This is a genomic window from Bowmanella yangjiangensis, assembly GCF_017255015.1.
GTDB lineage: Bacteria > Pseudomonadota > Gammaproteobacteria > Enterobacterales > Alteromonadaceae > Bowmanella > Bowmanella yangjiangensis.
This window is the reverse complement of sequence record NZ_JAFKCS010000005.1, coordinates 1-57,671: the sequence shown is the minus strand read 5'-3', so window position 1 is coordinate 57,671 and position 57,671 is coordinate 1. Positions and strand designations below refer to the sequence as shown.

At 49.8% G+C, this 57,671-nt stretch carries 57 protein-coding genes (1 of these 57 running past the window's edge); 20 read left to right on the top strand and 37 right to left on the bottom strand.

The window, feature by feature from the left end; translation table 11 throughout:
* Positions 1-486, bottom strand: the 5' portion of a protein-coding gene (locus J0A65_RS07185; RefSeq protein WP_206593459.1) for a peptidase M42. The gene continues 570 nt to the left of window position 1, outside the view; only the first 486 of its 1,056 coding nucleotides appear in the window; its start codon is at positions 484-486; its stop codon lies off the left edge, out of view.
* A gap of 183 nt (positions 487-669) precedes the next feature.
* On the opposite strand from J0A65_RS07185, the gene J0A65_RS07180 reads away from it, so the two are divergent.
* On the top strand, positions 670-930 hold the full coding sequence (locus J0A65_RS07180) for a hypothetical protein (RefSeq protein ID WP_206593458.1): 261 nt from the start codon (positions 670-672) through the stop codon (positions 928-930).
* A 155-nt stretch (positions 931-1,085) separates the two neighbouring features.
* Here J0A65_RS07180 and J0A65_RS07175 read toward each other — a convergent pair whose 3' ends face one another.
* The 9 genes from J0A65_RS07175 to J0A65_RS07135 form a co-directional block, all read right to left on the bottom strand.
* Positions 1,086-3,434, bottom strand: a complete 2,349-nt coding sequence (locus tag J0A65_RS07175) for a zinc-dependent metalloprotease (protein WP_232849794.1) — start codon at positions 3,432-3,434, stop codon at positions 1,086-1,088.
* 173 nt (positions 3,435-3,607) lie between these two features.
* Entirely contained in the window at positions 3,608-4,534 is a 927-nt protein-coding gene (locus J0A65_RS07170; RefSeq protein WP_206593457.1) for a chemotaxis protein, read from the bottom strand.
* A 103-nt stretch (positions 4,535-4,637) separates the two neighbouring features.
* Positions 4,638-5,438 (bottom strand): DUF1338 domain-containing protein, encoded by an 801-nt coding sequence (locus J0A65_RS07165; protein ID WP_206593456.1) that lies wholly within the window; start codon positions 5,436-5,438, stop codon positions 4,638-4,640.
* Positions 5,439-5,703: 265 nt separating this feature from the next.
* Positions 5,704-7,173: a succinylglutamate-semialdehyde dehydrogenase gene (astD, locus tag J0A65_RS07160; protein ID WP_206593455.1), complete on the bottom strand. Its 1,470-nt coding sequence runs from the start codon at positions 7,171-7,173 to the stop codon at positions 5,704-5,706.
* Positions 7,174-7,175: 2 nt separating this feature from the next.
* Positions 7,176-8,204: an arginine N-succinyltransferase gene (gene astA, locus J0A65_RS07155; RefSeq protein ID WP_206593454.1), complete on the bottom strand. Its 1,029-nt coding sequence runs from the start codon at positions 8,202-8,204 to the stop codon at positions 7,176-7,178.
* A 144-nt stretch (positions 8,205-8,348) separates the two neighbouring features.
* Positions 8,349-9,554, bottom strand: coding sequence for an aspartate aminotransferase family protein (locus J0A65_RS07150; RefSeq protein WP_206593453.1), 1,206 nt, complete (start codon positions 9,552-9,554; stop codon positions 8,349-8,351).
* 310 nt (positions 9,555-9,864) lie between these two features.
* Positions 9,865-11,019: an HDOD domain-containing protein gene (locus J0A65_RS07145; RefSeq protein ID WP_206593452.1), complete on the bottom strand. Its 1,155-nt coding sequence runs from the start codon at positions 11,017-11,019 to the stop codon at positions 9,865-9,867.
* Positions 11,020-11,099: 80 nt separating this feature from the next.
* Positions 11,100-12,014 (bottom strand): GGDEF domain-containing protein, encoded by a 915-nt coding sequence (locus J0A65_RS07140; protein WP_206593451.1) that lies wholly within the window; start codon positions 12,012-12,014, stop codon positions 11,100-11,102.
* Positions 12,015-12,063: 49 nt separating this feature from the next.
* A complete protein-coding gene (locus tag J0A65_RS07135) occupies positions 12,064-12,660 on the bottom strand; it encodes an anthranilate synthase component II (protein WP_206593621.1) in 597 nt (198 codons plus the stop codon).
* A gap of 179 nt (positions 12,661-12,839) precedes the next feature.
* On the opposite strand from J0A65_RS07135, the gene J0A65_RS07130 reads away from it, so the two are divergent.
* Positions 12,840-14,375, top strand: coding sequence for an alkaline phosphatase D family protein (locus J0A65_RS07130; protein WP_206593450.1), 1,536 nt, complete (start codon positions 12,840-12,842; stop codon positions 14,373-14,375).
* Positions 14,376-14,400: 25 nt separating this feature from the next.
* Here J0A65_RS07130 and trpS read toward each other — a convergent pair whose 3' ends face one another.
* A complete protein-coding gene (gene trpS / locus J0A65_RS07125; RefSeq protein ID WP_206593449.1) occupies positions 14,401-15,411 on the bottom strand; it encodes a tryptophan--tRNA ligase in 1,011 nt (336 codons plus the stop codon).
* Between the two features lie 41 nt (positions 15,412-15,452).
* Positions 15,453-16,130 carry a ribulose-phosphate 3-epimerase gene (rpe, locus tag J0A65_RS07120; protein ID WP_206593448.1) on the bottom strand — a complete coding sequence of 226 codons (678 nt, stop codon included), beginning with the start codon at positions 16,128-16,130 and terminating at the stop codon, positions 15,453-15,455.
* A gap of 276 nt (positions 16,131-16,406) precedes the next feature.
* Here rpe and J0A65_RS07115 point away from each other — a divergent pair, with 276 nt between their 5' ends.
* From J0A65_RS07115 to J0A65_RS07105, 3 genes are all read left to right on the top strand, one after another.
* On the top strand, positions 16,407-17,081 hold the full coding sequence (locus tag J0A65_RS07115; RefSeq protein ID WP_206593447.1) for a TorF family putative porin: 675 nt from the start codon (positions 16,407-16,409) through the stop codon (positions 17,079-17,081).
* 173 nt (positions 17,082-17,254) lie between these two features.
* A complete protein-coding gene (locus tag J0A65_RS07110; RefSeq protein ID WP_206593446.1) occupies positions 17,255-17,572 on the top strand; it encodes a hypothetical protein in 318 nt (105 codons plus the stop codon).
* Complete coding sequence (locus J0A65_RS07105; protein WP_206593445.1) at positions 17,572-17,763, top strand: DUF2970 domain-containing protein; 192 nt, start codon at positions 17,572-17,574, stop codon at positions 17,761-17,763. Before J0A65_RS07110 ends, J0A65_RS07105 begins: the two co-directional genes overlap by 1 nt.
* On the opposite strand, the gene J0A65_RS07100 is transcribed toward J0A65_RS07105, so the two are convergent.
* The 9 genes from J0A65_RS07100 to pilM all read right to left on the bottom strand — a co-directional run bounded on the left by J0A65_RS07100 (position 17,704) and on the right by pilM (position 26,432).
* Positions 17,704-18,570, bottom strand: coding sequence for a Dam family site-specific DNA-(adenine-N6)-methyltransferase (locus tag J0A65_RS07100; RefSeq protein ID WP_206593444.1), 867 nt, complete (start codon positions 18,568-18,570; stop codon positions 17,704-17,706). The two genes, J0A65_RS07105 and J0A65_RS07100, sit on opposite strands and share 60 nt — an antisense overlap.
* Before the next feature lie 65 nt (positions 18,571-18,635).
* Positions 18,636-20,039, bottom strand: coding sequence for an SPOR domain-containing protein (locus J0A65_RS07095; protein WP_206593443.1), 1,404 nt, complete (start codon positions 20,037-20,039; stop codon positions 18,636-18,638).
* A 20-nt stretch (positions 20,040-20,059) separates the two neighbouring features.
* Complete coding sequence (gene aroB, locus J0A65_RS07090; RefSeq protein ID WP_206593442.1) at positions 20,060-21,130, bottom strand: 3-dehydroquinate synthase; 1,071 nt, start codon at positions 21,128-21,130, stop codon at positions 20,060-20,062.
* Between the two features lie 28 nt (positions 21,131-21,158).
* Positions 21,159-21,674 (bottom strand): shikimate kinase AroK, encoded by a 516-nt coding sequence (gene aroK / locus J0A65_RS07085; RefSeq protein WP_206593441.1) that lies wholly within the window; start codon positions 21,672-21,674, stop codon positions 21,159-21,161.
* 215 nt (positions 21,675-21,889) lie between these two features.
* Positions 21,890-23,650, bottom strand: a complete 1,761-nt coding sequence (locus J0A65_RS07080) for a type IV pilus secretin PilQ (RefSeq protein WP_206593440.1) — start codon at positions 23,648-23,650, stop codon at positions 21,890-21,892.
* On the bottom strand, positions 23,643-24,182 hold the full coding sequence (locus J0A65_RS07075; protein WP_206593439.1) for a pilus assembly protein PilP: 540 nt from the start codon (positions 24,180-24,182) through the stop codon (positions 23,643-23,645). Before J0A65_RS07075 ends, J0A65_RS07080 begins: the two co-directional genes overlap by 8 nt.
* Positions 24,179-24,787, bottom strand: a complete 609-nt coding sequence (locus J0A65_RS07070) for a type IV pilus inner membrane component PilO (RefSeq protein WP_206593438.1) — start codon at positions 24,785-24,787, stop codon at positions 24,179-24,181. Before J0A65_RS07070 ends, J0A65_RS07075 begins: the two co-directional genes overlap by 4 nt.
* Positions 24,787-25,374 (bottom strand): PilN domain-containing protein, encoded by a 588-nt coding sequence (locus J0A65_RS07065; protein WP_206593437.1) that lies wholly within the window; start codon positions 25,372-25,374, stop codon positions 24,787-24,789. Before J0A65_RS07065 ends, J0A65_RS07070 begins: the two co-directional genes overlap by 1 nt.
* Entirely contained in the window at positions 25,362-26,432 is a 1,071-nt protein-coding gene (gene pilM, locus J0A65_RS07060) for a type IV pilus assembly protein PilM (protein WP_416135300.1), read from the bottom strand. The genes J0A65_RS07065 and pilM overlap by 13 nt, the downstream gene beginning before the upstream one ends.
* A gap of 131 nt (positions 26,433-26,563) precedes the next feature.
* Here pilM and J0A65_RS07055 point away from each other — a divergent pair, with 131 nt between their 5' ends.
* Positions 26,564-29,113 (top strand): penicillin-binding protein 1A, encoded by a 2,550-nt coding sequence (locus J0A65_RS07055; RefSeq protein ID WP_206593436.1) that lies wholly within the window; start codon positions 26,564-26,566, stop codon positions 29,111-29,113.
* Positions 29,114-29,161: 48 nt separating this feature from the next.
* Here the strand turns inward: J0A65_RS07055 and argA are convergent, their stop codons facing one another.
* The 6 genes from argA to argC are packed head-to-tail and all read right to left on the bottom strand — an operon-like array spanning position 29,162 to position 35,830.
* On the bottom strand, positions 29,162-30,472 hold the full coding sequence (gene argA / locus J0A65_RS07050) for an amino-acid N-acetyltransferase (RefSeq protein ID WP_206593435.1): 1,311 nt from the start codon (positions 30,470-30,472) through the stop codon (positions 29,162-29,164).
* Positions 30,473-30,483: 11 nt separating this feature from the next.
* A complete protein-coding gene (gene argH / locus J0A65_RS07045) occupies positions 30,484-31,869 on the bottom strand; it encodes an argininosuccinate lyase (protein WP_206593434.1) in 1,386 nt (461 codons plus the stop codon).
* Positions 31,869-33,086, bottom strand: coding sequence for an argininosuccinate synthase (locus tag J0A65_RS07040; protein ID WP_206593433.1), 1,218 nt, complete (start codon positions 33,084-33,086; stop codon positions 31,869-31,871). The genes argH and J0A65_RS07040 overlap by 1 nt, the downstream gene beginning before the upstream one ends.
* An 11-nt stretch (positions 33,087-33,097) precedes the next feature.
* Positions 33,098-34,006 (bottom strand): ornithine carbamoyltransferase, encoded by a 909-nt coding sequence (locus J0A65_RS07035; RefSeq protein ID WP_206593432.1) that lies wholly within the window; start codon positions 34,004-34,006, stop codon positions 33,098-33,100.
* Positions 34,007-34,037: 31 nt separating this feature from the next.
* Positions 34,038-34,808: an acetylglutamate kinase gene (gene argB / locus J0A65_RS07030; protein WP_206593431.1), complete on the bottom strand. Its 771-nt coding sequence runs from the start codon at positions 34,806-34,808 to the stop codon at positions 34,038-34,040.
* Positions 34,805-35,830, bottom strand: coding sequence for an N-acetyl-gamma-glutamyl-phosphate reductase (argC, locus tag J0A65_RS07025; protein WP_206593430.1), 1,026 nt, complete (start codon positions 35,828-35,830; stop codon positions 34,805-34,807). Before argC ends, argB begins: the two co-directional genes overlap by 4 nt.
* 228 nt (positions 35,831-36,058) lie before the next feature.
* Here argC and argE point away from each other — a divergent pair, with 228 nt between their 5' ends.
* Genes argE through J0A65_RS07010 form a run of 3 tightly spaced genes read left to right on the top strand, consistent with a single transcriptional unit; the run spans position 36,059 to position 38,332 of the window.
* Positions 36,059-37,207 (top strand): acetylornithine deacetylase, encoded by a 1,149-nt coding sequence (gene argE / locus J0A65_RS07020; RefSeq protein WP_206593429.1) that lies wholly within the window; start codon positions 36,059-36,061, stop codon positions 37,205-37,207.
* An 11-nt stretch (positions 37,208-37,218) separates the two neighbouring features.
* Complete coding sequence (hxpB, locus tag J0A65_RS07015) at positions 37,219-37,899, top strand: hexitol phosphatase HxpB (RefSeq protein ID WP_206593428.1); 681 nt, start codon at positions 37,219-37,221, stop codon at positions 37,897-37,899.
* A 19-nt stretch (positions 37,900-37,918) separates the two neighbouring features.
* Positions 37,919-38,332 carry a methylglyoxal synthase gene (locus J0A65_RS07010; protein WP_206593427.1) on the top strand — a complete coding sequence of 138 codons (414 nt, stop codon included), beginning with the start codon at positions 37,919-37,921 and terminating at the stop codon, positions 38,330-38,332.
* A 70-nt stretch (positions 38,333-38,402) separates the two neighbouring features.
* On the opposite strand, the gene J0A65_RS07005 is transcribed toward J0A65_RS07010, so the two are convergent.
* Positions 38,403-39,176, bottom strand: coding sequence for a Spy/CpxP family protein refolding chaperone (locus J0A65_RS07005; RefSeq protein WP_206593426.1), 774 nt, complete (start codon positions 39,174-39,176; stop codon positions 38,403-38,405).
* A gap of 155 nt (positions 39,177-39,331) precedes the next feature.
* Here J0A65_RS07005 and J0A65_RS07000 point away from each other — a divergent pair, with 155 nt between their 5' ends.
* From J0A65_RS07000 to J0A65_RS06990, 3 genes are read left to right on the top strand one after another with little or no spacing between them, the layout of a single operon-like run.
* Positions 39,332-40,027, top strand: coding sequence for a response regulator (locus J0A65_RS07000; RefSeq protein WP_206593619.1), 696 nt, complete (start codon positions 39,332-39,334; stop codon positions 40,025-40,027).
* The gene (locus J0A65_RS06995) at positions 40,024-41,421 is read left to right on the top strand and encodes an ATP-binding protein (RefSeq protein WP_206593425.1); all 1,398 of its coding nucleotides are present in this window, start codon (positions 40,024-40,026) and stop codon (positions 41,419-41,421) included. The genes J0A65_RS07000 and J0A65_RS06995 overlap by 4 nt, the downstream gene beginning before the upstream one ends.
* Entirely contained in the window at positions 41,411-42,454 is a 1,044-nt protein-coding gene (locus tag J0A65_RS06990) for an alpha/beta fold hydrolase (RefSeq protein ID WP_232849792.1), read from the top strand. Before J0A65_RS06995 ends, J0A65_RS06990 begins: the two co-directional genes overlap by 11 nt.
* Here J0A65_RS06990 and J0A65_RS06985 read toward each other — a convergent pair.
* On the bottom strand, positions 42,414-43,343 hold the full coding sequence (locus tag J0A65_RS06985) for a cation diffusion facilitator family transporter (protein ID WP_332874307.1): 930 nt from the start codon (positions 43,341-43,343) through the stop codon (positions 42,414-42,416). The two genes, J0A65_RS06990 and J0A65_RS06985, sit on opposite strands and share 41 nt — an antisense overlap.
* A 113-nt stretch (positions 43,344-43,456) precedes the next feature.
* Between J0A65_RS06985 and trmL the strand changes: the two genes are divergently transcribed.
* Positions 43,457-43,921, top strand: a complete 465-nt coding sequence (gene trmL, locus J0A65_RS06980; protein WP_206593616.1) for a tRNA (uridine(34)/cytosine(34)/5-carboxymethylaminomethyluridine(34)-2'-O)-methyltransferase TrmL — start codon at positions 43,457-43,459, stop codon at positions 43,919-43,921.
* 37 nt (positions 43,922-43,958) lie between these two features.
* Here trmL and gpsA read toward each other — a convergent pair whose 3' ends face one another.
* The 4 genes from gpsA to J0A65_RS06960 are packed head-to-tail and all read right to left on the bottom strand — an operon-like array spanning position 43,959 to position 46,221.
* Complete coding sequence (gene gpsA, locus J0A65_RS06975) at positions 43,959-44,966, bottom strand: NAD(P)H-dependent glycerol-3-phosphate dehydrogenase (protein ID WP_206593424.1); 1,008 nt, start codon at positions 44,964-44,966, stop codon at positions 43,959-43,961.
* Entirely contained in the window at positions 44,966-45,475 is a 510-nt protein-coding gene (secB, locus tag J0A65_RS06970) for a protein-export chaperone SecB (RefSeq protein ID WP_206593423.1), read from the bottom strand. Before secB ends, gpsA begins: the two co-directional genes overlap by 1 nt.
* Positions 45,476-45,501: 26 nt before the next feature.
* Positions 45,502-45,759: a glutaredoxin 3 gene (grxC, locus tag J0A65_RS06965; protein ID WP_206593422.1), complete on the bottom strand. Its 258-nt coding sequence runs from the start codon at positions 45,757-45,759 to the stop codon at positions 45,502-45,504.
* Positions 45,760-45,795: 36 nt separating this feature from the next.
* Entirely contained in the window at positions 45,796-46,221 is a 426-nt protein-coding gene (locus J0A65_RS06960; protein ID WP_206593421.1) for a rhodanese-like domain-containing protein, read from the bottom strand.
* A gap of 252 nt (positions 46,222-46,473) precedes the next feature.
* Between J0A65_RS06960 and gpmM the strand changes: the two genes are divergently transcribed.
* From gpmM to J0A65_RS06935, 5 genes are all read left to right on the top strand, one after another.
* Entirely contained in the window at positions 46,474-48,009 is a 1,536-nt protein-coding gene (gpmM, locus tag J0A65_RS06955; protein WP_206593420.1) for a 2,3-bisphosphoglycerate-independent phosphoglycerate mutase, read from the top strand.
* A gap of 17 nt (positions 48,010-48,026) precedes the next feature.
* On the top strand, positions 48,027-49,157 hold the full coding sequence (locus J0A65_RS06950) for a murein hydrolase activator EnvC family protein (RefSeq protein WP_206593419.1): 1,131 nt from the start codon (positions 48,027-48,029) through the stop codon (positions 49,155-49,157).
* 109 nt (positions 49,158-49,266) lie between these two features.
* Complete coding sequence (locus J0A65_RS06945) at positions 49,267-50,025, top strand: divergent polysaccharide deacetylase family protein (protein WP_232849791.1); 759 nt, start codon at positions 49,267-49,269, stop codon at positions 50,023-50,025.
* 4 nt (positions 50,026-50,029) lie between these two features.
* Entirely contained in the window at positions 50,030-50,818 is a 789-nt protein-coding gene (locus J0A65_RS06940; RefSeq protein ID WP_206593418.1) for an SDR family oxidoreductase, read from the top strand.
* Positions 50,819-50,912: 94 nt separating this feature from the next.
* A complete protein-coding gene (locus J0A65_RS06935) occupies positions 50,913-51,302 on the top strand; it encodes a MerC domain-containing protein (RefSeq protein ID WP_206593417.1) in 390 nt (129 codons plus the stop codon).
* A 7-nt stretch (positions 51,303-51,309) separates the two neighbouring features.
* On the opposite strand, the gene J0A65_RS06930 is transcribed toward J0A65_RS06935, so the two are convergent.
* Genes J0A65_RS06930 through asd form a run of 3 tightly spaced genes read right to left on the bottom strand, consistent with a single transcriptional unit; the run spans position 51,310 to position 53,747 of the window.
* Positions 51,310-52,008 (bottom strand): glycerophosphodiester phosphodiesterase, encoded by a 699-nt coding sequence (locus tag J0A65_RS06930; RefSeq protein WP_206593416.1) that lies wholly within the window; start codon positions 52,006-52,008, stop codon positions 51,310-51,312.
* Between the two features lies 1 nt (position 52,009).
* On the bottom strand, positions 52,010-52,888 hold the full coding sequence (locus J0A65_RS06925) for a DMT family transporter (protein WP_206593415.1): 879 nt from the start codon (positions 52,886-52,888) through the stop codon (positions 52,010-52,012).
* A gap of 1 nt (position 52,889) precedes the next feature.
* Positions 52,890-53,747 (bottom strand): archaetidylserine decarboxylase, encoded by an 858-nt coding sequence (gene asd, locus J0A65_RS06920; RefSeq protein ID WP_206593414.1) that lies wholly within the window; start codon positions 53,745-53,747, stop codon positions 52,890-52,892.
* A 231-nt stretch (positions 53,748-53,978) separates the two neighbouring features.
* Between asd and J0A65_RS06915 the strand changes: the two genes are divergently transcribed.
* Positions 53,979-55,802 (top strand): 5'-nucleotidase C-terminal domain-containing protein, encoded by a 1,824-nt coding sequence (locus tag J0A65_RS06915; protein WP_206593413.1) that lies wholly within the window; start codon positions 53,979-53,981, stop codon positions 55,800-55,802.
* 34 nt (positions 55,803-55,836) lie between these two features.
* Here the strand turns inward: J0A65_RS06915 and rsgA are convergent, their stop codons facing one another.
* Entirely contained in the window at positions 55,837-56,871 is a 1,035-nt protein-coding gene (gene rsgA / locus J0A65_RS06910) for a small ribosomal subunit biogenesis GTPase RsgA (protein WP_206593412.1), read from the bottom strand.
* Between the two features lie 95 nt (positions 56,872-56,966).
* Between rsgA and orn the strand changes: the two genes are divergently transcribed.
* Positions 56,967-57,512: an oligoribonuclease gene (gene orn / locus J0A65_RS06905; protein ID WP_206593411.1), complete on the top strand. Its 546-nt coding sequence runs from the start codon at positions 56,967-56,969 to the stop codon at positions 57,510-57,512.
* The last annotated feature ends 159 nt before the right edge of the window (positions 57,513-57,671 follow it).

The window sequence follows — 57,671 nt, the reverse complement described above, 5'->3', positions numbered from 1 at the left end:
CTTGTCAGCAAAGGCCACCGGCGTACCAGCCACCAGATGTTCCATGCCTTCCAGAGTGAAAATCAAGTTGTTACGCCGCTCACACACATAGCTTTTCGCAATGCGCCCTTTACCACGATAAGCACCTGACCAAGGTTCGTAGGCCATTACCGGCGTGGCATCGAAACGGTCGACAATTTTATTAATTAATTGCTCGGAGACCGAGTTACCTAGCAAATCCGAACGATTGCCCGCCACAAAAGCGGCATACTGAAATTCGTTAGGGCCAGTACAAATTAATCCATGTCGGTCAATATGCGCGGAGAACATGGCTGAGAATGGCTTACTACCCTGTGCCACCAGTACCCCTTCATACCAGGTTACCTGAGCACCACGTTCTTCCAGCTCCCGTTGCAGTACCCGGAAAAAGCTATGCTCCGCGCCCACCACACTAGGTTCACGGATCAGGGTTTTCAGTAAATCAAAGACCTCATTTAAGTCAGACATGGCATAAACAACACCAGAGCAAAAGTGCTGTTAGCATACTGGCAAATGAAAAAAATCACAGCTGATTCATTGCACATCGGCTCCCTTGTAGCTGTGCGTTTTGTAATAGATACTGGTCAAGGTTAAATGTTTTCAGATACCAGCCCATACAAACTCATGGATGTAAAAACGGAGCTGAAATTTATGCCGATTAAGAAGTGGTTTATTCAATATTTACTGGGTTTTCCCATACTTTTCGCCTTACTGAGCGGCATTCAATATCTGAAAGGCAGAAGCTGGGATTACGCGCTAAGTTTTGGTTTGCTGTGGTCCCTGATCAGCCTTGCCATATTTGCCGGCACCCGCCTTTACTATTACCGCAAAGGTATGTATTGCAAAGTTTGCAATGACTTACCTGGCCAAGACTTAACCGAAGACAAGACCGAACTGACCTCAAAAGAGTAGTAACGAAGATGCCGTTGCGGCGGTTCATGGCTTTATTGTGGATTCAGATCCAAACCATCAATACTGTAGAGGTTGCCCCCTCAACAACTCATTTAGTGACACAAAAATAAAGGATTTGTGGCAGACAGGGCCGGCTTAAAACCGGCCCAGGTAAATCAGATGGGAGATCCTGGCGGCAGCGCCAAAGGTTTAAATACTGGTTTCCATTCGCCACTATCCTCAAACTGCTGCCATTGCTGATGCAGCAGTTTGAGATTTGGATCTTTATCATGCTTATCCAGCCACTCGTTCAGTGCTTGCATATGTTGATACAGACCGGCTCTGGCCTCAGGCGATAACTCGGCATGCGTAAGGCTGTTCATCAACTGATAGAAAGCCACATGCCTGACCCGCTGTTGGATAAGCAGCGCATGACCTTTTTGATTTCGACTCTTCATCACAGCGTCAGACAAGGTGCTTAGCGTGCTATCCAGTTGCCCCTGACTGGTCAGACGGTTCAATCGCAAAGGATGCAGCAACATAGACAAGGTATGGTTGGCTGATGCCTCCGCCGCGCTCAAGGGGTCGAAAGCCAGACCGGTGCGGCCTTTGAAACTTTCCCTGCCATCGCTGTCACCATAAGCCTTAGGGGGGATCAGCGCCAGCAGACTGTCCGGCAAGGCCAAAAACTTAGGTGTCAAAGTGGCCAGCAGAGCCTGCACCGCTTGTTGTTGCTGCTCGGTTGAAACCCATTTGAAACCCTTAGGCTGGGTATGTTCGCCCTTTAGTTCGTACTCATAGAAGGCGCCGCCCACCAATTTACTCACGGCCTCCACCTGGTATCGGTGTAACAGGTAAATAGGTACCAAAGCTTCCTGTAGACTGGATAACGGCTGCCCATGGGCAATATTGTTCAAGCCAAAGTTGTGCAAGGCAAAACGGCGAACCTCGTCCAAACGCATAAGCTCAGCGACAGGGTCTTTGCCATTATCCCACAGATGACCAATGGCGCTGACACCACCGGCCGGCCGGGCATCGGCATCCGCCATGTATTCCAGACCATCTTGTTTAGCTTTGGCAACCAGCTTGGCAAGCTGAGCCTTGCTGAAATCACCGTAGCCATACTGAATAGCATAGTGGTCCCATTCACCAAGGCCTTCACGATAGGCATTTTCTAAACTGACTTGATTGTTGTGTAGCGTCACCAACGGATGAGGGTAATCCATCACCGATGCGCGGCCATTGGCACTGGCAGCAAAGTTGTGGATCAAACCAATAGTATGCCCCACTTCATGGGCTGACAATTGGCGAATACGTGCCAAGGCCATGGCCTTTTGCTTCTCAATATCGGCTTGTTCACCGCTGTAGGGTCCCGTCAGGCCAGAGGCAATTAAGAAGTCCTGGCGTACACGTAGCGAACCCAAAGTAACATGGCCTTTTAGGATCTCGCCGGTTCTGGGATCGGTTACACCAGCACCATAAGACCAGCCACGAGTGGCTCGGTGCACCCATTGAATCACGTTGTAACGCACATCCATGGGATCAGCATCGGCGGGCAGATCTTTAACCTGAAACGCATCTTTATATCCGAGCTGTTCAAACGCCGAATTCCACCACATGGCCCCTTCGTATAAGGCGGTGCGCACCGGTTCCGGCACACCTGGATCAAGGTAGTAAACGATAGGCTCAACAGCTTCACTCACTGCTGCATCAGGATTTTTCTTTTGCAGGCGGTGACGGGGTAGCAAACGTTTCACCATAGGCTGATCGATAGCGGCGGCATAATCCATATACTCCACTTTCCAGTACCCGGAATAGGGGTGGAATTCACGTTGCTGGTATCCCGCCTCAGGCAAGGCAATCAACGAGTGATGAAGATGCACACTGATGGCATCTGGTTCAGGAGTAACCTGACGCACATACTCCCCCGCCTTATTGCCAACGTAAGTAACCAGGGCTTCCAGCTCAGTATTCAGAGGAAATGCCTTGGAACGATTCAGATAGATGCCACTGCGTTTAGCATCGGGCTTGTAGGTGCCCTGTTTTTGCTGATCCAGCCGTGGGGCAATCTGATGGATATCACTCAAAAGAAAAGCCGTATAGTCCACCAGCCACTTACCTGAATCGCTGGCCACAATAGGTAACCCTGCCAATACCGACGTGGCAAAGGCTTCATCAATGCTGGCACGCTCAGCAAGGTTATTGCTGTCGGCACGGTAATAGGTATTGAGTTGCTTAAGCAGCAGCTTGTTGCCGAAACGTTCAAATTGCACCAGACGAGTTTCGCCCAGTTGGCCCCGGTCTAACCCTATGTCGTTAGATCCCATACCGCGAGGCAGTGAACTTTGAAAAATAAATGGCTGTTCCACTTTGTCCACCAGCAAATAAAGCTTGTCTTCACTGGTCTGGTAATAAAAGTCGAAGTAGCCCTGGCGTAACTCCATCCCCTTGGTGAAATCTTTAATACCGGCGGCATTCGCCAGTGGGCTGAGTATTAAACACAGCCACAGTCCCCATCTTGCCATTTTGCCCTCTGTGTATTTTTATAATTCCAACGCTTACCTTATATCAGCATGCCCTAGGGTGAAACCATCTGCTTGTCCAATTACCCGCAAAGGCGGTTCAATGACTTTATGCGCAGGACAAATACAAAAAAAGCCCACTATCTGTGGGCTTTTAAAGGTGTAACTCACCTTATTTAAGGCTCTGCCATCCACTTTCTTACCGCAGATGCCAGCTCATCAGGATGGAACTTCGCGATGAACTGATCAGCGCCGACTTTACGTACCATTGCCTCGTTAAACACGCCGCTCAAGGAAGAATGCAGAATAATATGAACCTTACGCAGGTCGGGATGGTTTTTAACCGAGGTCGTCAGGGTATAACCATCCATCTCCGGCATTTCAATATCCGAAATCAGCAAAGGCACCTTGGCGGTAATATCGCCGCCCATTTCTCTGGCCTTATCTTCCAGCCAATTCAAGGCCTGGCGACCATCGTTGACGAGTTCCACGTTCACACCAATGGAAGACAGCGCGCGCTTAACCTGGTTACGAGCCACCGACGAGTCGTCGGCAACCAAGACGGTCATACTGCTGAGGTCAATGTCGGTAACCTGCTTTTTCACATCTTCACTGACTTCTTCATCAATAGGTGAAATCTCAGCAAAGACTTTCTCGACGTCGATGACCTGCACCAGCTTATTGTCGACTTTGGTAACAGCGGTCAGATAGTGATTGGCACCCGCCCCCTTGGGCGGAGGCATAATTTGTTCCCAATTGATATTCACAATGCGATCAACACCACCAACCAGAAAACCTTGAGTCGTGCGGTTATATTCAGTCACCAACACAAAGGCAGATTTGAGATCTTCAATACGCCTGCCACCAGTTGCTTCGCTCAGGTCGATCACGGTAATAGGTACACCTCGCAAATGCGCAATACCTCTAACACATGGACTGGCTCCTGGCATCTCGGTGAGCTCAGGGCACTGCAATACTTCTCTGACTTTAAAAACATTAATGCCGAAGGGCTGTTCGCCAATCAGACGAAAGATCAATAACTCCAATCGGTTCTGGCCAACAATATTGGTTCTCTGATCCACCGATGCAATCAACTTGCTCATACACGCTCCGATTTGCCGCTTAAGCTAAACAATAGCAGTTACTATGATAATACCAATAAAAAGCCCGCGTAAAAGCGGGCTTATTTATACAATTTAGGCGGGATTACATACCCACATTGGTACTTTCAAAGATCTTGTCCGCTGAAGCGGCAACAAAACCTGTATACAGCTTGCCGTCTGGCAGCGGAAAGCGCTGGGCAAATTCATAGAAACAGCTGGGAATAACCAAGCTCTTATCACTGAAACGCACTTCCATCTTATCGGCCATGGTAGAAGACTGAGCCAGATGAACTTCCGGGCCACCTTTGATCTCACCACCAGAGGTGTTCAGTTCAAAACCCGCTTCTTTAAGCTTTTCATTCACGTCTGACAGCATAGTGTAATGCTTCAGGTGGTTCAGGCTAACGGTAAAGTGGTTGGCACGGAATCCCCAGGCGGATACCCAAGCAGCATATTCAGATTCGCTCAACAGCGTCTGGTATTCTTCACTGCTCACCTGCCAGTGGGTACCAGAGTACAAGAAGTTCTCTTTATTCACGGCTTCTGCAGGAACAGCATCAACCATCTTTTGAATAATGGCCTGCACAGGTGCAGAGAACTCTTCTACCAGCAATTCACTGATAAAGACCTTAGGTTTAGTTTCATCAGCATGCTCGAAGTGCTTGGCTTTGAGTTTCTTCTGCTCAAAGTTGTACTGCCCTTTCTCTTCATAGCCCAGGGCCAGGAAATGAGCTGCCAGCTTTTCAAGGCCAACCTTGTCGATATTGAAGGTACGAAACGCGACATGATCGTTAATCAATTCATCGCCATCACCCAACAACTGGTGAACTTTCAGGGCGGATGGGGTCATGGCAACATAGTCTTGCCATAGGTTAGCAAATAGGGTCTCTACGTTATTGTGCATGATGCTTCTTACTCAGTCCTAAGGGGATTGAAAATCGTAAATTCAATGCTTCAGGCCAGCGGTCTTCAAAACCTAGCAGGCCAAGCGGCAATTTGCGGCGGCGTATTATACGGTAAACGCGAACAAAAAACAGGCAGAATTCGAGATTACTTTACTAGCATATCCCGATAGCCGATGTGTTGTCTTGATTTAAATCATATAAATACGATTAATACAATTAGTGGAAATTAAAAAGGCACCAGATGGTGCCTTTTTAAATAGAGGTTCAGAATGTCAAACCGGGATTTAATGCGCCAGGCATAACCGACTTCTCTAACTCAACCGACGCCACCGGATAAGCGCAGTAATCCGCGGCATAATAAGCACTGGCTCTATGATTACCACTTTCACCTATACCACCGAAGGGCGCTGCGCTGCTGGCACCGGTAATCGGGCGGTTCCAGTTAACAATACCGGCACGAATGCGACGGAAGAAGTGCTGATAAAGTTCGGCATCATCAGACAGTAACCCCGCCGACAAACCAAATACAGTGTTATTGGCATGCTCAATGGCTTGATCAAAATCGCTGTAGCGAATCACTTTCAGCAGAGGGCCGAAGTGCTCTTCGTCCGGCATTTTGTCGAGAATAGCCGTCACATCAACGATGCCCGGCGTGACGAAGCCTGATTCGGTATCCAGGTGCTGCATTTCAATCAGAGAAGTCGCACCCAAATCCAACAATTGTTGCTGTGCCACCAACATCTGGGCGGCGGCTCGGGCAGAGATCATCGCTCCCATAAACGGCTGCGGCTGCGCATCGTAATCACCCACCTGTATCTGGCGGGTAACCTCAAGCAGCCTGGCAAGAATGGCATCGCCCTGTGGCCCTTGCTCGATAAACAAACGACGTGAACAGGTACAACGCTGCCCGGAAGTCACAAAAGCCGACTGCACAATATCATGTACCGCAGCATCAATATCTGACACATCCTTGACTAGCAGAGGGTTGTTGCCGCCCATTTCCAACGCCAGGATCTTGCCGGGGTGACCACCGAATTGCTCATGCAGTAACTTGCCGGTGCGCGAACTGCCGGTAAAGAATAAGCCATCGATGCCAGTGTGGCTGGCTAACGCCTTACCTGTTTCCACTTCACCCTGCACAAGGTTGATTACACCGGCAGGCATTCCGGCTTTTTCCCAAAGTTCCAGGGTCTTCTGTGCCACCATTGGGGTCAGTTCACTGGGTTTGAAAATCACGGTATTACCGGCCAGCAACGCAGGAACAATATGGCCATTAGGTAAATGACCGGGGAAGTTGTAGGGCCCGAACACTGCGACTACGCCGTGCGGCTTATGACGAATAAAAGCCCGCCCCTGCGGCATCGGGTTTTCTACCGTACCAGTTCTTTCCTGATAGGCGCGCTCGGAGATTGCCACTTTACCAATCATAGCGGCCACTTCAGTGGCGGTTTCCCATAACGGCTTGCCGGTTTCACGGGCAATCACCAACGCCAGTTCGTCTTTATGCTCACCCAGCAACTCGGCGAAGCGCTTCACAAAGGCTAACCGCTCTTCAAAACTAAACTCAGACCAGGGCAGAAAAGCCTGGCGCGCAGCTTTCACTGCTTGGTCAACCTGCTCAGCAGTGGCTGAACTGGCTTGCCAAATGACCTGCTTTTTCGCAGGGTCGACAGATGTCATTGGGTGGCCTTGGCCTTCCAGCCACTGACCTGCAATAAATTGTGCTTTACTCATTCTTACCCCTTAAGCAACAAGGGCGCAAAACGCACCTGATCGCCTTCTTCAATTTGCAAGGCCGTCATCGCGGCCTGGGACAGTATGGCCCGCTGTTCATCTTTGCTGACCTGTAAAGGCGCTAACACAGCCCTGAAGCCTTGCAGCTTGGTGTTTATCACCATGTGCAATTTGGCTCCTTCTGGATCACCGGTTGCGGCAGCCAGCTTGCGACTGATACGAGCGGTACGAATATGTTCTAAATCAGCTTCTACCGTAGGACCGGCGTCAAAGATATCTACATATCCACGATTACGGAACCCCTCTGACTGCAGCAATTGCAATGCTGGGCGAGTCTTGTCATGTACCTTGCCAATCACCGCCTGGGCTTCCTTACTGAGTAGATTGACATAAATAGGGTATTTAGGCATCAGTTCAGCAATAAACACTTTTTGGCCTATCCCTGTCAGATAATCTGCGGTGGGAAAGTCCATTGAGAAAAAGTGTTCTTCAAGCCACTGCCAAAACGGTGAATTGCCATCTTCATCGGATACACCACGCATCTCAGCAATCACAGTTTCAGCAAAGCGCTCGGCATGTTCTTTGAGGAACAAGAAACGGAACTTGGACAAAAAGCGACCATTATTCCCCCTGCGCGCCTGTTCTCGCAGGAATAAGGTACAAATCTCCGTCACGCCGGTATAGTCATTACACAAGGTCAGAATATCCACCAGATTGTAGATATCCAGTTCCCTGGAAGCATGTGCCACCTTGCTTAAATGGTAGTGATAAAACGCGTCATCCACTCCCACTGAGGCCTGAATTGCACTAGTGCCGACCACCTGACCGGTGAGCGTATCTTCCATAACAAACAGATAACCTTGATCACCTGGCTCTTTGACGTCTTGTGCAAAGGAAGTTTCAGAACAAGTAATCTTATTACGCAGTAAGGTCTCATTGACCGGTAAAGACGTGAAACCAATGCCAGATTCCACGGCAATATCATGCAGTGACGCATAGTCACTGGCTTGGATTGGGCGAATCACCATCATAGTCGCTTACTCCGCTATTTCTGAGGCGGTCTGTTAAAAAAGAGTTTGGGAACCGGATACCCGGTAGGTAGAAGCCGGCGCCTGACTGCGCACCGGCCGATATCTTTGGCTGATTTAGCGAAAATCTATTCCGCGGTCAGCGACTTATCCTTGTACAACCTTAGCGACAGCGCGCTCGAAACGCGCTAAACCTTCCTGAATATCTTCATCGGGGATAATCAAAGAAGGCGCAAAACGTACCACGTTAGCACCAGCCACCAAACACATCAGTTGCTCGGCAACCGCGGCCACCAGGAAATCTCTGGAGCGCCCCTGATATTTTTCATTCAACACGGCGCCCAAAAGTAGTCCTTTGCCACGCACTTCGCTGAATACATCATACTTGGCATTGATAGCGGCCAGGCCATCACGGAAAAGTTGCTCTTTGCGCTTCACACCGTCCAGTACTTCACTGGTATTTACAATGTCCAGTACGGCTTCGGATACCGCGCAGGCCAGTGGGTTACCGCCGTACGTGCTGCCATGCGTGCCGACTTTAAGACTTGCTGCAATGTCTTTGGTAGTCAGCATAGCACCGATAGGAAAACCGCCGCCCAAGGCCTTAGCTGTCGTCAGGATATCAGGTGTTACCCCCAATCCCATGTAGGCATACAATTCACCAGTGCGGCCTACGCCGGACTGTACTTCGTCAAAAATCATCAATGCGTTGTGCTTATTACACAGCTCACGCACCCCTTGAATAAACTCAGATGTGGGGCTGATGATTCCACCTTCACCCTGCAGGGGCTCAAGCATCACGGCACAGGTCTTTTCGGAAATCAGGGCCTTCAGGCTGTCCAGGTCGTTGTAAGTGGCATGCTCAACAGCGGCTGGCTTAGGACCAAATCCATCTGAGTAGGCCGGTTGACCGCCAACGGTCACCGTGAAGAAAGTGCGACCGTGGAAACCTTGTTTAAAGGCGATGATCTGAGATTTGTCTTCGCCATAATGTTCCAGTGCCCAACGACGAGCCAGCTTCAGCGCGGCTTCATTAGCTTCGGCACCAGAGTTAGCAAAATAAACTCGCTCAGCAAAAGTGACATCAGTAAGCTTCTTGGCCAAGCGCAGAGCAGGCTCATTGGTAAACACGTTGCTCAAGTGCCAAAGCTTTTCGCTTTGCTCCTTCAGCGCCGCTACCATGGCAGGATGACAGTGTCCCAGCGAATTAACCGCGATACCGCCTGCGAAGTCCACATATTCGACACCTTCCTGATCCCAGACACGTGAACCTTGTCCACGTACGGGGATCATGGCCGCTGGATTGTAGTTGGGGGCCATAACGTCGTCGAATAATGCTCTGGTCACTTTCATTCTTTAATACCTCTCGCTTTGCAGAGTTAGAAGGGCAATGGCGAATAAATCTGCCGCCATTATTGCAGAACTGATTGTCGCTGTCTTCCTGTCAAACAGCCCGAAACTCGCTAACTGCAAGGGATTGGCCTAAGTTTGCAGGAATTCTGAATAACTATTGTTGGTAACCTGACTTGGAACCCAACGCTGTTAGTTACCAATAGGGAACCAAGCCAAGCATTCTAGCCTTGAAACAAGGCTTGCATGAATATGTAAAAAAAATTTTTAGCAAAATATTCACACAGGCCAATAGCGAAAGGCCGAAATGCGCTTAGTTTTCGTCAAAAGTCAGATTGAGATGGCGCAGATCGGTGTCTTTCAATGCAGACAGCGCACCGGCAGGCATGACCAGATTACGCAAAAATAGCTTTGCTTCATCAATGTTGATTAAGCGGGCTTCTTTTAGCATTCGGTATTGATTATATCCCCGCCCTTGCATTAGCACTTTAGCTAAGGAATGCATATCTTTGACAGGCACAGACTCAACCACCTCTTGCATTGCAGGTGCAAGCATCAGGCGTCGAAACCCCATAGTCTCCATTAGCACATAACTAATACGTGAAGCCTGTTGTTCAATTAGTTCTTGCAATGCTATGCCAGAAGGCACGACATCAGACAAGGCTGAATGCTCTTCTTTCATTTTCGCTTGATGTGCCTCAGTCAACGCATCCCGGCGAACTTCTTCGAACAACCTGAAGTAAAGGCGAATAATGGCGATCATCCCCACTTCGTGAAACATGCCTAAGGTAAACGCCGCCTGGGTATCCTGGCCGTTGATTTCTGCAATTTTCTTGCAGGACTGCGCACTGCCCATGGCGTGTTGCCATAGTCTTACTTTAATATTCGGGTAGGGGTCGGTAATTTGCGGCAACCAACGACGAAAGACCAGCGAAGGGATAACCAGTTTAAGATTTTCCAAGCCCAGAAAGCTCAATGCCATACGTAAACTTTCAACCGGGATCACTTTGCCTTGCTTATCCGTACGTCGGTACTTAGGCATGTTGACCATTTTGATGAGGTCGTTCACCAACCAGGGAATGGTCGCCACCAAGGGCTCTATACGACCTATGGATGCCGCTTTGACAGACATAATGTCCAACACTTCAGGTAACTGTGCAGGCACACCTATGAGTTTGCTGTAGAGGTACTCCGTATCCTGCAATTGTTCGGCGAGGCGTACTCTGACTTCATCATTCAACTGCGTTTGTAACTTCTCCAGAAAATTCTGGTAGTAACGCTCGTTTAGCTTCTTATCCCGTTGCGCTTGTTTCTCAATGCGCAATAACTGCCGGCCATCACGATCCTGATCGAGAAAGTCCGGTAACTCAACATCCTTGTCTTCCAACGCGTCCTGCCTGGTTGCATCCAGGCCAATCAGCAGGCGGCTGAATCTGGTGCTTATTTGTTGAGAGACATCTTGTGTCATTAGTAAGTTCTAACGCCCATGTAACGGAGTTTCAAAAAAAAAGCATGATATAGGAAAAGACCTGACGGGTTGAGCTAAATCTAAAGTTCAACAACCTGCGCCTTACCCTGCCCTTTGGCCATGTACATGGCTTTATCGGCGCGACGCCTAAGACTGTCCACATCGTCGTCTGGCAACACCATAGTTATTCCCATGCTTGCAGTGAGGGTTGGCAGTCCGTCAGGCGTTGCGGCAGCTATTTGCTGCATGATGCGTTCTGCGACCTTAGTTCCGGCCTCGGCGGAGGCTCTGACCAAAAGAATTTCAAATTCCTCGCCGCCGCTGCGACAGATTACATCTTCTCTTCGGGCGCATTGTCTGAGCACATCGCCAAGACGTCTGAGCACCATATCTCCCATGGAGTGGCCAAAGCCATCATTGATGCGCTTAAAGTTGTCCAAATCCAACACCAGCAAGCAGCTATCTAAGGCTTCCTGACGTTTTGATTGCAAATGCTGCTGCAACGCCTTTTCGAAATGGCGGCGATTATGCACCCGGGTCAGTTTATCCAAAGTGGCCTGACGATAAGTCAACATAACCCACAAGGTTACACCGATCGCCAAAACGATGGCGCCAAGCAGAAAAAGTAGGTCTTCAGCCAAACCCAACCCATCACCGTTCAGCAACAATACCTGTTCCAAACCATCCAAATAGCGCGACTGTTGCAAAAGCAGTAATCCCACCAGCACATTAGACTTAATGTGAGGCTTAAGCAGTATTAAGCTCACCAGCAAGTACATAAAAGCAACGGCGAACACAGAAGCGAAAGCCAGACTTGCACCCAACCAGTCGGCATTCTGCATGGGCTGGGCCTGCTTAATTATCCACAGACTCACACCGCCAGAGACCAATAGATTCAGCAACAACCACGCACTGGCAACCAGAAAATAGGGGCTTCCCGGTCTACTGGAAGACTGAATGAACAGGCGTAGATTGGAGCTTGAACGCAGCTGCATGAGTTGGCTCTATGGTTTTTCCCGTATAAAACAATGCTCTAATAATGGACTATTTTGTGCGTTTTTTGTCATAAGTACGCAAAAAATTCTCCAAAATACAATGACCTGCTTCTGTCAGAACCGACTCAGGATGAAACTGCACACCATGTAAGGGCAACGTCTTATGTTCAATCGCCATTGCCGTGCGTTGCCCATCCCACTCTTCGACCCAGGCAGTGACGTTAAATTCGGCAGGAATACTTGACCAATCGAGCACCAAAGAGTGATATCGGGTAGCGACAAAAGGGCTGTCGATACCGCGAAACAGAGCAGAATCTGTATGTTCCACCGCTGAGGTTTTACCATGCATGACTTGGCTGGCTCTTACTACCTTGGCGCCAAACACCTGACCAATAGCCTGATGGCCAAGGCAAACTCCCAGTATGGAAATTCGTCCGGCAAAATACTTAATGGCCTGTAAACTGATCCCCGCCTCGTTGGGCGTACAAGGTCCAGGTGATATCACCAGATAATCCGGCGCTAGTTGCTCTATTCCGGTTATATCAATCTGATCATTACGAACTACCATAACCTGCTGACCCAGCTCGGAAAAGTAACGAGCCAGGTTATGAGTAAAGGAATCGTAGTTATCAATCAGCAGCAGCATATCAGCCATAGGCAGGAATAAAACCGGGCACGGATAATAACGAAACTCGCCCCGGAACAGAACCCAGGCTATGCAACACATACTTTGCCCCATCAGCCGAAACTGGAAAGCGCTGGTAACAGTATTGCCACGATTTCAGGTTAAAATCAGCGTAAAGCTATATATATCAGGTAAATAACGTGCAAAGACGGGACTTTATAAAACTAGGTATTTTGACCACAGGGCTTTCTGCCAGCCCCTTAATATTTGCACTGTCAGCCGATCCACAGCGCCCAAGGCTACTTACTGGCATCAGCGCCGGTGACGTAAGCTATGACGGTGCCGTAATCTGGGGCCGTACCGACAGACCAGCCCTGATGCAAGTTGAGGTAAGCGCTGATGAGACTTTCTCTACCCTGACTGAATTCGTCGGCAGCGCGGCTTTGGCACCCAATGATTTTAATGCCAAGACCTTACTGAACGGCCTGCTGCCAGGCCGCACCTGGTACTACCGGGTAAGCTTTGACAGTCTGGAAAAGCCGGGAGCCGTCAGCGACGTCTGGCAAGGGCAATTTAAAACGGCTCCCATGGATAAGCGCGATGTACGTTTTTGTTGGTCAGGTGATACCGCCGGTCAGGGTTTTGGTATCGACACCCATCGCGGTGGTATGCAAACCTACGCCGCCATTCTCCGTCAGCAACCGGATTTCTTTGTTCACTGCGGTGATCTGATATACGCCGACAACCCCATCGACGCAACCAAGAGCCTGGCCGATGGTAGCCAATGGACAAATTTGCAAACCGAAGGGGTGAGTAAAGTGGCCGAGACCCTGCAGGAATTCAGGGAGCGCTATTACTATAACTACCTGGATGAACATGTTTCAGCCTTTCACCGTCAGGTTGCCACTTTCCAGCAGTGGGATGACCACGAAGTACGCAATAACTGGTACCCCGGCGAAATCCTTGATGACAAACGCTATAAGCAGAAAAGTATCTCGCTATTGTCAGAATACGCCCGCCGCGCCATGATGGAATGTAACCCCATCCGGCTAAACAGCCAGGACGAGCGACAGATTTATCGCAAGGTCAGCTACGGCCCGCACCTGGATTTATTTATGTTGGATATGCGCAGCTATCGGGCCGCCAACAATCTCAATCGGCAGACAAAGCAAGGCCCACAAACGGCTTTTCTCGGCGAAAAACAACTGGATTGGCTGAAACAGAATCTGTCCGCATCAACGGCGACCTGGAAAATTATCGCCGCCGACATGCCAATTGGCTTGAAGGTCACCGATTGGGGAACAGAAATTGCCGAGAACATGGCTAACATTGACGGCCCGCCCTTGGGCAGGGAGCTTGAGATGGCAGGACTACTCAGCCATATACGCCAGGGTGATATTCAGAATGTGCACTTTATTACTGCCGACGTACACTACTGCGCATCCCATTATTACGATCCGGACAAAGCCCAGTTTAAAGACTTCACGCCATTCTGGGAGTTTGTCAGTGGTCCTTTACATGCCGGTACTTTCGGCCCCAATGCGTTTGATAACACCTTCGGCCCACAGCTGATATTTAAAGGAATTCCCGAGGATCTTCAGCCAGGGGCAGAACCCTCACAGGGCTACCAGTTCTTTGGTCAGATGCAGATAAACGGCGAAGACGGCATGCTGACGGTGAGCCATTTTAACCGTGATGGCAAGCTACTTTGGGAAACCAGTTTGTCGCCGGCCTGATGGCCGCCGACAAACTTCATGCTGATTATCGGCTGGGTCGCGGAATAAAGCCCACTTTATCATATACAGCCGCCAGGGTTTTCGCTGCTCTGGCACTGGCTTTCTCGGCACCTTCCAACATAATGCGGTCAAGCTCAGCCTGATCATCACGCAACTGGTGGAAACGCTGTTGAATAGGTTCAAGCAGAGCAACTACCGCATCCGCTACGTCGGTTTTCAGATGCCCGTACATTTTCCCTTCATACTCAGGCACCAATTCCTCAATAGAGCGACCAGATGCACCGCTTAATAAGGTCAGCAGGTTGGAAACACCGGCTTTTTCTTTGGGATCGAAGTAAATGCGCGCCTGCTCATCAGAGTCTGTTACGGCTTTCTTAATCTTCTTGGCCACTTTCTTAGGATCTTCCAGCAAGCCGACAAAGTTATTGGGGTTGTCGTCTGACTTGGACATTTTCTTGGTGGGATCCTGCAAACTCATAATGCGCGCGCCAAATTTCGGAATATATGGCTTTGGCACCACAAAAGTATCGCCGTGTTGATTATTAAAACGAATAGCCACATCCCGGGCCAATTCCAGATGTTGCTTCTGATCATCACCTACCGGCACCTGATCAGCTTGATAAATCAGAATATCGGCGGCCATCAAGGTCGGGTAGGTAAACAGCCCAGCATTGATATTGGTCACGTTCTTGGCTGACTTGTCCTTGAACTGGGTCATGCGATTCAGCTCACCCATTTGGGTATAACAGTTCAATACCCAGGCTAACTGAGCATGCTCGGGCACCTGGGACTGAATAAACAAGGTACTCTGGTTAGGGTCGATACCGCAGGCCAGATATAACGCCAGGCCATCCAAGGTAGCATTGCGCAGTGCCAGGGGATCCTGACGTACTGTGATGGCATGCAAATTCACCAACATATACAGACAGTCATAGTCCTGCTGCATGCCAACCCACTGCTTGAGTGCACCCATGTAGTTGCCAATGGTCAGTTGTCCGGACGGCTGGCAGCCGCTAAGTACTATGGGTTTACTCATAACAGAATTTCCTGGTGTGTTGGGAGCTGCAATGCACAGCGTTACTTTATGTTGGCTTTAGCCAGTTCCTGACGCATGGCATCTATGACACTGGCATAATCAGGCTGATTGAAGATGGCAGAGCCTGCCACAAACATATCCGCGCCCGCTTCAGCGATGGCGCGAATATTATCGACTTTTACGCCGCCGTCAATTTCGAGGCGGATTTCTCTGCCTGATGCCTTTATCCGCTCTTTAACCAAACGTAATTTATCAAGGGTAGAGGGAATGAAGGCTTGCCCGCCAAAACCTGGATTCACCGACATCAGCAATACATAATCAAGTTTATCCATCATGTGATCCAGATAGTGTAGTGGCGTGGCCGGATTCAATACCAGGCCAGCTTTACAACCAGCTTGATGAATAAGTTGAACGCTACGATCCACATGCAAAGAGGCCTCTGGATGAAAGCTAATCATGCTGGCACCTGCGTCCGCAAACATGCTTATCAGATCGTCTACGGGTTGTACCATTAGGTGTACATCAATATCGGCTTGCACCCCATAATTGCGCAGCGCACTGCAGATCATAGGACCAAAGGTCAGATTGGGTACATAGTGATTGTCCATCACATCGAAGTGCACCACATCGGCACCGGCGGCCAGCACCTTTTCCACCTCTTCACCTAAACGGGCAAGGTCTGCTGACAATATAGAGGGGGCAATCAAGTATGGCTGCATGACATATCCGGAGAATTTTTTGAGCCCTTAAGATACAAAAAAACTTGCCCGCTTGCACCACCAGTGTCCTACCGCACCTTATTGGTGCAAAAAACCATCAACTCGGCGGGAATGAGGAAAGTCGCCCCCGCACACCTTCGGCCAAGTAACAAGTTTTATCCCATAAATAACAATAAGTTGCGTTACGAACGACGAATTAACCAATATTTTTCACAGGGCGGGCATCATGTTTGCTCAGTTCTTCACCAGCACGCTAATAAATAACGGAGAACACAGATGAAAATACGCAACACACTGCCTCTGGCCTTATTCGGCCTGTCAATGTTCAGCCAAGCCAGCTTCGCTGAAGTCTCTGCCAATATCGGCGTGACCAGCAATTACCTGTGGCGTGGCGTTACACAAAGTGCCGATGGTGCATCCGTGTCAGGCGGCATAGATTACAGCCATGAAAGCGGCTTCTATGCGGGCACGTGGCTAGGCTCCATTGACTGGGGTAATGGTAATGGCGTTGAAACCGACTGGTACGCCGGCTACAGCGGCGAGGCTGGCGACTTTGGCTATGATGTGGGCTATATCTACTACGCCTACCCCGAAGAAGAATACGACGATTCCAATTTCGGTGAAGTTTATCTTAATGGCTCTTTTGGCGATTTGGGTTTCGGCGTTGCGTATACGCTCAACAGCGACGCTGATGACGATGCGCCTTTTGGTAAAGGCGACCTTTACTACCATGTCAGTTACAGCTTCGCACTACCTCAAGATTACGCGCTTGGCCTGACCTATGGATACTACAGTTTTGATATCGATGAATCAGTGCACGGAGACAAGGACTATGGCCATGTGCAGTTAGATTTAAGCAAAGGGGATTTTACTTTCAGCATATCAAAAGCCGATGAGGAGTCCGGCGATGACGACACCAAGTTTGTTGTCAGCTGGGGAACCAGTTTTTAAGAACATGGTCAAAGGCCAGGTAAACCACCTGGCCTCAGAACTAATTTAAGGCAGATTGCCTGCCTTAAATCTGTTCAAAAATGCGACAAATACACTGCTTTGTGCGGTTAGGCTGGTTGTTCAAACTTTCAACTGACGTATAATGTCGGGAAGCAGATAGATTTGGATTTATCATGACCAGTAAAATCAGGACGATGTATTCAGCCGCCGTGGGGATAGCTTTATCTCTGACGGTTGTTGCCATGGTGCCTGCCGCTCAAGAGAATAGCCAACAATATAGTTATTGCAACTGCGATACAGGTGTCGAGCTGGATAGCAGCTTGCCATTGAGCCATCCTCAGAACCGCTGTGCTACAGGTTCTAAACAAGGGGTGAGTTGGTTATCTTGGTTGAAAGGCGGTAATCAATCCGTACAGTTTCATTTCCTCGACTTGCTTGAATTGCTCTCCAGACAAGTTGAACCCACCAGTGAACAGCGCACCAGCAGTTAATGAGTAGTCCAGGCTGGAGTCAGATACTAAAGAGTGTGTTGGCTAGCGCATTTGGTGTGCAGAGTGCTAAAAATCGTCAGCAGGACTTTGAAAACAGCGCGTCAGTACTGCCCTATCTGATTGTTGGTGTTCTATTTGTGACGATCTTTGTTGTAGGTTTGGTGTTTCTGGTTAACTGGTTGGTGAAATAGCGCCAATAGCTCATCCACTTTTTTACGCTTGTGCCCTTTCTGACTGATATAACGTCCCACCTTCAATTCAGATAAATTAGCGCCTTGGTAAATCTCGCGAGTCTGCTCGGTATCGTGATTGCTAATGAGTACCGGAATATTGGCACTTTTCACTATCAGTTTCGCCTGAATCGCAAGCTGCTTCTGCTCATCCATGGAAAAGCCATTGGTGGCGTAACTGGTAAAATTGGACGTTTTGCTAATTGGCGCATAGGGCGGATCGCAGTAAATCACATCACCCTCACCTGCCATGGCAAATACCTCACTAAAGGGTAAACAGGTGAACGTGGCATACTGTGCTTTCTCGGCAAAATAATTCAGCTCAGCTTCTGGAAAGTACGGCTGCTTATAGCGTCCGAAAGGTACATTAAACTTTCCGGAAAGGTTGTAGCGGCAAAGACCGTTGTAGCCATGACGATTCAGGTACAAAAACAGTAACGAGCGATGATAAGGATCTGAGCTCTGATTGAACTCGTCGCGCAAACGATAGTAGGTTTCAGCCTGATTAAATTCAGGAGCAAAAAAGCCTCTTGCATCAATTATATATTGGTCAGGCCTGAGCTGTAGCTCAGTATACAGATTGATTAAATCCGGATTGATATCGTTCAGCAGGTAGTCTGAGTACTGGGTATTAAGAAACACTGAACCCGCCCCGACAAAAGGCTCAATCAATCGCTGCCCGGTGGGCAAACGACTGCGAATCTCATTGACCAAAGCGTATTTGCCGCCTGCCCACTTCAAAAAGGCGCGACACTTCTTATTATCCATTCGAGCCGAACGCTGCTACACAAAGGCTGGATTGTAACTGAAAGCGCGGTTCAATTGGATTAAATTTATTGCATGCCAAGTAACTGAATTTCTTCCTGCACTTGCCTTACTGTTTTCGCGAAGGGATTTTCTGCCTGAACTGAGGCAGACAAGGATGAGGCATAGGCGCGAGCCTGCTCCAGGCTATCAAAAGACTGATTACTCAGTAATACGTACCAGGAACCGCCATAACGTCGCGTCTCATATCGCCAGGTAGTAGCTTCGAGTTGATTCGCTTGAATGAAATTACTCAATAGCGAAGCGTCACTGGCCGCTGACAATTGCAAAACAAAGCGGTTAGCTGCCAATGCCAATACCTCAGCTTCGTTCCAGGGATAAGTTAGGCTGACAGGGCTTTCTTCTTGATCGTCTTGCGCGGCAGGCAAAGATTCCTCCGTATCCGAAGGCCGTGCAATGCTCTCACTAGCTAACGCATCATTAACTGTTGTATCAGCAGTATTTTCTTCTGGCTTTACCTCAACTGCCACGGGGACCGAAGGCGGCTGTATTTTATCGGCTTGGCTTTGCCAATCCGCCACCAACTCATCTGATGTCGCTGAATCAGATAAGGGTAACTCACTGTTCACGTTGTTCTCATCTACAGCAGTGGCACTGGTTTCAATCACGGTGGCTTGTGGCTCCTGTGCAGCCAGAATTTCGGGGATAGGGGCTAGAGTTTCAGGCTCAGACTGTACCGCCAAAACTGCTGTTTTTTGCTCGTCACTTTGTACCCAATACGCCATAAGTTCATCTTTATAAAACCAGCCCAGCACGCTGCTGAAACAGATGGCAAAGGTTATTAGAACAAGTAGACGAAGTAGAATGGCTGGCCGCTTCGCACTGACAGGCTCAACCTGCACTTGTCTCGCTGCCAGTCGGGCATTAAATGCCTGACGTTTTTGCGCGATCATGCGCTCCAACTCAGTACCGGACAAAGCGTCTTGTTCGGTGAAATCGTAATTGACCTGAATAGGCAAGACAGATCCAGACAGTGAGGGTTTCACGCGTTCCGTCCAGTGTCGACTGCCAAACAAAATAACGCAGAAGCGCTGCTCATGTAGTTGTTGCACCACATGCCATAGCTCCCCGACCAATTCATCTGGCAACAAATCTGCAGCACTGATGCAGATCATCATAGGCTGTGGGTCTTTATCCAGTAACTTTTGCAGTGTTTGGGGCAGTGGGCGACGAGGGTCAAGGCTGATATTGCCCATTAATTGGTTGACCAAAGCCTGTCGAAAGTACGCGATGTCTTTGCCTTCACTGGCTTTAATATAAGCCAGATTGAACTCATCATCCTGATTGGCGAGAAACTCACCGGCAAAGGCTTGTTGATGCCCCGCACCTTCACCGGCAACAAAGATAAGGCCAGATGTAAAACTGGTCAGATGCGACAATCGTTTATGTAAATCAACAAAAGCTCTTTGCACAAAGCGGTTCCCAACATGGGCTAGGCGTCCAACACCTGTTTAAGCAGCCCGTCATCAATATCATCAGTTACCACAGCACTACCGATACTGGTTGGAATGACAAAACGAATACGGTTTGCCTGAACCTTTTTGTCATGCCGCATATGACGCATAAAGATGTCATAATCCATATTGTCAGGCGCACTGACAGGCAAATCAAAGGCCACTAGCAGATCCCGAATGCGACAAACATCTGACGCGGACAACCAGTTTTTGTGCTGTGCAACCACAGAAGCAAGAACAATGCCCGCTGCAACAGCTTCACCATGTAACCAGTTACCATAGCCCTGTTCCGCCTCGATAGCATGCCCAAAGGTATGGCCGAGATTTAACAGCGCACGAAGGCCACTTTCGCGCTCGTCCTTGGCGACAATTTCCGCTTTAATCTCACAACAGCGACTAATCACCTGCTGCAGCAAGGCCTGTTGTTTAGCCTTCAGACCTTGCTGATTATCTTCAAGCCAGGCAAAAAAGTCCGCATCATAGATCACACCATACTTAATCACTTCAGCCATGCCAGCAGCGAACTCTCGCTTGGGCAAACTGCATAAGGTCATGGTGTCGATAAGCACCGCTTGCGGCTGATAGAAAGCGCCTATCATATTTTTGCCCAGCGGATGGTTTACTGCGGTCTTTCCACCAACAGAAGAGTCAACCTGAGACAACAAAGTCGTCGGAACTTGAATAAATGGGATACCACGTTGATAACAAGCAGCAACAAAGCCGGTCAAGTCTCCAATTACCCCGCCACCGAAAGCAATCAAGGTGGTATCACGGGCAGCCTGAATTTCAAGCAGGCGACTGATTACGGATTCGAAACTTTGCAGTGACTTGTACTGCTCTCCGTCAGGTAACACTATGGTTTCAACCTGCAAGCCTTCGAGCAATTCGCGCATCAAAGCGCCGTGCAATACTTCGACTACCTGATTGGTAATGACCACCACTTTGGTGGTCTTCAAATGCTGGCGGAGTACATTGGGCTGACGCAGTAGATTCGCATCGATATAGATGGGGTAGCTACGCTCACCCAGTTCAACATTCAATTGGTTCATGAGCGTAGCCTCGCAAAAATGTAGGAAATTAGAGCCCGATTTTCTCGATAATTTGCGTTGCGACCGAGCGCGCGCTCTGGTCGTCTGTCTGTACAACATAATCTGCCACCTCTTCATACAGCGGATTACGTTGTTCTGCCAGACTGCGCAGCACCAGCTCAGGATCGTTATTTTGCAGCAGCGGGCGACGTTTATCACGCTGCGTACGGGCAACCTGCTTGTCGATGGTTGTCTGCAGGTACACTACGATACCTCTGGCTGCCAGCCTGTTGCGGACATTCTTGCTGATCACTGAGCCACCGCCTGTTGCCAGTACAATGCCCTGCTTTTCAGTCAGATCATTAATGACGTCTTCTTCACGTTGACGGAAACCTTCTTCACCTTCGATATCAAATACCCAGGCAATATCGGCACCAGTACGACGCTCAATTTCCTGATCTGAATCGAAGAATTCCAAGTGAAGTTCATCTGCAAGGTGTTTACCAATGGTGCTCTTACCGGCGCCCATAGGTCCAACTAGAAAGATATTACGTTTTTCGGCCATCTCTGTTTATGTCACACAACTAAAATTGAAAATGGATAAACTCAACCCCCGGTCGAATTTCAGGGGCGGGATTATCTCAGCTAAGCCGCTAGTTATGCAAGTTTTGATGACCTTTTAATCCATCTACCTTAAGCCGATGAATTAGGTCTGCGAAATATCGGAAAACATGGCGGGTTAAAAAGAAGGGGCGGGAAGGCAAGCCTTCCCGCATAAACTTACAACTGATTAGTCATGATACGTGGCGTTACGAAGATAAGTAACTCACGTTTTTCGTTGAAATCGCGGGAATTTTTAAACAGGTTACCAACCAAGGGTAGGTCGCCCAGCAAAGGTACCTGGCTTACGGCTTTAATCAGGTTCTGCTGGAAAATTCCTCCCAACACGACAGTTTCACCATTTTCAACCAATACCTGGGTTGAAATCTCCTGCGTATCGATAGCCACCGCGGGCCCTGTGGATGTTTGTACCGTATCACCACGGGTATCCTGAGTGACCACCAAATCCAAAATAATGCGATTATCCGGCGTGATATGTGGAGTCACTTTGAGGCTCAAAACAGCTTTCTTAAACTCAACGGAAGTTGCACCGCTTGAGGTAGCCTGCACATAAGGAATCTCAGTACCTTGCTCAATATAAGCTTCGTGCTGGTTAGCCACAGTAATGCGTGGACTGGCAATAATCTCGCCTTTATTTTCCTGTTCCAGCGCAGACAATTCGAGATCTAGTATGGTGCCATCTGCCAGCTTGGCAATGTGGAACCCAATGCGTCCTGCAGATGTACCTGCAACAGGCAAGTTAACATTCAGGCGATTGGCCAAGTCCGGAATCACGCCACCGGCAATGGTCTGCGCGCCTTCCAGCGAGCCAGAAACTCCATCAGTGTCTTGCTGATCACTAAAGCCCCAACGAACCCCCAGTTGCTCATCCACGTTATCACGCACAGTCACCATGCGAGACTCAATCAAAACCTGCTTAATTGGAATGTCTAGTTGCTTCACCATGGCTTTGGCTTCTTCAACATATTCCTGACTGTCTCTGATCAGCAGAGAGTTGGTGCGGTTATCCACGTTTACAGTACCGCGAGCACTGAGAATGCCCCCCTCACCGGATTTAAGAATAGTGGCCATTTCGGCCGCTTTGGCATAGTTAATCTGAATGGTCTCGGATTTGAGTGGTGCCAAGTCCGCAACTTGCTGTTGTGACTGCAAACGCTGAGTTTCACGGGAGGCCAGTTCCTCGGCTGGCGCAACCAGCAGAATATTGCCTTCCATACGCTTATCCAGGCCTTTGATCTTTAAAATCATGCCCAGCGCCTGATCCCAAGGCACATTAGTCAGGTTAATAGTGACGTTCCCCGTCACAGTATCAGTCGTCACCAGGTTGAAGCCGTTGATCTGAGCAATAACCTGCAAAACCTGGCGTACCGGTACATCCTGAAAATCAAGTGAAATAGGTGCACCGCTATAGTTGGCATCAGTCTGCATCTCAGCTACAGCGGCTTTCACTGGTGTGTCTACTTCGACCACCAGCACGCTGCCACTTTTCTGATGGCGGAACTGCATATCGCCTTGCATGGCAAATACAACCCGACTGCCTTTGTTCTGTTGAAAGGTTTCCAGCCATTGCACTGGGGTACCAAACTCAGTGACATCTAACTTATATAATAAGTCATCTCCCAGTTGGGTATCGGGCAGCATCAGTTCCAGGCCGTCTTTACTCTTAGCCAGGGCGGCACTGAACTCTTCATCATTGAACTGCATCTGAATTCGCGCGCCACCATTCTGATTACGGCTGAAATCCAGCGCAGTCATGGTGTGAGGCAGGGTAACACTTGCCTGCGGATCAACCAGCTCGACATCCTGTGCTTGCGCCAACTGGGACTTAACTCCCATCAGGCTTGCCAGAATCACCAGCATATAAGGTAGCAGCCGGTTACGTTTATTGAGTTTCTTGTTGAATATAAACCGCTCAGACATTCTTCTGTTCTCCTGCCGCTTGTGACACTGTTAGCGTGGCCTGCTTTTCCTGCCAGCATCCGGTGCCATCGGGCAGCATTTCAATAATGTATACATTTCCGTCCTTGATAGAAGTAATACGTCCAAAAAACAGTCCGAGATGGTCCCCGGCTTTTGCCTTGTGCAACGTACCGTCATTGGCCTGAATCAACGCCCAGGTCTGTTGCTGTCGGGTAAAAAATCCCTTAATCGACAGCGCGTCCGTACCATACTGCTCCAACGGATGTTTGGCACGGCTAAAATCAGGTTGCAAACAGTTGGCCTTCACCGTTTGCACTACATCTGCGCTTATACCCGACAGACGCTGGAACGGGCTGCGTTTATCTGCCACCTGGTACTTAAACGCAGGTGTCTTGCTAAACGTTGGATAAGGCTCAATGCTAATTTGGGTGTTCTGTTTGACTTGCGCAACAAACTCCTGCAAATCCTGCGTGTCTGACTGACACCCCATCAAGGTGCCAAGTACAGCCAGGCTCAATACATAGTGCTTCATTTACCTTCCCCCCGAACATTGGTGCTGGAGGTTCTGTAGGTCTTAGCCTGCAGGCTTAGCTTTAAGCTGTCACCTTCCTGACTAAGATCGAAATCGTGCACTGTCACGATCCGCGGCAAACCAGCCACATCAGCCAGGAACTGCCCAAATTCATGATAGCTACCACTGACTTCCATCTGTATCGGCAGCTCTGTGTAGAACTCTTTGGGAATTTCTTTCTGCCAGTTCAGTAGCTTGAAGTTCAAACCTGCCGATGTACCCACAAAAGTAATGTCATCCAATAACCCAGGCGTTTCATTACTGGTTGGCAGTGACTTCAGCATTGAGGAGAAGTCCTGCTGAATCTTGGCCAGTTGATCTTCATAGGCCTGCAAGTTCACTGCAATACGATATTTAGCCTCATAGGTTTGCTTGAGCTCAGCTTCTTTTTGCTCAGCACTGGCTAACACAGGTAGCTTGTCGTTCACTAATAAGTAGTAGCCTAATACACTGACCAAAATTGCCAGTATCAACGCAACCAGTGCCTTTACTTCAAACGGCCAAATCGCAACCTGCTCAAAATCCAGCTCGTTGACTTCTTTGAGTTTATTGAAATCAAACTTCATTATTTTTTCCCCTCGCCAGCTCCGGCAGCCAGAATTTCAGGCGCTACACTGGGGCTAATGTTGAAGGTCAATTTAAACTCACTTACCGCATCAGACTTACTGGTATCGGCAACGATTGAGGATAAGTCACCATTAGTGAAAACTTTTGATAATTCCAGCCGGCGCATAAACTCAGACAGTCGGTTATTTGACTCACTGATGCCCATCACTTCCATACGGTTGCCCTTGCGGCTTAACGTTCTGAAAGCCACACCAGGTGGAACAATCTTGGCCAATTCATCCATAACATGAGGCGCAGCATTGCGGTTGGCTTGCAACTGCTCAATTAACGCCATACGCTGCTCGACCTGCTTTTTCTGTTCCTTGATATCCTTGATCTTGGCAATTTGCGCATCCAACAAGGCAATTTGTTGATCAAGAAAACCGTTTCTCTTTTGCTGGGCCGCAATCATATTATCCACCACAGCACCAATGCCCCAGAAAATAGCCAGCGCCAGTAACGCCACCATCGCCAACATCACAATGTAATCTTTTTTATGCTTCTGGCGCTGAGCTTCACGCCAGGGCAGTAAATTTATAAATGCCACGGTGTAAAGCTCCTATGCGCCAGACCTACTGCAATAGCTAACTGTGGAGCCATACGCTGCAACTCCTCGCTCGATTTATTGTTCTTTATTTGCATAGTACTGAAAGGGTTGAACACCGAGACTTGTATTGAAAGCTCTTGTTCAAGTTCCTCTGCGATACCCGGCAGATTAGCCCCACCACCACTGATCAACAATGTTTGCGGCGCTTTACGGCTGGTTGAAGAGGCATACATCTGCAATGCCCTGCTGATTTGCTGTTGCAGATTGGCCAGATACATTGCACCATTTTGTTGGCGCCAGCCATCCGGCAAGGTGTTATCCATCAGTTGTTTTTCGGCTTCAGCTAGATCCATGCCATACACTAACGCCAGATCCCGAACCAGGCTGTCCATTCCAAAGGCATGCTCTTTGCTATAAATCACCTTGTCATTTTCCACCACGGTCAGTAGCAATTGACTGGCACCGAGGTTTACGCAACACAAGGGCACATCTTGCAACTGCTCTGGTCCATAGTGCAGCATGGCGGTTCCCAGAGCATATCCTTCAACATCCATTACCTTTGGTTCAAACTCAAGTTCGCGTAACAAAGTCACCCGGCTATCAATCATATCTTTGTGCGCGGCGCTAAGTAGGACATCTACTTTGCCTAAATGCACCTTGCTCTCGCCCAGTTCCTCAAAGTCCACGTAAACCTCATCCAGTGGATAAGGAATCAGACTATCGGCTTCAATCTCAATCTGCGCTTCCAACTCATGATCGGCTTGATCCGGGTCCATATATACGACCTTGGTAATTACCGATGCACCAGAAACCGCAGAGGCTACTGTCTTACATTTTGTCTTAAGCGCCATCTTTACTTTACGGATAGCATTACTGACTGCGTCGAAGTCTTTAATATCGCGGTCAACAAAAGCGTTACCGACAATTGACTCGCAAGCATGGGCAATAACTTGCACCTGTCCACCGGAACTGTTCAGCAACACACCCTTAACCGAGCGTGTGCCAATATCTAATCCCAACATGGCAGGCATTTTTTTGCTGAACAGATTCTCAAGCACGAAGGCTTCCTATTTTGTTAAACTAGCTGAAACCATTATTCACTAATTTTAATTAGTTAATGGTTCTAATAACGGTACATAGGTATAAAATATAAGCCATTTCTTTAGAAATGCTCTGATAACATAAATTTGTGAAGTATCTCAAACTCTTTATTCTGATTATTTTTTGCTCGGCGGTACTGGGAACTATCTCTTTGATCTCCCTTTACTTTTACATCAAGCCTGAGCTACCTAGTGTTGCCATCCTAAAGGATGTGCGACTGCAAACGCCAATGAAAATTTATTCTCAGGATGGATTGCTGATCTCCCAGTACGGAGTGAAACGACGCATACCTTTGGAATTAAATAACATACCTGACGGACTGATCCAGGCCATACTTGCCACCGAAGATTCACGATTTTACGAACACCCAGGAATTGATCCCATTGGGGTAATGCGTGCTTTCGCTAACCTGGTGATTACCGGGGAGAAAGGTCAGGGGGCCAGTACTATCACTATGCAATTGGCCAGAAACTTCTTTTTGAGCCCCGACAAAGCTTGGATGCGTAAGATTAAGGAAGCCTTTATCTCATGGCATATTGAGCAGGTGCTGACAAAAGACGAAATTCTCGCGCTCTACCTCAATAAGATAGAGCTGGGACACCGGGCATTCGGTGTCGGCGCTGCTGCACAAGTGTATTTTGGTAAAGACATTCGTGACCTAAGCCTTGCACAGTTAGCCACTATTGCCGGGTTGTTCAAAGCACCTTCAACACTGAACCCAATCAGCAATCCGCGACGCTCTAAGGAGCGCAGACGGGTGGTGCTGGCCAGAATGCTGGATGAAGGCTATATCAACAGGCAGGAATTCGAACAAGCCGCCAACGAAGATATCCAAGCCAAAAAGCACGGCGCTGAAATTGAATTAGATGCGCCCTACCTGGCAGATATGATTTATGCCGAGATGGTTGCCCGTTACGGTAAAGAAGAGGCCGAAACCGGTGGCTATCAGGTCTATGCAACGGTCGGTTCAAAATTGCAGCGCTTAGCTCAGCAAGCCACCATTCGTAATTTGCATGACTATGACGAGCGCCATGGTTTTAGAGGACCCATTCAGCAATTGTGGCAAACCAGTGAAGATGACGAGGCAACGGCTTGGAATGAAGCACAGATGCTGGAGTTTCTGGCAACCCAACCCAGCTTCAAGCCATTGCACCCGGCTATAGTTACCAAGGTTGAAGAGCAGCAGATCCGCGTTATCAATCAGCAGGGGGAGTACCTTGAGATCAATTGGGAAGGTCTTGCCTGGGCGCGCCCTTTTGTGACCGACACCAGTCAAGGCGATGAACCCAAAGTGGCAGCAGATATTGTCACGCCAGGTGCCCTGGTGTGGATAAGATTCAATGATGAAACCGGTATTTGGCAACTTTCACAGTTTCCAGATGCAACCGGCGCTTTTGTCGCACTGGACCCGGTCAATGGCGCAGTGCAAGCCATTGTCGGCGGTTACAGTTTCTATCAGAGTCAGTTTAATCGAGCCACCCAGGCTAAGCGTCAGGTAGGCTCAAATATTAAGCCCTTCGTTTATTCAGCCGCGTTGGAAAATGGCTTTACCCTGGCCAGTATTATGAATGATGCCCCCATCAACCAGTGGGACAGAAAGTCAGGTGTGGTATGGCGACCAAAGAACTCGCCGGAAGTATACGATGGCCCCATCAGAATGCGGGTAGCCCTGGGTAAATCCAAGAACGTCGTCTCCGTTCGTCTGTTACGTGGTGTCGGCATAGATAACATCATCCAGCATATGGCCAAATTTGGATTTAATCCGCAGGATTTACCTCGTGATGAGTCCTTATCTTTAGGCAGTGCCTCTCTGACGCCGATGGAAGTGGCCACTGGCTTTGCTGTCTTCGCTAACGGCGGCTATTTGATAACACCTCATATTATTGAGCGAATCGACAACGAGTTTGGTGAACCGCTATGGCATGCTACCCCCGCTGTAGCGCCATCCCCTTACATTGAGGAAGTAGCAGCGGAAGCGGCCGTCGACGAACAAGCCTTGTCGGATAATGTTATCCCAACAGAATATGCACCTTCCGTTATTTCAAGAGAAAATGCCTTTCTTACCCGCGAAATGATGAGCACCGCCATTACCGGCGGCGGCAACTGGTCTAAAAAGACCTATTGGCAAGGTACCGGCTGGCGGGCAAATAACCTGATGAGTCGTGACGACTTGGCAGGCAAAACCGGTACCACTAACGATTCCAAAGATACCTGGTTCAGTGGTTTGGGTGGCAACCTAGTGGCAACAGCCTGGGTTGGCTTCGATGACATGAGCCGCTCGTTAGGGCGCACCAGTCGCAATCAATATCTCATCAACCAGAACCCACAAAAATTTAATTGGATGGGTAACGCCATGGTGGGTGCGGAAGACGGTGCCAGAGTGGCACAGCCAGCCTGGATCCGTTTTATGCGTGAAGCGCTGGAAGGCGTGCCGGAAGCCTACCCACCAGTACCAGATGGCATTGTCACTGTGCGTATAGACCGTACCAGCGGAAAGCTGACTCAACGAACCGATCACACCTCCCGTTTTGAGTACTTTATCAAGGGCACCGAGCCTACTCAGTACGTAGACGAAGAGGAGTTTATCGATCCATTTGAGCAGGATACTCCGGTGCTTGAAACCGAAGATATCTTTTAAGCATGCACAAAAAAACGGGCGCCAGACGCCCGTTTTTTTACCCGCAACTTAGATTGCCAACATTAACACTTTAGAGTTTCGCTGGTAGTTGTAGAGTCGTTTCTTGCCCTCGGGCAGTTCTTCCACCCCAGAAGGCAGGAAACCCTGCTCCCTGAACCAGTGACCTGTGACGGTGGTCAGGACAAAGATGCGGTTCAGTCCCTGATCTTTAGCTTTCTCAATAATCGCATTCATCATCCGCTCACCGCGGTTTGAACCACGATAATCGGGATGGGTAACCACGCAGGCCAGCTCGCCCATACCCTCATCAGCATAAGGATACAAAGCCGCACACGCGATGATCATGCCGTCACGCTCAATGATGGTGAACCGGTCAATCTCACTTTCCAGCAATTCCCGAGAGCGTTTAACCAACACCCCTTTCTCTTCCAGAGGGTTAATCAGCTTGAGGATCCCACCCACGTCATCAATGGTGGCTTGTCTGAGCTGCTCGTAATAGTAGTGCGAGATCAGGGTGCCAACACCGTCACGGGTAAACAGCTCCTGTAACAAAGCACCGTCACGCTGATAGCTGACACAATGACAACGACTGACACCTGCATCCAGACTGGCGGCTACCGCAGACAGAATATTCGCAGTACGAATATCATGGGGCCGGTCTAGCTGTTTTTGCAGGCGATTGCGATCCAAATTGCGGATAAGCGTACCATTTTCATCCAGCAAACCGTCTTGCTCAGTGAACACAATAAGCTTGTCGGCCTTCATATGAATGGCCGCTTGGGTGGCGACATCTTCATGAGAAAGGTTAAATACCTCTCCGGTTGAGGAGTAACCCATGGGGCCAAGCAAGACAATGGAACCATCATTCAGATGGTCATTGATACCAGATACATCAATGCGACGCACCAACCCGGTCAGTTCATAGTCCACGCCTTCGCGCACGCCCATTGGCATCGCGACAACCAAGTTGCCGGAGCAGACCCTGATCTGTGAACCATGCATGGGCGAATTAGCCAGCCCCATGGTGAGTAAAGCCTCAACCTGAGAACGTACCGACCCCGCCGCATCCTTTACCGACTCGATGGTCTCTTTGTCGGTAATGCGTATGTCGTTATGAAAACGTAAAGGCCGGTTACGCAGCGCCTCACGCTGGTCTATCTGAGGTCGAGCCCCATGCACCAACACCAGACGTACGCCCAAGCTATTCAACAAGGCAATGTCATTGATGATATTGGCAAAATTGGCATCTTCCACTGCCTCACCGCCAAATACCAACACAAAGGTCTTGCCCCTGTGAGAATTGATATAAGGGGCTGATTGACGAAACAATTTCACATTGTCAGATTCAGATAGCACCACGCGAGACTCCTCTAGCACTGTTCGTCGGCAATAGCGGCAAGCTCGCGCTTAAGTGCCGCAAACACAGGGTTTTTACCCGTGCCACCCAGAATATTGCGCTTGTCCACCAGGTACTCCAACTGCAGCACAGGGTAAACATCATCACCAATCAAAGCGGAATGCTTCTGCATCTCTGCCAGACTCAGCTCCTCAATGGCTTTACCCTGGGCTAACGCAGTCAACACCACCTGACCTGAGATATCATGGGCAGTGCGGAAAGGTACACCTTTACCCACCAGATAATCCGCAAGCTCAGTGGCATTGGCGTAACCTTCACGTGCGGCCTGAGCACAGCGCTCGGTGTTCAATTCCACACTGTCGACCACTTCACAGGCAATCATCAGACAGATATGCCATTGATTGACGGCGTCAAAGGCACCTTCTTTGTCTTCCTGCATATCTTTATTGTAGGCCAGCGGTAACCCTTTCATAGTCACCAATAAGCCTTGCAAGCTGCCGAATACCCGTCCACATTTGCCACGGATCAGCTCCAGTGCATCAGGGTTTTTCTTCTGAGGCATCAACGACGAGCCAGAGGTAACATTGTCGCCCAGGCGCAGAAAGCCAGCTTCACCGGAATTGAAGAAAATCATGTCTTCAGCCATACGCGACAAGTGCATCATGCTGGTACTGGCACAAAACAGCAGTTCCAACACATAATCACGATCAGACACCGCATCCAGGCTGTTCTGACAGGGGCTGTCAAAACCCAGTTGCTCAGCAATGTCCTGACGATCAATTGCATACACAGTGCCGGCCAGTGCACCACTGCCCAAAGGACACTGGTTCATTCTGACCAGCAGGTCGCCCATGCGGCTGATATCGCGCTTGAACATCTCCACATAGGCTAAACACCAATGGGGATAGCGTACCGGCTGAGCGCGCTGCAGATGCGTATAACCAGGCAGAATTACATGCTGATGACGCTCGGCAGATTTCACCAATGCCGCTTTTAGCTGGCGCAGGTCCTGCTGTAGCTGCTGACAATGCTCACGCACCCACAAACGAAAATCGGTGGCCACCTGATCATTACGGCTGCGACCGGTATGCAGCTTGCGACCAATGTCGCCCAGCTGTTCAGTAAGCGCTGCTTCCACGAAGCTGTGAATGTCTTCTTCATTGCTGCCCGCAAAGTCCAGCTCACCGGCTTCGGCCTTGGTCAGCAGGCCATTTAAGGCCTGCTCCAGTTGCTGTTGTTCGGATTCAGTCAGGACACCGGCTTTGGCAATGGCACGAGACCAGACGATTGAACCACGAATGTCCTGACTGGCCAGATGCTGGTCAAACGGCAGGGAATCGTTCACCTGCCGGAACATGTCGCTGCTTCCGCCCTGGAAGCGCCCGCCCCACAACGCCATTAGGCTTGTCCCTTGTCTTTAAGGGCCTTGATACGACTGGCCAAGCTATACAAACGGATAAAACCTTCAGCATGGCTTTGGTCATACACATCGTCCGCACCGAAGGTAGCGAAATCTTCAGAGTATAAAGAGTTGGGCGAACGGCGCTGAACAACGGTGGCTTGACCTTTATATAGCTTCACCACGACATCGCCGGTGATCTGTTTAGCAAACGCCTGGGCGCCAGCCAGAATAGAATCTTTCAGCGGCGTGAACCAACGACCGTCATACACCAGGTGAGAGAATTCCAGACCCAGTTGCTCACGGAATTTTAGTGCGCTCTTATCCAGAACCAGGTGCTCCAGGGCCTTGTAAGCGGCCATCAGGATAGTTCCTCCCGGCGTTTCATAGCAGCCGCGGGACTTCATACCAACCAGACGGTTCTCAACGATATCCAAGCGACCAACACCGTGGGCTGCGCCAATCTGGTTTAACTTAACCAACGCCTGGTAGGGGCTGAGTTTTTCGTTATTAACGGACACCAGACGGCCTTGCTCAAAACCAAGCTGTACGCGTTCAGCCTGATTAGGGGCATCTTCTGGATCTACCGTCATGGTCCAAACTTGTTTGGTCGGTTCACACCAAGGGTTCTCCAGCTCGCCACCCTCATGGCTGATATGCCAAGCGTTGGCATCACGGCTGTAAATTTTGGTCGCAGACGCTGTGGTCGGCACGTTACGCTCGGCCAGGTAGGCCAACAGGTCTTCACGGGAATGCATGTCCCACTCACGCCAAGGAGCAATCACTTTCAGTTGTGGAGCAAGAGCAGCAAAGGCACCTTCAAAACGCACCTGGTCATTACCTTTACCGGTACAACCGTGACACAGTGCATCGGCACCAACTTTCAATGCCACTTCAACCTGCGCCTTGGCAATAATGGGGCGTGCCATTGAAGTACCCAGCAAATACTGACCTTCATAAACGGCACCCGTCATCACTGTGGGGTAAATGTAATCACCGACAAAACCTTCTTTCAGGTCAACAATATGGCATTCACTGGCGCCGCTGCGGATGGCCTTTTCTTCCAGGCCTTGCAGCTCTTCATCACCCTGACCCACGTCAGCCGCGAAAGCGACCACTTCGCAGTCATAGTTTTCTTTCAGCCATGGAATGATGGCGGATGTATCCAGACCACCAGAATAGGCCAATACCACTTTGTTCACTTGAGACTTTGACATTCTGTTTTTCCTTAGCCGAGCAGGCTGATTAAAATCGCATTCTGGGCGTGCATCCTATTTTCTGCCTGTTGAAGCAGAAGCGAACACTCACCATCAACTAATTCACTGGTTATTTCCAGATCCCGATGAGCTGGCTGGCAATGCATAGCATAAGTCGCACCGCAGCTGTCCATCAAAGCGTTGTTCAATTGATAAGGTTGGAACTTATCTTTAATTTGCGCCAGTGGTGTTGTATCCCCCATGGATAACCAGGTATCGGTATACAAGAACTGACAGCCAGTGGCTGCACTCAACTCGTTACTGGCGGTTATCTTACCGCCGCTGATTTGGGCAAGACGAGACGCCTGATCAAGGATTTCTTGCTTCACTTCGTGACCAACCGGCGTGATCACCCGTACATCGGCACCCAGGATAGCCCCCATCAATAATAGTGAGTTACTGACATTGTTACCGTCACCTATATAAGCCAGACGACAGCCTTCCACCTCACCAAGCACTTCCTTGATGGTGAGAAAATCCGCCAGCGCCTGACAAGGGTGATACAAGTCACAAAGGGCATTGATGACCGGCACCTTCGAGGCTTCGGCCATCTGCACTAGGGTGTGATGACTATAAACCCGGGCTACAATGGCATCGGCCCAGCACGCCAGGTTAGCGCCCATATCACGGGCATCTTCACGGCCAGCCAGCTTTCCGGCCTGGCTGTCCAGATACACCATATGGCCACCCAACTTGTTGATACCTATGTCAAAGCTGACCCTGGTACGTAATGAAGGCTTCTCAAACAGAGCAGCGACGGCTTTGCCATCCAGCGCCTTACGATAGGCAGATGGATTTTGCTTAGTCTGTTGAGCCAGCTCCAGCAGGCTCAGTAGTTCTGCTTTGCTCCAATCAGCAAAAGTCAGCAGATCCTTTTTCATAGGTCTTTCCCCAGTTTCCCCTAAATGGGTTTCAGTCAGGATAAATACGCGTTCCGGCGGACTGATTGCCCGCCAGGCGCAACAAAGATTCGGGTTGTTTCCAACTGGCGATAGTAACCGGCACGCCAATATCACGTGCAGCACTGAGCGCAGCTTCAACTTTGACAGTCATGCCGTCACGGATAACACCAGCGTCGATTAATTGCTGAATTTGTGCGGCATTCAGTTCGCTGAGCAGTTGTTTGTCTGCGTCTAATACGCCAGCCACATCAGACAACAAAATTAGCTCGCCATGTAACAGTTGGGCCATCACAGTGGCCGCCTGGTCGGCATTAATGTTGAGTAACTGACCGGATGGGTCGGCACCAATAGAACTGACCACGGGCAGATAATCCTGGCTAAGTAACAACTTCAGCAAGGTGGCATCAGCGGGCTCAACACTGCCCACTGCACCATATTTAGCGTCCATCGGGGTACACTTCACCATACCGCCGTCAGTCAGTGCCAGTCCCACAGGGTTCAGACCACTAGCGATGGCTTGCGCCACCAGTTGCTTGTTAGCCGTTCCAGCCAACGCACCCACAATATAAGGCATTTGTTCGGCACTGGTGACCCGCAAACCATCTATCTTGACGGTTTTCAGATTCAGGGCCACCATCCACTCTTCTACAATCGGGCCACCACCATGTACTAACAACACAGGTCGGCTTTTTTGCAACTGGGCTAACACATCAAGCAGGGCTTTGGCTGCTTGTGCATCACCAATAAAAGCACCACCGACTTTAACGATTAAGGGTTTCATACGGTTTTCTCCGCCAGCCCCGTCTCAGGGGCGTAGCCAAAACGGATATTGGCGCATTGCAAGGCTTGTGCGGCTGCACCTTTTAGCAGGTTATCAATGGCACTGGTCACCACCAGATGCCCGGACGTTTCATCTAGCTTCCAGTGCAAATCGCAATAGCAGGTACCCGCCACTTCGTCGATCTTCGGCCAGCTACTGCGAATCCGCACCATAGGATTGCCCTGGTAGGCGGCGTTATAAGCATCACTCACCTGAGATGCCGTTACATCGGCTTTAACCTTAACGGTTACCGTGGCCAAAATGCCACGTTTGAAATTGCCCAGATGCGGCGTGAAGATAACCTGACGTCCCAACTCGGCAGAAATTTCCGGCTGATGTCTGTGCCCAAGCACACCGTAAGCTTGCAGACTGACTTCACAGTAACTGGTGTTCAATGCGGCTTTGCGTCCGGCACCGCTCACCCCGGATACCGCATTAATTACCGGCCACTGCTGTTCATCCAACAGTCCACAGACTTGCAAAGGTTTCAGTGCCGTCAGAGACGCCGTGGGGTAGCAGCCAGGTACCGCCACCAATTTGGCCTGACGAATTTTATCCCCATGCCAGTCAGCCAGTCCGTATACCGCATCTTGCAGCAGCTCTGGTTGCTCATGGGCAAAGCCATAAAAACGCGCAAAGATGTCTTTGTCTTTCAAACGAAAGGCGCCGGACAGGTCCATCACCACAGCCTTGCCAGAGGTGAGGGTGGCCGCCCATTCATGACTGGCTTCGTGTGGTGTGGCCAGAAAGATCAGGTCATAGTCTGCGGCCAGTTGCGCCAGCTTATCTTGCGATAAGGGTTGCAAGGGCATATCCAGCAAGCCGGTAAAACGACCATATAAGTCGCTGAGCAACTTTCCTGCGTCCTGACTGCCTTGTGAGACAAACAACGCCGCTAGTTCAAAGCCCGGATGTTTAGCAAGCAATGCCGCCAGTTCTGCTCCGGTATATCCACTGGCACCAACAATACAGGTTTTCATCATGATAAGAATTTTCGAAGTGTTAAAGACAACAAGTGTAGCAAAATAAGGTTACAAGCCCGCGAAAGCGGGACAGAGGCTAATGTCGTCGCCTGGCGAGAAGTAAAAAAGATGGCGGCAAATTTTGCTGCATTAAGGGATCTGGATGCACTAAAGTATGAATTGTGAGATACTTTGCCACCAAACACATATTTATTCAACAATTGTGCATATTTATTTTGTGAATTTATTATGAAAATGCCGCATTTCCTGGACGCTTACAAACAAATCATTGCGCACCCGACCATCAGCGCATTCGATGAAAAAATAGACCAAAGCAACCTAGCATTGCTGCAAATGCTAGGCAGTTGGCTGGAAGATTTAGGCTTTCACATAAGTATTCAGCCGGTGCCCAATACCCGGCACAAGTTCAATTTACTGGCCCGCATTGGTAGTGGTGATGGTGGACTGTTGCTGGCCGGCCACTCAGATACTGTTCCTTTCGATGAGGGGCGATGGCAGTTTGATCCTTTTAATCTCACGGAAAAGGATAACAAGCTGTACGGGCTGGGCACCTGCGATATGAAAGGCTTCTTTGCCTTTATTCTCGAAGCCCTGCGGGATATTCCGTTAAACAAGCTGAACAAGCCGCTATATATTCTGGCTACCGCCGATGAAGAAACCTCGATGGCAGGCGCACGTTTCTTTGCCGAACAACAGCTGATCAAACCCGATATGGCCATCATTGGTGAACCAACCGGGCTAAAACCCATTTGCAAACATAAAGGTCATATGGCGCATACCCTGGATATCACAGGTAAAGCAGGCCACTCCAGCGATCCGGACAAAGGTGTTAATGCCATTGAGATCATGTACCAGGCGGTAGGCGAACTGATGAAACTCAGAGACCAACTGGCGGCTCAGTATGTGGATCCGGCCTTTAGCGTGACCAAAACCACCATGAATCTGGGTCATATACACGGTGGCGATGGTGAGAATCGTATCTGTGGTCATTGCCGGCTGAACTTTGATTTACGCGCCGTGCCCGGTCTTAGTGACGATGAAGCCATTGCACGCATTGACCAGGCGCTGGCGCCAGTTTACACCGCTTACCCAGGCCGCTTAAGCCGCGCCTTAATGTATGACACCGTGCCATCTTTTGCCAGCCGGAATGAAACAGACTTGCTGGAACTGGCAGAACAATTTACCGGCTTTAGCGCCACCAGTGCCAATTACTGCACCGAGGCACCCTTTGTCAGCCAGCTAGGTTGCGACACCTTGGTGTTAGGACCGGGAAGCATCGACCAGGCCCACCAGCCGGATGAGTTTATTTCCTTAGATTACGTTAATCCGACCATTAATTTACTGCGCCATTTAATCGGCCAGGTCTGTTTGAAATAGTGGAGAGAAGATTGCAGTTACAAGCAGTGATTTTTGATATGGATGGCCTGCTGATTGATTCAGAGCCATTATGGCGTCAGGCCGAGCAGGAAGTATTTGCCACAGTCGGCATTCGTCTGACCGAGTCTATGTGCTTTCAGACCACCGGCCTGAGCACCGAAGAAGTAGTGCGCTACTGGTATCACAGTTTCAATATTGACCGTCAGGATGTACAAGAGGTCGCGCGCAAACTGGAAGATAGAGTCATAGAGTTGGTCCAGCGTAAGGGCCAGGCCTTACCCGGCGTGTATGATTTGCTCCAGCATTGCCAGAGCCTGGGTTTGACTCTCGCCGTGGCATCGGGCTCTGTCGGTCGCTTAATTGAAGCGGTGCTGGATAAACTGCAACTGCGCGACTACATAGGTTTATACCACTCAGCAGAACATGAAGTAGCAGGCAAACCAAACCCAGCCGTGTATCTCACTACCCTGAACAAGCTCGGATTAGATGCCGCCCGTTGCGTCGCATTTGAAGATTCGGCCCGTGGCGCCCAAGCCGCCAAAGCTGCCGGACTCTTTACTATTGCCGTGCCTGAAGCTGGTCATAAAGACCCGGGTAAATTTACTATGGCGGATATTCTGCTCGACTCCTTGGAGCAGGCGCTGGATTTACCGCAATTCCAATGGCCTAATAATCAGAAACTGGCTGGCTGACACCTAACAGGACCTATTCATGCAAAAAACCTTGGCTCTGGTAGCCCATGATCATAAGAAGCCCGATCTGATTGGTTGGGCTAAACAACACAGAGCGATTTTGGCCAGACACAAACTGGTAGCTACCGGCACCACAGGCGGGCTGCTGTCTGACGAGTTAGCTTTACCCGTGCACCGCTTTAAGAGCGGTCCCCTTGGTGGCGACCAGCAGATTGGCGCATTAATTGCCGAAGGTACCCTGGATGCCCTGTTTTTTTTCTGGGACCCGCTTAATCCAGCCCCTCACGACCCGGATGTGAAAGCGCTGCTAAGACTTTGTAGTGTTTGGAACCTGCCGGTAGCCTGTAATGAAGCCACCGCAGATCTGATGATTACATCGCCCCTGTTTGAAGACAGTCAGCACGTACGTAAATTACCCGATTACGGTAAATAGGTGGGCTGACAGCTGCAACTAAGAAGGTCCATCGGGCTAGTGCCGGATGGACCCTTATCAAATGCCCCGGCTAGTCTGGCTTGTGCGGACGAGGGTGAGATCTATCCTTGTGCGCTTTATGTCGCTGTTTAAACTGCTCAAGCTTGACTTGCTGCTCCGCCGTCAGCAGGTGATAAAAATCATAGCGTTGTTTCAGTCTTTGCAAAGCAGCGGTTTGGAACTGCGGCTGATACTGCTCGTACAGACTCTGCCAAGCCGCTTCGGTCAGGCTTGCTTTCTCTATCAACGCCAGCTCCTGCCCATCAAATGCTTGCATTAAGCTGTGATTTTGCTCACGATTTGCTTTAGCTTGCGCCTGCAGTTCAGCCAGGGTCGCCTGCTGCTCATCGCTTAACCCCAGTTTCTTCAACCAACGCCCACTAAAGGGGGCCCGGTCAGGGCGGTCAAAGCGCTCTTCTTGCATATCAGCCCATACTTCGCGTTGCTCTTCTGTCAGCAGATTCCACACAGCTTGGTCCATCTGAGCCCGTGCCCACATAGCGGTGCGGCGCTCAGCCTGCGCCTCGCTGAGTAAAGCCAACGCGGCTTGCTCATCCCAGCTTGGCGCTTCGATCAGTGCCTGTTTCTGTTCATGCAGTATCTGGCCGTCTTCGCGAAATACCCGGCGATCTTCCCGGCTTTGCTTGAACAATGTCCGGATATCCTGACGCTGCTGTTCACTTAATTGCAGCTCTTCAAACATCTTGTGCATCGGCCCATGGGGTGGCTCTTTGGCTTGTACTGTTGCCCCAAGGGATAAACCAATAGCCAGGGGTAATAGCAATTTTCTAGCAAATGTTCTCATAACAAACTCCTTGGTTGACTCGAGAACCAGTCTAGCCATTGCAATGCAAAGTAACGCAAAGCCAGTGTAAAGCTTGTGTAAAGGTGTGAAGAGGCAACTTTGACAATTTCAGCAGCGGGGTTAGCATCAGGTTCAGAAGCCGATAAGAGTTGAGCCTGATGGATAAGTCTATATTGCTGATTGACGATGATACTGAACTGGCGGCTTTGCTAGGTGATTACCTGTCACCACAGGGCTATAAACTCACCCTCGCGCATACGGGTAAGCAAGGGCTCGCACTGGCAACCAGTGGACAGCATTTCGATGTGATTCTGCTAGACGTGATGCTACCTGAACTCGACGGCTTTGAAGTGCTAAAACAGCTTCGTCAAACTCATCTCACCCCGGTGTTAATGCTTACCGCCAAGGGCGATGACTTTGATCGCATCTTTGGCCTGGAACTAGGGGCGGACGACTACCTGCCAAAGCCCTTTAATCCAAGAGAACTGTCGGCGCGCATCAAAGCAATTGTTCGGCGCATGGAATTATTATCTGTGACTTGCCAGCAGCAACAGCTGCAAATCGACAAGTTACACCTGGACCCCTCTACGCAAAAAGCTTCTTTAAGTGGCATTGAGCTGGAGTTAACCGGAACCGAGTTCGGAATGCTGCATTTGTTGATGGCCAACACAGGTAAACTGGTCACCAAGCAAGATTTAAGTGAAAAAGTATTGGGCCGTAAACTGAGTGCCTTTGATCGAAGTATTGATATGCACGTCAGCAACTTACGTCGAAAACTTGCCAGCATCGCTGATCAGGAACGGATCCGTACTATTCGCGGCGCTGGTTATATGTTGGTAGAGATCAGATGAAGTCCAGATGGTGGCTAAAACTCAACCCCTTAAATAGCCTGTTTGGGCGTATTTTCTTATGGTTCTGGCTAACTGCGCTGATCATGATTATCGCGACTGGCTGGACCTCAAGGCAGTTGGCTGAACAGTCCAGTTACGCCCCAGCAGAAGCCGCACAAGTAAAAAAACTCCATCAAATGGGCGCTAAGCTGCAAGAACTGGCTGAAAAACGCAATATTGATGAAGCGGGCCTGGCAAGATGGTTAAAAGGTATTGGCATGCGTAGTCGGGTGGGGTTGTTATTGTTAAACCAGCAGAATGACACTTATATCCGCGGCTTTCCCGGTGATGAACGCTTTAACATCCAGCCATTTTTATCCTTAAAAGAGCAAACCGGCATGATTCAGGTAGAGAGTTTGTTCTGGCAATTCACCGGCCCCTTACCTGTCACTCTGGGTAACCAGCAGTATCTGCTGTTCAGCGGCCGGCATCGACCGCCTGGCATGCTCGGACAGATTATGGAGCATCCATATTTACTGGCCTCGCTGGTGTTAGGACTAAGTGGCAGCTTATGCATGTTGCTGGCCTGGTCACTCATTCGTCCCATAGGTCAGTTGAAGCAAGCCACCCAGGCCATGGCCGCCGGTAATTTGCATAGCCGGGCCGACCAGGTAGCTCACCGCCATGATGAGGTTGGGCAATTGGGCCGGGAGTTTAACCATATGGCGGATAAACTGCAGGCGTTAGTTGATAGTCAGAAAAGAATACTGGCAGATATCTCCCATGAACTGCGCTCCCCGTTGGCCAGACTGCAAGTGGCCATTGGCATTGCCCAACAGCGCGAGCAACAGGTGATTCCTGAACTAGCCAGAATTGAACACGAGGCAAATCGCATTGATACCATGCTGGAGCATGTGCTAACCCTGGCCAAACTGGATGCCGGGCAACAAAAGCTGGTCAAACGGCGTATCAGTTTGGACGAGCTGCTGGCACCGCTTTGTCAGGACATTCAGTTTGAAGCAAAGGCCAAGCAGCGGCGATTTGAATGCAACTATCCCCAGCAAAAAATTCTCGATATCGATGCGCGACTGGTCAGTAGTGCGCTGGAAAATGTGCTGCGAAATGCCCTGCGTTATTGTGTTTCGCGCGTGAGCCTGGACTGTATTCAGCAGGGCGAGCGATTACAAATTCGTATTATCGATGACGGACCCGGCCTGCCAGAAGATGAGCTGCAGGCGGTATTTAAACCCTTCTACCGGGTATCCAGTGCCAGAAATCGGGAATCCGGTGGCACAGGTTTAGGATTAGCCATTGCCGCTGGTGCTATTGCTTCTCATGGTGGCAGAATATGGGCAGAAAATCTGCCACAAGGTGGACTGCAAGTCACAATGGAGCTTGATAGCCTTGAACCATAAACTCCTGCCTTTCTGGGTATGCTTTCTGCTATCTTTAGGCTTTTGCCCTACCCTGTCAGCTATGGATTATTACTTTTCCGACGAAACCCAACTCGAATCACATTACCCCACTCAGATCCAAGGCTTCTGGCACAACCAGGTTAAAACCGGTGAATTTAACGGAGTGGCGGAAGTGCCTATTCACTACGCCTATGTTCTGCACCCGGAAGCCATCGGCAGTATCGTCATCAGCAGTGGGCGGATTGAGGGCTATCTGAAATACAAAGAAGTACTGTTTGATTTATACCAGAACCGTTACTCGGTGTTTATCCTTGATCATCGAGGTCAGGGCTTATCTGGTCGCATGAGCGACAACCCACATCAGGGCTTCGTACAGGACTATCAGCAGTATGTTGACGATCTTAAAACCTTTTACTCACAGATCGTGGTTCCCAACAGCCAGCATCAACCCTTGCTGTTAGGTCATTCCATGGGCGGCGCAATTGGCACCTTATATCTTGCCAGTTACCCGGATGACTTTGCCAAAGCAGCCTTCACTTCTCCCATGTATGGAATTAAAACCCCTTTGCCTATGTGGCTGGCCAAGGCGCTGATCAACACAGGCCAAACCCTTAATCATTGGTTTGCTTCCCGCCCCTGGTATTTTATCGGCCAAGGCGACTACCTGGCGGTGCCCTTCGCCCTCAATACGCTCACGCACAGCAAGAGCCGCTATCAATTCTTCCGTCAGGAATATGAGCAAGAGCCCAAATTACAATTAGGCGGGGTCACCTTTGACTGGTTGGATGCCTCAATTGCCGCCATGGATAAAGTTGCCGAGCAGGCCAATCAGATAGAAAGCCCAATTCTGGTGCTACAGGCTGGCAATGATTTGGTCGTGGAGAATCAGGCCCAGGATCATGTATGCGCAATGTTGCCCCGCTGCCAGTTGCAGGTCATTGCAAAAGCCCGCCACGAACTATTAATGGAAGCCGATGAATATCGCCAGCCGACTATACGGGCAATTCTGGATTTCTTTCAGTCACCGAAATAGGGTCCTGATGGATTAGCACCTCAGCTTCGGGGATCGCATGCTTAACCTTAGCCTCCACCCAGTCACTGATATCATGGGCGTCCAACAGACGCATATGATCGTCCAATTCCAAATGAAACTGAATAAATATGGTACGACCAGCCTGACGAGTACGAATATCGTGAATGCCATGGACTTTAGGGTGTAACAAGGCCAAATCTCTTATCTGCTCACTAAAACTCTCTGGCAGCTCTTTGTCCATCAAGGCATTCGCCGACTCCTGTACGATGCTCTTGGCCCCCCACATCAAATAAAATGCTATGCCAATCGCAAACCAGGCATCCATGGATAAATAGCCCTGGGTGGTTAACCACAACGACAGCAGCACTGCCAGGTTCATCAGTAAATCGGATTTATAGTGTAAAGAGTCGGCTCGAATAGCCACCGACCTGGTACGTTTAATGGCCTGATGCTGTACCCACACCAGCACTATGGTCATCACCACGGTAAACAGCGTGGCATACACAGCTAAAATAGGGTGTTGCAGGGGCGAAGGATTCTTAAGTCGCTCAATACTGTGGAACACCAACAACAAAGCCGAACCGAAAATAAACGCGGCCTGCGCCAGTCCGGCCAGGGATTCGGCCTTGCCATGACCAAAGCGATGGTCATCATCGGCTGGCATCAAGGCATAGCGGATGACAAAGAAATTAATCACGGACGCGGCTACGTCAAAAAAGGAATCAGTCAATGAGGCCAGCATCACCGCTGAGTCGGTTTGATACCAGGCCCAAATTTTAACCAGAATCATGGAGAATGCCGCAAACAAGGCAAAAGAACTGGCAAACTTCACCCAGAAACTATAGCTGTCCTTGATTTCGCTTTTAACTACCACTCTGATCCTATTCACTTTTTACCACGCCAATGGCAGCAGTATACCCTTTCATCTGAGCTCGTGCACAGGCCAGGCAGCAGACAGGAGAAAATGATATGCTAAGCCTCTTTTGGCCTTTGTCCCGAATTATGCTGGATATTCTGCTTTATCAACCCGAAATTCCGCCCAATACAGGCAATATCATTCGTTTGTGTGCTAACACCGGCTTTCGTCTGCATCTCATCGGTCCGTTGGGCTTTGCCTGGGATGACAAACGGCTGCGCAGAGCAGGTTTGGACTACCATGAATTTGCCGCTGTGGGTCAATACGATAGCTTGCAGACCTGTATGGATGTGGTCAAGCCAACCCGGCTCTTTGCCTGCACCACGAAAGGCCAAGCCAACTATAGCGAAGCTGGTTTCGTAAAAGGTGATGCGCTGTTGTTCGGCCCCGAGAGTCGTGGCTTACCCATGGATGTGATTGAGTCTTTACCGCCGGCGCAGCGACTGCGGATTCCCATGCTGGCACAAAGTCGCAGTATGAATTTATCCAATGCCGTCGCGGTGATGGTGTTTGAAGCTTGGCGGCAACTGGGGTTTGAAGGGGCGGTGTAAGTACACCGCCTGCTAACAGTATGCGGGCAACAGACCGTTACTCGAATTTCTTCTCCCTGCCCAGTAAAGCCAATGCGGCCTCTTTGGGGGGCTTACCTTCATAGAGCACCTGATAGATCTGCTCAGTAATGGGCATCTCAACACCCTGACGCTGTGCCAGTAAATACACCTCACGGGTATTGCGGTAACCTTCCACCACCTGGCCGATGCTGTCTATGGCTTCCTGCACAGACATACCCTTACCCAGCGCTAAACCAAAACGGCGATTGCGTGATTGATTATCGGTACAGGTCAGCACCAGATCGCCCAGACCTGCCATGCCCATAAAGGTACTCACTTCCGCACCAAGGGCTGCACCCAAACGGGTCATTTCCGCCAGACCGCGGGTAATCAAAGCCGTACGCGCGTTAGCACCAAAACCAATACCATCGGCCAATCCTGCGCCAATGGCTATCACGTTCTTCACCGCGCCGCCCAATTGCACGCCGATAAAGTCGGTATTTTTGTAGACCCTCAGCGACTTGCCGCAGTGCAGCATATCGGCAATGTCGTCAACAAAGCGATCGTCGGTAGATGACAATGAAATGGCCGTAGGTAAACCGGCCGCCATTTCTTTGGCAAAGGTTGGCCCGGACAACACAGCAAGTGAAACCTCGTCACCCAAAATTCGTCTTGCTACGTCCTGCAACAAGCAGCCAGTATCAGGCTCCAGCCCTTTGGTCGCCCACACAATGCGATGCTCGTCAGTGAGCATAGGCTTAATTTGCTTGAGCAATGCAGCAAAGCCGTGACTTGGCACCACGACCAAAATATTGGGGCTGGCAGCCACGGCCTTGGCCAAATCAGCTTCTACATGCAACTGTTCAGGGAACGGTGCATCGGGCAGATAGCGGTTATTGACCCTGTCCTGTGCCATCTGTGCCATTTGCTCAGCATCCCGCCCCCAAATCCAGGTCGGAAAACCATTTCTGGCAAAACAAAAAGCAAGGGCGGTGCCGTACGACCCCGCCCCCAGGACTGTCATGCTTTTCGCGTTAGCAGTCATTAGGCCTCTTGGCTTTGCGCTGCAGCCTGTTGAGCCTGAGCTTCTTCGATGCGCTTTTGCATATAAGCAGCAAAGATAGCGTCAAAGTTAACAGGGGCCAGGTTCAACTGCGGGAAAGTGCCACGATTTACCAGGTTGGAGATACACTCACGCGCATAAGGGAACAAGGTGTTCGGGCAAAATGACCCCAGAATGTGGGCTTTTTGCTGGTCTGACATATCGGCAATAGTAAAAATACCGGCCTGCTGTACTTCAACCAAAAACGCAGTTTGGTCGCCCGCATTGGCGGTCACGGTTACAGACAGCACGACTTCGTAGCTGTTGTCATCCAGCTTAGCGCTGCGAGTGTCCAGATCCATTTTCACTTCAGGTTTCCACTCTTGTTGGAAAACCGCGGGTGAATTAGGTGACTCGAAAGAGATATCTTTGGTATAGATACGCTGAATGGCAAATTGTGGTTGTGCAGCCTGCGCCTGATCCAAACCGTTTGCTTTTACTTCTTCTGTCATGTTCGTTCCTAAAAGTGTTTAAGGCTTTAAGCAGCCAATAATTCGTCCAGGCGCCCCTGGGCGTCCAGGGCCAGCATGTCATCGCAACCACCAATATGAAGGTCATCGATGAAAATTTGCGGCACCGTATAGCGGCCATTGGCCCGCTCAATCATAAGATCGCGCAATTCAGGCTGTTGATCGATGGGATATTCCTTAAACGTCACCCCTTTACTGGTGAGAACCTGTTTGGCACGCACACAAAAAGGGCAATAAGCTTTGGTATAAATTTCCACTTTCGTCATGGCCAACCTCACAACAGCCGCATTAAAACATTTGGGTTACTTGGCTACAGGCAAGTTCGCACTTTGCCAAGCATTCATACCGCCTTTAAGCACAGACACCTGGCTGAAACCAGCCTTGAGCATTTGTGCTGCCGTGCGTTTTGCGGTCATGCCCATTGCACAGACAACAATAATGGGTTTGTCCTTACTGTTTTCAAGGGCAGAAAAGTCACCTTTGTTGACTTTTTCTGTCGGAACCAGCTTGGCACCCAGAATATGACCTTTCTTGAATTCGTTCTGACTACGAATGTCTATCACCACCGCATCTTGTTTATTCATTAACATGGTCACTTCATGCGTACCCAGTTCTTTAACCGGAGAAAGTTTGCTGCTGACCATGCTGTAAACCAGCAACACCATCAGTGCAATCCAGGCACTGGACAGAAGATAATGGTTACCGATGAATTCGATAAACTGCTGCATAAAAGGTTCGCCTATAACAAAGGTGCGTAAAAAAATGACTGCAAAGTATATAGAAATTGACCGCAGAAAACAGTCCCTGCTACCCCATATTCCGCTTATGGCAGCCAGCCAAAACAATAAAACAGGTCAGCTTATAACCTTATCAATTACATCAATTGGCAATAGCTATTGGCGTTGAAGGTTAGCGTCCCTTACCATCTGGGCGGCAAACTGGTATAACATGCCGCCATATTCTCAAGTAGGAGTTCGATGATGAGTCAGAAAAAGCATCCGTTGGTGTTAATCATTCTTGATGGTTGGGGCTATCGTGAAGATAAGCAGGACAATGCCATTGCCCACGCCAAGACGCCCGTGCTGGACAAACTGACTCAAACCTACGCCAATACTTTGATTTCCGGTTCGGGTCTGGATGTCGGTTTGCCAGAAGGCCAGATGGGCAACTCTGAAGTTGGCCACGTTAATCTTGGCGCTGGTCGTATTGTGTACCAGGACTTTACCCGCATCACCAAAGCCATTGAAGATGGTGAGTTTGCAACCAATCCTGTGTTAGTCGCCAATCTCGACAAGGCCATTCAAAACGGCAAGGCGGTACACATTATGGGGCTGATGTCACCTGGCGGTGTACACAGTCATGAAGAGCATATTCTCGCCATGATTGAGCTGGCAGCCAAGCGCGGTGCCAAGCAAATCTATCTGCACGCCTTTTTGGATGGTCGCGATACGCCGCCTCGCAGTGCCCAAGGGTCACTGGAAAAGGCCGACAGCCTATTTGCCAATCTGGGCGTTGGTAAGACAGCCTCTCTAGTTGGTCGTTATTTTGCTATGGATCGCGATAATCGCTGGGACAGAGTACAGGCCGCCTATGACTTACTGACCCAGGGTAAAGCCGATTACCAGGCTCAATCAGCCCTGGATGGCTTAGCCGCCGCTTACGAGCGCAATGAGAATGACGAGTTCGTGAAACCTACCGTCATTGGCGAAGCCGCGCCAATTCAGGACGGTGATGCATTGTTTTTTATGAACTTCCGGGCTGACCGTGCCCGCCAGATTACTCGTGCATTTGTTGACGATGGGTTCGACGGTTTCACTCGCGCCAAACGCCCGGCGTTAAGTGGCTTCGTGATGCTGACGCAATATGCAGCAGACATCCAAACAGACTGCGCTTATCCGCCTGAAGAGCTGCACAACGTGATGGGTGAGTGGCTGGCCAGTCACGGCAAAACACAGCTACGCATTTCCGAAACCGAGAAATATGCTCACGTGACCTTCTTCTACAGTGGCGGTCGTGAAGATCTATTTGAAGGCGAGGAACGGATTCTGGTACCGTCTCCTGATGTAGCCACCTACGATATGCAGCCGGAAATGAATTCAACGCTGCTGACCGACAAATTGGTCGGCGCTATAGAGTCAGGCAAGTTTGATGTGATCATCTGTAACTACCCCAATGGTGACATGGTGGGGCATACCGGTGTGTTTGACGCTGCAGTAAAAGCCTGCGAAGCAGTAGATGCCTGCATCGGCAGAGTGGTTGAGGCACTGCAAAAAGTCGGTGGCGAATGCCTGATTACTGCTGATCACGGCAACGCCGAACAAATGGTCGACCACAATTCAGGTCAGGCCCATACCGCCCATACCAGCGATCCTGTGCCCTTTATCTATGTCGGTCGCGACGCTTCGGTTCGCAGTGGCGGCACCCTAAGTGATGTAGCTCCAACCATGCTGCATCTGATGGGCATGCCACAACCGGCCGAAATGACCGGCAAACCTATAGTTACCCTCAAGGATTAATGGTTAGCTTTCTGCCCATGAAATTCACCAGGCCACTGCTGTGGCCTTGTTTGTTTTGTTTGCTTGCCTGGCCCGTGCTGGCACAAGACGATACCGACCAGCAACTCAAAGCCTTGCAGGAGCAAATCAAGCAGCGTCAACAGCAGTTGGATTTGCGCCTGTCCGACGCCAAGGAATTGGAAGCCAGCTTACAAAAAGCCGAAAAAGATATCGCAGGCCTGGTTAAGGATATAAAACGCACTCGCACTAGACTGGACGCTAACAACGCCGAGCAAGACAAGCTGAAGAAAGAAGCCGGACAGCTGCAGAGCAAAATCCGCCAGCAACAAGATGCATTAGGCGCACAGTTGCGTAGCGCTTATATGACAGGCCAGCATGATTTCACCAAAATGCTGCTTAATCAGGAAGATGCCGCCAAGCTTGAGCGCATGCTTAGCTACTATGGTTATCTGAATAAAGCCCGCCTGGCGCAGATACGCGAGTTCACCGAGATGGTTAAAAGACTGGAAGTGGTGCGTCTGGAACTGGTGGGCAAGCAAACCGAGTTAGTCAAACTGGAACAGGTTCAGGAAGCACAGCGCCAACTTATGGCGTCAGAGCAGAAGAAGCGCGAACGCACGCTATCGGAACTGGCTAAACGCATAGATACAGAAGCTGCACAAATAGAGCAGCTACAGATTAACGAACAGAATCTTATCCAGGCCATTCAGCGCGCTGCCGAATTGGCTGCCAGGCAGAATCAAACCCTGGCAGGTTTGGATAACATGAAAGGGAAGCTGCTGCGTCCCGCTCAAGGCCGATTGCGCGATCTGTTTGGCAAGCGCAGGCAAGGGCAAGTGCATTGGAAAGGGGTGCTATTCCAGGGCAATACCGGTGATGCCGTACGCGCAGTACATCATGGAAAAGTGCTGTTTGCTGATTGGCTACGCGGATTTGGTCTGGTCACAGTGATCGACCATGGCGACGGCTATATGAGCCTGTACGGATACAATCAGGCGTTGCTCAAAGGTGTCGGTGAGTCCGTTGAAGCAGGAGAAGAAGTAGCGCTGCTCGGCCAAACCGGCGGTCAAACTAGCCCGGCACTGTATTTTGAACTGCGCCACAAAGGCCAGGCCATTAGCCCAGCGGGTTGGCTAGAAAAACCCTGAGATCGGCAACCTGGTGTTATAAACCAGCATACCAAAGACAGTTGATATTTTGCGCCTAAAGCTGGCATGCTAGTCTCAGTTGCCATAACCATAATAAGAAGCCGGCCACTTGCTCAAAATTGTCAGTTTTGTCTTCCTGCTCATCATCTCATGCCCCTTGTACGCCGGGCGTATTGTATTGATTATTGATGACATGGGTTATCGTAAACAGGACAGACAAGCCTTTGCGCTGCCTGCTGAAGTCACTTTCGCCATTCTCCCACATACTCCTTATTCAAAGACTTATGCCAAGCTTGCTGACATGCAGCAACGAGATGTCATTCTGCATATGCCTATGGAAGCACTAGCGGGCAATAGACTTGGACCAGGCGCCCTGACGGCAGATATGCCGGATGAATCCATCCAACTGCAATTGAAGTCTGCTCTGGACTCAGTTCCCAACGCCATAGGTCTGAATAATCATATGGGCAGTAAGCTGACCCAACTCAGTCAGCCGATGAATGCGACCATGGATTTTCTGCGGGATAACCGATTATTTTTTGTCGACAGCCGCACCACCAAGTTCAGTAAAGCTGAGCAAATTGCCAAACATCATGGGGTTATTAGTGCACACCGCCATGTGTTTCTCGACCATCTTCAAGATCCAAAACATATTGAAGCACAATTCAAACGTTTGGTACGCATTGCGAAGAAATCGGATTATGCAGTGGGTATAGGCCACCCATATCAGGAAACCCTAACATTTCTCGCTGCTCAACTACCCCAACTGGAAGAGCAAGGCATTGAATTGTTGCCCATTCGCAACTTGATGCGGGAAAAACACTTAGTGCAAATCGAGCAAAGCGAAACAGCCCCTGTAACGGAGTAAAGTGATGCAGATTCAAGATAAAGTCGTGTGGTTAACCGGTGCTTCCATGGGTATCGGCGAAGCGCTAGCCAGAGCCCTGGATGCTGCTGGCGCCAAGTTGATTCTCAGTGCCAGGTCAGAAGATAAACTACAGACACTACTCGAGTCTCTGCAACATCAGAAGCGCCACCGCATCGTGCCTTTGGATTTGGCTGACGGTGAGAGCATCAGTAATGCAGTTGCCAATACACCACTGCCAGAAGGTCTGGATATCCTGATTAATAATGGCGGTATTTCTCAACGGGGGCTGGCGGCGGATACGCCGGTTTCTGTGCAACGTCAGGTGATGGAAGTTAACTACTTTGGCACTATCACTCTCAGCCAGGCTTTATTGCCGGCGCTGTTGGCCAGCAAAGGCATGATAGTTAATATTGCCAGCGTGGCAGGCAAGGTTGGTGGTCAGAGTATGTCGGGTTATTCTGCTTCAAAGCATGCCCTGATTGGTTACATGGATTGCCTGCGCGCAGAAGAGGCGTGCAAAGGACTTAAAGTACTGAATGTTTGCCCTGGTTTTGTGCAAACCAATATTTCTGTCAATGCCCTGACGGCCGAAGGAACCCAGTATGGCCGAGTGGCTAAATCCATTGCCGACGGAATCAGCCCTCAGCAGTGCGCGCAGGATATACTCAGTGCCATACAAAAAGACAAGTTTGAAGTGGTGATAGGTAAAGGACTCAGCGCCTGGGCGCCTAGCATAAAACGTTGGTTCCCGGTTTTCTTTACCCGCTTAAGTGCAAGAAAAAATATTCGCTGAACCAGCCAGTTAGCCTAATCTGCTGGTTTTTCGCTTGCCAATTTACAAGGATGTTATACTATAACGACCCTTAAGTACGGCAATACAGTAGACTATGGCAAACAAGCGCAACAACTTGTTAGATAAAATGGGTATATGGGCATCTAGCCTGTGTGCTTTGCACTGCCTGTTGCTGCCCGTACTTATTACATTATTACCTTTTGTCGGCGCCAGTTTCTTTGCCGACGCCTGGTTTGAACGCATTATTCTAAGCGTTTCTCTGGTAATTGGCTTTTGGGCATTGCTGTCCGGCTTTTACCGCTACCACCGCCAGATATACCCTCTCTACAGCCTGGCTTTAGGCGGCCTTATTTATTGGAATAAGGACATGTTTGGCCACGAGTATGAGCCCTTTACCATTGCCGTTGGTGCGATCTTGATTATTGCTGCCCATATGGTGAATCTGAAACTGTGTCAAAACTGCCGTCAATGTGATGACCACTAAGCAGGCGTTAGTCGGCTTGCTGTAACCACGCCAGCGCTCTGTCGGGCACATTGGTAAAAATACCGTCCACCCCCCAGCTTTTAAGTCGTTGCATATCCTGTACTTCGTCTACTGTGTAGACATAGACTTTCAAGCCTCTGGCCTTAGCGTCCTGTACGAATTCCGGGTTGGTGAAGGCAATATCGGTATGCACCGAAGCCGCGTTCAGCTCCTGGGCAAAAGCGGCATAGTGAAGTGGGCAGCTGGCGGTTAAAGCACCAATAGTTAACTCCGGGCGTAAATGCGCCAGTTTTGCCAGCAACGGGTGGTCAAAAGAAGACAACAAGAGTTGTTGGCAGCCAATATTCAGCGTCTCGCAGGCGCTGTCCAGGTGCTTGAGAAAATGCGCCAGATCAGTGATGCCTTTGAGTTCGATATTCAGCAAACAGCGGTTACCCACCAGTGCCATCACATCAAACAGGGTCGGCACTTGCTGGCCATTCCCGGCATCCAACTGACGAATCTGCGCCTCTGTCATCTGGTCCAGGCGACCTTGTCCATTGGTGGTACGCTGAACCCAGGCATCATGAATCACCCAGCATTGGCCAGCGGCCTGGATCACATCAATTTCAATACCATGGGCACCCATTTGCAGTGCATATTGCATGGCTTGTAGCGTATTCTCCGGTGCCGCTTTACTGGCACCGCGATGGGCGAAAATCAGCATTTCAGCTATGTCCTTTGCCAGGATGCAGCTTGTTGGCGTTAATGGTTTCATAAATGGCCGCACTAATGACCATAATTCCCCCCACCAGAGTTTGCCAGCTTGGCTGCTCGTTCAGCACTAAAATAGCTAGCACCACCCCATACAAAGGTTGCATACAGGCCACCAGGGAGAAAGTTTTAGCACGCAGATGAATCAAGGTGTAGGCCACCAGGGCATGCGGCGCCGCCGTACAGATAGTGCCGAGAATAAGTAGCATCAGATAGGTATGCTGGGATGCCTGATAGAGCTCTGCAGAACCAAACCAACATAGGCAAAGCACGATCACCAGTGTCTGATACGTCATGGCCTGGGCACCGCCATAATGGGAAAAGTATTTTCTATGCAGCAAATTACGCAGGGCATATAAGAGCGCAGAAAATACGCCGACGGCAATCCCTAATGTCACCTCATTGCCCAAAGACGCTTCAGGGACAATTAGCCAGATGCCCGCCAGCACCACCAAGGCACTAACCAAATCCTGCCAAACAAGCTTAATACCTTCAAAAAACGGCTCAAGTAATACCGTGATAACCGGGAAGGTGAAAAGTGCAATCATCCCTACCGATACCGATGAATATTGCATGGCCGCAAAATAAGTGACCCAATGCACGGCCATCAGACCGCCCAGTACGATGGCGATACCGATATCACGGGTACGCTGAAAACGCAGATTGCCGCCGCTCAGGCGTACCAACAGCGCTAAAACTACAAAGGCAATGACCGCCCGCCCCAGGGTAATATCCAGAGCAGATAGCGGAATAATGCGGGAGAACAGTGCAGTAGCACCCAGCAGTATGACTGCCAGGTGCAAAGACCACAGGCTTTTCTTAACCGGGTCCACGTCAGGATTTCAGAGTGGCGAAAGGCTGGCCTAAACGTGTTACGTCACCTGGCTGCATGTTTTCAAACTCCACCATGCCCGGTTCGAAAACCGCCACTATGGTTGAGCCAAGCTTGAACAATCCCATCTCTTCGCCTTTTTTCAGCGCCACTGCATTATTGCCCTGTGCGGGGTACTGCCAACGCTGAACCTGTTTACCTGTTGGTGGCGTGACAGTGCCAGCCCACTTGGTTTCAATACTGGCCACAATAGTAGCACCAACCAGTACTAGCGCCATCTTGCCGTGCGGTGTATCAAAGAAGCTCACCACGCGTTCATTGCGGGCAAACAGGCCGGGCACATGGGCGGTAGTCAGGGGATTAACCGAGAATAATTCACCCGGTACATACACCATGTCGGTCAGTTGTCCGTCCATCGGCATATGTATGCGATGGTAGTCACGGGGGGACAAATAAATAGTAGCGAACTTGCCGCCTTCGAAGGGCTTTGCCAGCTCGGCGTCACCACCAAGCAATGCCGCCAGGCTATAGTCATGGCCTTTGGCCTGGAAAATACGATCGGCTTCAATATCTCCCAATTGGCTGACCGTGCCATCTACAGCATGGGCCAGCTTTAACGGGTCTTCGACAATTTCACGCACGCCATCTTTTAGCGGACGGGTAAAGAATTCATTAAAGCTCTTATATTTTTCGGGATTAGGTTGCTTTGCTTCCTGCATGTCCACGTTAAATTGCTTGATAAACAGCTTAATAAGCCAGGTAGTGAGAAACCCGGCTTGTGCGGCGGCTAACTTGCCCACCAGTCGGGACAAGGCATGTTTAGGGAGCAGATACTGAAGGCTGACCTTAATTGGCTGCACGTTTTTCTTTCCTGATGAAAATAACCGCGGAGATTGTACCCTAAGCGCCCCGACCAGTCGAAATACCAAAACGCTCTCAGTCAGAATTTCCGGGTTGGATCACTTATCAACACAATGAAATATTAAATACCTAAAACCTTAATTAAAGGTAAATAAATTATTCATTGATTCGCCATAGACTGCCAGGCACTTCACACAATGCCATGCAGTTAACTTTGGAGAATCTGCTTAATGAAACCTGTACTTTGGTCTTTACCTATATTGGCTGGCATGCTAGCCGCCTGCAATGATGATGACAACGTCGCGCCAGTTCCTCAACCTCCCAGCCATCAGGCAATTAGCCTAAACATTCTGCACACCAATGATCACCATTCGTACTTCGAAAGCCAGACTATGGATCTGGCCTTGGACTATGATGCACAAACTCAGGGCAGCGAAAAGGTTCGAGTGCAATTAGGTGGCTTCTCGCGGATTGCCAGTGCTATAGAAGAATACCGGGATCCCAACACCCTGGTACTCAACAGTGGAGAGCTAAACGGCACCTTGTATTTCAGCCTGTTTAAAGGTGAAGTCGATATTCAGGTATTTAATTATCTGGGACTGGATGCCTATCAGCTTGGGAATCATGAATTTGACGAAGGTGATGCCCATCTGGCCGACTTAATAGATATGGCCAATTTCCCCATCATTGCCGGCAACGTGCACCCCACCGTGCAAAGTCCTCTGCATGGCAAACCTATTCTGCCACGTGTGATCAAGGAAATTGACGGTGAAAAGGTCGCCATTATTGGCGTGCTGAAGGTAGAGAAAACCCGTGAATCCTCTATGGTCAGCGAATTTGTCAACTTCACCGACGAAGTTGAGTCGGTAAAAGCACAAGTTAACGAGTTGCAGGCTGAGGACATCAATAAAATCATCGTACTGAGCCATCTTGGTTATGAATTCGATAAGCAGTTGGCCAGCCAGGTCAATGGTATAGATATCATTATTGGTGGAGATACCCACGATGTACTTGACTCGACCGGTGAGTTGGCACAGATGGGTATTGCTGTGGATGGAGAGTATCCGACCAAGGTGAACAACCCCGAAGGTAAGCCGGTTTATATTGCTCAGGCTTGGGAATATGCCAAAGGCCTGGGACGCCTCAACATAAAATTTGATGCGCAGGGTAATGTAGAGGACATTCAAGGCAACTTGGAATTATTGGTGGCTGATCAGTTTCAGGTGCAGGATGCTGAGAATAAATGGGTAGCTGCGAATGACACTCAGCGACAAGCTATCAATCAACGTATTACTGCCATGACCAGTATCCGTACCATAGCGGCGGACACGGCAGTGGATGCCATTTTGGCCCCTTACAAGCAAGAGCTTGAAAGCTTTAAACAATCGCAATTGGGCCATGTCGAGCAGACCATGCCCTTTTCCCGCATTCCCACCGCCTTTGCGGCCGGTGAACAACCTTCAGGTAGCTTTGCAGCACAAGTAGTGGCAGACGCTTTCCTGCATTACCTGCCAAAAGCCGATGTGGCCATTCAAAACGCAGGAGGGGTAAGGGCCGAATTGCACCAGGGCCCGTTTACCGTTGCTGACGCTTATCAAATTCTGCCGTTTTCCAATACAGTAGTAACACTAGACCTGACCGGCGCAGAAATTCTGCAGGTACTTAATGAAGCCCTCGAGTATGCCCAGGGTATCAGTGCCTCCACCGGTGCCTTTCCCTACTCTTCACATCTTCGCTATGACGTCGTGCTTAATGCTGCAGCACAGCAAGGAATTAAAAACCTGGAAATCAAAGACAGAACAACGGGTCAATGGCAGCCTATCGATCTGCAAGCCATCTACTCTGTGGCAACAAATTCATTCACGGCCTTAGGTAAGGATGGTTATCTGACCTTTGGACAGGTAAGGGAAGCCAGACCGGACGCTTTTGAACAATCAGATGTGGTGTACGCCGTGCCGTTACTTGAATATTTCAAAGAGGTGTTACCCAACCAAAGCTTACCGGCATTGGATTGGACGCAATACTGTCTGAAATCCGTTGTAGTAACTGAGTAAAAATCTGGGGCTACCTTGCGGGTAGCCCGTTCTCTCAGCGGGGAGGTTTGCTGTAAGAGGGGCGCTGGTCTCCCATTCCGGAGAGAATTTTGTGATAGCTGTCAAATCGCGTCCTGCTGATTTTTCCTTGCTGTACAGCTTCTTGCAGCAAACAACCGGGATCATCACCATGCTTACAATCCCTGAACTTGCAGCCACCAAGAAAATCACGGAACTCACGAAAGCCCCAGATAAGCTTCTCATCCGGTAAGTGCCATAAGGAGAACTCACGCACCCCGGGAGAGTCAATCAGATTGCCACCGGCAGGGAATCTCAGTAGCTTGGCCGCGGTGGTAGTATGTTGTCCCAGTCCTGAGTTGTCAGAGACATCGCCAATCGCTTCTTCGGCTTCAGGTAACAGCTTATTCACCAGACTGGACTTACCTACCCCTGACTGACCGACAAACACACTGGTTTTATCCTTCAACAGCGCGGCCAGCTCTGCAATGCCTTCACCGCTTTTACAACTGACAAAACACAGGCGGTAGCCAATATCCGTATATAACTTCAGTTGCTGTTCTACATCCTGGCGCTGCTCGTCGCTGAGCATGTCGACCTTATTGAGCAGAATGACAGGCTCAATCTTTACATCTTCGGCCGCCACCAGGTAACGGTCGATAATATTCAAAGACAAGCTGGGTAACACGGCGCTGACTACAATAATCTGGTCAATATTGGCCGCCACAGGTTTAATACCGTCGTAGTAATCCGGGCGAGTCAGTACCGACTTTCGCTCTTCCAGGGCTTCAACCACACCACTTACGTTAAGGCTTTGGTCTTTACCTGGCCTGAATAACACTCTGTCGCCACATACCACGCCTTCCACATTGCGGCGGATATGGCAGCGATGCACTGTGCCATCTTCATCTTCAACATCCGCATGCTGGCCAAAACGGCCCACCACCAAACCAGGGGTGGATGGCAACAAGGTATCGTCGGCAGGCCCAACTTCCTTACCGCTTAAACGCTTTTTAAGGTTGCTGGAAACCTGACGTTTCTGGCGATGTGTTAATTTGTTTCTCTTTGCCACTTGGGATGCGAATGCTTTACTATGACGGCCTTACACGGGACGCCCAGTGTACCTCGCAACATAAGCAAATACCAAAAGATTAAGGCAGGCGGAACATGACACAAAATGCTGACAACCTGGTGTGGATAGATATGGAAATGACCGGATTGAATCCCGAGCAGGAAAAAGTGTTGGAAATTGCCACCATAGTTACCGACAGCCAGTTGAATATTTTGGCTGAAGGCCCGGTCATTGCGATTCATCAATCTGATGAAGTATTGGACGGTATGGACGATTGGTGCACTCGTACCCACGGCAACAGCGGATTGACGCAGCGTTGTCGTGACAGCCAGATCAACGAACAGCAGGCAGTAGCGCTGACATTGGCATTTTTAGCAGATTGGGTTCCGCAGGGTAAATCTCCTCTTTGCGGCAACAGTATTGGCCAGGACAGACGCTTTATGGTTCGTCACATGCCGGAGCTGGAAGCCTATTTCCATTACCGTAATGTGGATGTTAGTACCATCAAAGAGCTGGTGCGTCGCTGGAAACCAGAATTGCTCAATCAATTTACTAAGCAAGGCACGCACCTGGCCCTTGATGACATTCGCGAGTCCATTGCCGAGCTGCAATTTTATCGTCAGCACGTTTTCAGTATCTGATAAGCGGTTCGCCCCCTGTTTATAAAATCATCGGTCAGACAGAATTTTCAAAATAGCACTTGCGTCTGACCGGTATTTTTGTAAAATGCGCGTCCGCTTGAGGTAGTAAAACTCACCTCAGGCATATCAGGATTGCGGGAATAGCTCAGTTGGTAGAGC

Excerpts from the sequence above, each read along its gene's own strand:
- gpsA (WP_206593424.1), bottom strand. The coding sequence starts at position 44,966 with ATGACTGCTAACGCGAAAAGCATGACAGTCCTGGGGGCGGGGTCGTAC.
- astD (WP_206593455.1), bottom strand. The coding sequence starts at position 7,173 with ATGAGTAAAGCACAATTTATTGCAGGTCAGTGGCTGGAAGGCCAAGGC.
- trmL (WP_206593616.1), top strand. The coding sequence starts at position 43,457 with ATGCTGGATATTCTGCTTTATCAACCCGAAATTCCGCCCAATACAGGC.
- J0A65_RS07165 (WP_206593456.1), bottom strand. The coding sequence starts at position 5,438 with ATGCACAATAACGTAGAGACCCTATTTGCTAACCTATGGCAAGACTAT.
- J0A65_RS07075 (WP_206593439.1), bottom strand. The coding sequence starts at position 24,182 with ATGAAGCACTATGTATTGAGCCTGGCTGTACTTGGCACCTTGATGGGG.
- J0A65_RS07040 (WP_206593433.1), bottom strand. The coding sequence starts at position 33,086 with ATGTCAAAGTCTCAAGTGAACAAAGTGGTATTGGCCTATTCTGGTGGT.
- J0A65_RS07110 (WP_206593446.1), top strand. The coding sequence starts at position 17,255 with ATGACCAGTAAAATCAGGACGATGTATTCAGCCGCCGTGGGGATAGCT.
- astA (WP_206593454.1), bottom strand. The coding sequence starts at position 8,204 with ATGATGGTGATTCGCCCAATCCAAGCCAGTGACTATGCGTCACTGCAT.
- J0A65_RS07115 (WP_206593447.1), top strand. The coding sequence starts at position 16,407 with ATGAAAATACGCAACACACTGCCTCTGGCCTTATTCGGCCTGTCAATG.
- J0A65_RS06940 (WP_206593418.1), top strand. The coding sequence starts at position 50,030 with ATGCAGATTCAAGATAAAGTCGTGTGGTTAACCGGTGCTTCCATGGGT.
- argB (WP_206593431.1), bottom strand. The coding sequence starts at position 34,808 with ATGAAACCCTTAATCGTTAAAGTCGGTGGTGCTTTTATTGGTGATGCA.
- J0A65_RS06915 (WP_206593413.1), top strand. The coding sequence starts at position 53,979 with ATGAAACCTGTACTTTGGTCTTTACCTATATTGGCTGGCATGCTAGCC.
- grxC (WP_206593422.1), bottom strand. The coding sequence starts at position 45,759 with ATGACGAAAGTGGAAATTTATACCAAAGCTTATTGCCCTTTTTGTGTG.
- J0A65_RS07170 (WP_206593457.1), bottom strand. The coding sequence starts at position 4,534 with ATGAGCAAGTTGATTGCATCGGTGGATCAGAGAACCAATATTGTTGGC.
- gpmM (WP_206593420.1), top strand. The coding sequence starts at position 46,474 with ATGAGTCAGAAAAAGCATCCGTTGGTGTTAATCATTCTTGATGGTTGG.
- J0A65_RS07145 (WP_206593452.1), bottom strand. The coding sequence starts at position 11,019 with ATGACACAAGATGTCTCTCAACAAATAAGCACCAGATTCAGCCGCCTG.
- rpe (WP_206593448.1), bottom strand. The coding sequence starts at position 16,130 with ATGCAGCCATACTTGATTGCCCCCTCTATATTGTCAGCAGACCTTGCC.
- J0A65_RS07175 (WP_232849794.1), bottom strand. The coding sequence starts at position 3,434 with ATGGCAAGATGGGGACTGTGGCTGTGTTTAATACTCAGCCCACTGGCG.
- J0A65_RS07135 (WP_206593621.1), bottom strand. The coding sequence starts at position 12,660 with ATGCTGCTGCTGATTGATAACTACGATTCCTTTACTCATAACCTGGCT.
- J0A65_RS06960 (WP_206593421.1), bottom strand. The coding sequence starts at position 46,221 with ATGCAGCAGTTTATCGAATTCATCGGTAACCATTATCTTCTGTCCAGT.
- J0A65_RS06950 (WP_206593419.1), top strand. The coding sequence starts at position 48,027 with ATGAAATTCACCAGGCCACTGCTGTGGCCTTGTTTGTTTTGTTTGCTT.
- J0A65_RS07140 (WP_206593451.1), bottom strand. The coding sequence starts at position 12,014 with ATGCAGCTGCGTTCAAGCTCCAATCTACGCCTGTTCATTCAGTCTTCC.
- argC (WP_206593430.1), bottom strand. The coding sequence starts at position 35,830 with ATGATGAAAACCTGTATTGTTGGTGCCAGTGGATATACCGGAGCAGAA.
- J0A65_RS06930 (WP_206593416.1), bottom strand. The coding sequence starts at position 52,008 with ATGCTGATTTTCGCCCATCGCGGTGCCAGTAAAGCGGCACCGGAGAAT.
- J0A65_RS07070 (WP_206593438.1), bottom strand. The coding sequence starts at position 24,787 with ATGAAGTTTGATTTCAATAAACTCAAAGAAGTCAACGAGCTGGATTTT.
- J0A65_RS07035 (WP_206593432.1), bottom strand. The coding sequence starts at position 34,006 with ATGAAAAAGGATCTGCTGACTTTTGCTGATTGGAGCAAAGCAGAACTA.
- secB (WP_206593423.1), bottom strand. The coding sequence starts at position 45,475 with ATGACAGAAGAAGTAAAAGCAAACGGTTTGGATCAGGCGCAGGCTGCA.
- orn (WP_206593411.1), top strand. The coding sequence starts at position 56,967 with ATGACACAAAATGCTGACAACCTGGTGTGGATAGATATGGAAATGACC.
- J0A65_RS07010 (WP_206593427.1), top strand. The coding sequence starts at position 37,919 with ATGCAAAAAACCTTGGCTCTGGTAGCCCATGATCATAAGAAGCCCGAT.
- J0A65_RS07180 (WP_206593458.1), top strand. The coding sequence starts at position 670 with ATGCCGATTAAGAAGTGGTTTATTCAATATTTACTGGGTTTTCCCATA.
- argE (WP_206593429.1), top strand. The coding sequence starts at position 36,059 with ATGAAAATGCCGCATTTCCTGGACGCTTACAAACAAATCATTGCGCAC.
- J0A65_RS07100 (WP_206593444.1), bottom strand. The coding sequence starts at position 18,570 with ATGGATAATAAGAAGTGTCGCGCCTTTTTGAAGTGGGCAGGCGGCAAA.
- J0A65_RS07080 (WP_206593440.1), bottom strand. The coding sequence starts at position 23,650 with ATGTCTGAGCGGTTTATATTCAACAAGAAACTCAATAAACGTAACCGG.
- aroB (WP_206593442.1), bottom strand. The coding sequence starts at position 21,130 with ATGAACCAATTGAATGTTGAACTGGGTGAGCGTAGCTACCCCATCTAT.
- J0A65_RS07005 (WP_206593426.1), bottom strand. The coding sequence starts at position 39,176 with ATGAGAACATTTGCTAGAAAATTGCTATTACCCCTGGCTATTGGTTTA.
- J0A65_RS07105 (WP_206593445.1), top strand. The coding sequence starts at position 17,572 with ATGAGTAGTCCAGGCTGGAGTCAGATACTAAAGAGTGTGTTGGCTAGC.
- J0A65_RS06935 (WP_206593417.1), top strand. The coding sequence starts at position 50,913 with ATGGCAAACAAGCGCAACAACTTGTTAGATAAAATGGGTATATGGGCA.
- argH (WP_206593434.1), bottom strand. The coding sequence starts at position 31,869 with ATGGCGTTGTGGGGCGGGCGCTTCCAGGGCGGAAGCAGCGACATGTTC.
- J0A65_RS06995 (WP_206593425.1), top strand. The coding sequence starts at position 40,024 with ATGAAGTCCAGATGGTGGCTAAAACTCAACCCCTTAAATAGCCTGTTT.
- trpS (WP_206593449.1), bottom strand. The coding sequence starts at position 15,411 with ATGAGTAAACCCATAGTACTTAGCGGCTGCCAGCCGTCCGGACAACTG.
- J0A65_RS07150 (WP_206593453.1), bottom strand. The coding sequence starts at position 9,554 with ATGAAAGTGACCAGAGCATTATTCGACGACGTTATGGCCCCCAACTAC.
- aroK (WP_206593441.1), bottom strand. The coding sequence starts at position 21,674 with ATGGCCGAAAAACGTAATATCTTTCTAGTTGGACCTATGGGCGCCGGT.